The 56410-nt window shown below is 56.9% G+C and carries 56 protein-coding genes (1 of these 56 cut by a window edge); 22 read left to right on the plus strand and 34 right to left on the minus strand.

From position 1 onward, the window contains the following. A partial coding sequence (locus tag QZ516_RS05445; RefSeq protein WP_297187338.1) for an integron integrase occupies positions 1-950 on the plus strand: 950 nt, incomplete at its 5' end. 31 nt (positions 951-981) lie between these two features. Here the strand turns inward: QZ516_RS05445 and QZ516_RS05450 are convergent. From QZ516_RS05450 to gatC, 4 genes are read right to left on the minus strand one after another with little or no spacing between them, the layout of a single operon-like run. After that, positions 982-1278: a PA4642 family protein gene (locus QZ516_RS05450; RefSeq protein WP_297187341.1), complete on the minus strand. Its 297-nt coding sequence runs from the start codon at positions 1276-1278 to the stop codon at positions 982-984. Between the two features lie 27 nt (positions 1279-1305). Then, a complete protein-coding gene (gatB, locus tag QZ516_RS05455; protein ID WP_297187344.1) occupies positions 1306-2769 on the minus strand; it encodes an Asp-tRNA(Asn)/Glu-tRNA(Gln) amidotransferase subunit GatB in 1464 nt (487 codons plus the stop codon). Further along, positions 2769-4223, minus strand: a complete 1455-nt coding sequence (gene gatA, locus QZ516_RS05460; RefSeq protein ID WP_297187347.1) for an Asp-tRNA(Asn)/Glu-tRNA(Gln) amidotransferase subunit GatA — start codon at positions 4221-4223, stop codon at positions 2769-2771. Before gatA ends, gatB begins: the two co-directional genes overlap by 1 nt. Positions 4224-4238: 15 nt before the next feature. Further along, on the minus strand, positions 4239-4526 hold the full coding sequence (gatC, locus tag QZ516_RS05465; protein ID WP_297187350.1) for an Asp-tRNA(Asn)/Glu-tRNA(Gln) amidotransferase subunit GatC: 288 nt from the start codon (positions 4524-4526) through the stop codon (positions 4239-4241). 242 nt (positions 4527-4768) lie between these two features. Here gatC and QZ516_RS05470 point away from each other — a divergent pair, with 242 nt between their 5' ends. From QZ516_RS05470 to QZ516_RS05510, 9 genes are all read left to right on the plus strand, one after another. After that, positions 4769-5803 carry a rod shape-determining protein gene (locus QZ516_RS05470; RefSeq protein WP_297187353.1) on the plus strand — a complete coding sequence of 345 codons (1035 nt, stop codon included), beginning with the start codon at positions 4769-4771 and terminating at the stop codon, positions 5801-5803. A gap of 64 nt (positions 5804-5867) precedes the next feature. Next, positions 5868-6713 carry a rod shape-determining protein MreC gene (gene mreC, locus QZ516_RS05475; RefSeq protein WP_297187868.1) on the plus strand — a complete coding sequence of 282 codons (846 nt, stop codon included), beginning with the start codon at positions 5868-5870 and terminating at the stop codon, positions 6711-6713. Next, positions 6700-7209 (plus strand): rod shape-determining protein MreD, encoded by a 510-nt coding sequence (mreD, locus tag QZ516_RS05480; RefSeq protein ID WP_297187356.1) that lies wholly within the window; start codon positions 6700-6702, stop codon positions 7207-7209. Before mreC ends, mreD begins: the two co-directional genes overlap by 14 nt. A 42-nt stretch (positions 7210-7251) precedes the next feature. Then, complete coding sequence (locus QZ516_RS05485; RefSeq protein ID WP_297187359.1) at positions 7252-7845, plus strand: Maf family protein; 594 nt, start codon at positions 7252-7254, stop codon at positions 7843-7845. Continuing rightward, a complete protein-coding gene (gene rng / locus QZ516_RS05490) occupies positions 7842-9305 on the plus strand; it encodes a ribonuclease G (protein ID WP_297187361.1) in 1464 nt (487 codons plus the stop codon). The genes QZ516_RS05485 and rng overlap by 4 nt, the downstream gene beginning before the upstream one ends. A gap of 206 nt (positions 9306-9511) precedes the next feature. Next, positions 9512-13366 (plus strand): YhdP family protein, encoded by a 3855-nt coding sequence (locus tag QZ516_RS05495; RefSeq protein WP_297187364.1) that lies wholly within the window; start codon positions 9512-9514, stop codon positions 13364-13366. After that, the gene (locus tag QZ516_RS05500; RefSeq protein ID WP_297187367.1) at positions 13363-14193 is read left to right on the plus strand and encodes a carbon-nitrogen hydrolase family protein; all 831 of its coding nucleotides are present in this window, start codon (positions 13363-13365) and stop codon (positions 14191-14193) included. The genes QZ516_RS05495 and QZ516_RS05500 overlap by 4 nt, the downstream gene beginning before the upstream one ends. A gap of 17 nt (positions 14194-14210) precedes the next feature. After that, positions 14211-14720 (plus strand): peptide-methionine (R)-S-oxide reductase MsrB, encoded by a 510-nt coding sequence (gene msrB, locus QZ516_RS05505; RefSeq protein ID WP_297187370.1) that lies wholly within the window; start codon positions 14211-14213, stop codon positions 14718-14720. A gap of 36 nt (positions 14721-14756) precedes the next feature. Then, positions 14757-15401, plus strand: a complete 645-nt coding sequence (locus QZ516_RS05510; RefSeq protein WP_297187373.1) for a hypothetical protein — start codon at positions 14757-14759, stop codon at positions 15399-15401. A gap of 79 nt (positions 15402-15480) precedes the next feature. On the opposite strand, the gene rlmH is transcribed toward QZ516_RS05510, so the two are convergent. Genes rlmH through QZ516_RS05530 form a run of 4 tightly spaced genes read right to left on the minus strand, consistent with a single transcriptional unit; the run spans position 15481 to position 18243 of the window. Continuing rightward, positions 15481-15948 (minus strand): 23S rRNA (pseudouridine(1915)-N(3))-methyltransferase RlmH, encoded by a 468-nt coding sequence (rlmH, locus tag QZ516_RS05515; protein WP_297187376.1) that lies wholly within the window; start codon positions 15946-15948, stop codon positions 15481-15483. 6 nt (positions 15949-15954) lie between these two features. Next, positions 15955-16305: a ribosome silencing factor gene (rsfS, locus tag QZ516_RS05520; protein ID WP_036858496.1), complete on the minus strand. Its 351-nt coding sequence runs from the start codon at positions 16303-16305 to the stop codon at positions 15955-15957. A gap of 15 nt (positions 16306-16320) precedes the next feature. After that, positions 16321-16974 (minus strand): nicotinate-nucleotide adenylyltransferase, encoded by a 654-nt coding sequence (nadD, locus tag QZ516_RS05525; RefSeq protein ID WP_297187380.1) that lies wholly within the window; start codon positions 16972-16974, stop codon positions 16321-16323. A 15-nt stretch (positions 16975-16989) separates the two neighbouring features. Continuing rightward, positions 16990-18243, minus strand: a complete 1254-nt coding sequence (locus QZ516_RS05530) for a glutamate-5-semialdehyde dehydrogenase (protein ID WP_297187384.1) — start codon at positions 18241-18243, stop codon at positions 16990-16992. A 146-nt stretch (positions 18244-18389) separates the two neighbouring features. Here QZ516_RS05530 and QZ516_RS05535 point away from each other — a divergent pair, with 146 nt between their 5' ends. Further along, positions 18390-19235 carry an NAD-dependent protein deacetylase gene (locus QZ516_RS05535; protein ID WP_297187387.1) on the plus strand — a complete coding sequence of 282 codons (846 nt, stop codon included), beginning with the start codon at positions 18390-18392 and terminating at the stop codon, positions 19233-19235. A gap of 8 nt (positions 19236-19243) precedes the next feature. On the opposite strand, the gene QZ516_RS05540 is transcribed toward QZ516_RS05535, so the two are convergent. Further along, entirely contained in the window at positions 19244-19831 is a 588-nt protein-coding gene (locus QZ516_RS05540) for an LON peptidase substrate-binding domain-containing protein (RefSeq protein ID WP_297187390.1), read from the minus strand. A 74-nt stretch (positions 19832-19905) separates the two neighbouring features. Then, complete coding sequence (locus QZ516_RS05545) at positions 19906-20433, minus strand: DUF4124 domain-containing protein (RefSeq protein ID WP_297187392.1); 528 nt, start codon at positions 20431-20433, stop codon at positions 19906-19908. A 121-nt stretch (positions 20434-20554) separates the two neighbouring features. Here QZ516_RS05545 and QZ516_RS05550 point away from each other — a divergent pair, with 121 nt between their 5' ends. After that, positions 20555-21103, plus strand: a complete 549-nt coding sequence (locus tag QZ516_RS05550; RefSeq protein WP_297187395.1) for a phosphatase PAP2 family protein — start codon at positions 20555-20557, stop codon at positions 21101-21103. Further along, positions 21100-22170 carry an MJ1255/VC2487 family glycosyltransferase gene (locus QZ516_RS05555; protein ID WP_297187397.1) on the plus strand — a complete coding sequence of 357 codons (1071 nt, stop codon included), beginning with the start codon at positions 21100-21102 and terminating at the stop codon, positions 22168-22170. The genes QZ516_RS05550 and QZ516_RS05555 overlap by 4 nt, the downstream gene beginning before the upstream one ends. 21 nt (positions 22171-22191) lie before the next feature. On the opposite strand, the gene QZ516_RS05560 is transcribed toward QZ516_RS05555, so the two are convergent. The 8 genes from QZ516_RS05560 to QZ516_RS05595 all read right to left on the minus strand — a co-directional run bounded on the left by QZ516_RS05560 (position 22192) and on the right by QZ516_RS05595 (position 31409). Next, positions 22192-23445 (minus strand): Y-family DNA polymerase, encoded by a 1254-nt coding sequence (locus tag QZ516_RS05560; protein WP_297187400.1) that lies wholly within the window; start codon positions 23443-23445, stop codon positions 22192-22194. Then, on the minus strand, positions 23433-23858 hold the full coding sequence (umuD, locus tag QZ516_RS05565; protein ID WP_297187402.1) for a translesion error-prone DNA polymerase V autoproteolytic subunit: 426 nt from the start codon (positions 23856-23858) through the stop codon (positions 23433-23435). Before umuD ends, QZ516_RS05560 begins: the two co-directional genes overlap by 13 nt. A gap of 106 nt (positions 23859-23964) precedes the next feature. After that, positions 23965-24648: a CatB-related O-acetyltransferase gene (locus tag QZ516_RS05570; RefSeq protein WP_297187405.1), complete on the minus strand. Its 684-nt coding sequence runs from the start codon at positions 24646-24648 to the stop codon at positions 23965-23967. A gap of 16 nt (positions 24649-24664) precedes the next feature. Further along, positions 24665-25498: an S-formylglutathione hydrolase gene (gene fghA / locus QZ516_RS05575; RefSeq protein WP_297187407.1), complete on the minus strand. Its 834-nt coding sequence runs from the start codon at positions 25496-25498 to the stop codon at positions 24665-24667. A 23-nt stretch (positions 25499-25521) separates the two neighbouring features. Then, the gene (locus QZ516_RS05580; RefSeq protein WP_297187409.1) at positions 25522-26628 is read right to left on the minus strand and encodes an S-(hydroxymethyl)glutathione dehydrogenase/class III alcohol dehydrogenase; all 1107 of its coding nucleotides are present in this window, start codon (positions 26626-26628) and stop codon (positions 25522-25524) included. Between the two features lie 105 nt (positions 26629-26733). Continuing rightward, positions 26734-28365, minus strand: coding sequence for a Na/Pi symporter (locus tag QZ516_RS05585; RefSeq protein WP_297187410.1), 1632 nt, complete (start codon positions 28363-28365; stop codon positions 26734-26736). A gap of 124 nt (positions 28366-28489) precedes the next feature. Continuing rightward, complete coding sequence (locus tag QZ516_RS05590; protein WP_297187412.1) at positions 28490-31036, minus strand: MMPL family transporter; 2547 nt, start codon at positions 31034-31036, stop codon at positions 28490-28492. A 91-nt stretch (positions 31037-31127) separates the two neighbouring features. Further along, positions 31128-31409: a SelT/SelW/SelH family protein gene (locus QZ516_RS05595; RefSeq protein WP_297187414.1), complete on the minus strand. Its 282-nt coding sequence runs from the start codon at positions 31407-31409 to the stop codon at positions 31128-31130. 56 nt (positions 31410-31465) lie between these two features. On the opposite strand from QZ516_RS05595, the gene QZ516_RS05600 reads away from it, so the two are divergent. Beyond that, complete coding sequence (locus tag QZ516_RS05600) at positions 31466-32416, plus strand: D-2-hydroxyacid dehydrogenase (protein ID WP_297187415.1); 951 nt, start codon at positions 31466-31468, stop codon at positions 32414-32416. Positions 32417-32427: 11 nt separating this feature from the next. Then, positions 32428-32865, plus strand: a complete 438-nt coding sequence (gene dtd, locus QZ516_RS05605) for a D-aminoacyl-tRNA deacylase (RefSeq protein WP_297187416.1) — start codon at positions 32428-32430, stop codon at positions 32863-32865. Between the two features lie 118 nt (positions 32866-32983). Here dtd and QZ516_RS05610 read toward each other — a convergent pair whose 3' ends face one another. Beyond that, complete coding sequence (locus tag QZ516_RS05610) at positions 32984-33655, minus strand: hypothetical protein (protein WP_297187417.1); 672 nt, start codon at positions 33653-33655, stop codon at positions 32984-32986. Between the two features lie 58 nt (positions 33656-33713). Then, positions 33714-34976: a 6-phosphofructokinase gene (locus QZ516_RS05615; protein WP_297187418.1), complete on the minus strand. Its 1263-nt coding sequence runs from the start codon at positions 34974-34976 to the stop codon at positions 33714-33716. A gap of 190 nt (positions 34977-35166) precedes the next feature. On the opposite strand from QZ516_RS05615, the gene mpl reads away from it, so the two are divergent. Genes mpl through QZ516_RS05630 form a run of 3 tightly spaced genes read left to right on the plus strand, consistent with a single transcriptional unit; the run spans position 35167 to position 37755 of the window. Further along, the gene (mpl, locus tag QZ516_RS05620; RefSeq protein WP_297187420.1) at positions 35167-36537 is read left to right on the plus strand and encodes a UDP-N-acetylmuramate:L-alanyl-gamma-D-glutamyl-meso-diaminopimelate ligase; all 1371 of its coding nucleotides are present in this window, start codon (positions 35167-35169) and stop codon (positions 36535-36537) included. Continuing rightward, a complete protein-coding gene (locus QZ516_RS05625; RefSeq protein WP_297187422.1) occupies positions 36524-37132 on the plus strand; it encodes a flavin prenyltransferase UbiX in 609 nt (202 codons plus the stop codon). The genes mpl and QZ516_RS05625 overlap by 14 nt, the downstream gene beginning before the upstream one ends. Next, positions 37132-37755 carry a DUF2238 domain-containing protein gene (locus QZ516_RS05630; RefSeq protein WP_297187424.1) on the plus strand — a complete coding sequence of 208 codons (624 nt, stop codon included), beginning with the start codon at positions 37132-37134 and terminating at the stop codon, positions 37753-37755. The genes QZ516_RS05625 and QZ516_RS05630 overlap by 1 nt, the downstream gene beginning before the upstream one ends. Positions 37756-37768: 13 nt before the next feature. On the opposite strand, the gene QZ516_RS05635 is transcribed toward QZ516_RS05630, so the two are convergent. From QZ516_RS05635 to ytfE, 4 genes are all read right to left on the minus strand, one after another. Further along, positions 37769-38803: an MBL fold metallo-hydrolase gene (locus tag QZ516_RS05635; protein ID WP_297187427.1), complete on the minus strand. Its 1035-nt coding sequence runs from the start codon at positions 38801-38803 to the stop codon at positions 37769-37771. Positions 38804-38906: 103 nt separating this feature from the next. Beyond that, positions 38907-39266, minus strand: coding sequence for a hypothetical protein (locus tag QZ516_RS05640; RefSeq protein ID WP_297187429.1), 360 nt, complete (start codon positions 39264-39266; stop codon positions 38907-38909). Positions 39267-39300: 34 nt separating this feature from the next. Next, positions 39301-41580 (minus strand): nitric-oxide reductase large subunit, encoded by a 2280-nt coding sequence (locus tag QZ516_RS05645; protein ID WP_297187430.1) that lies wholly within the window; start codon positions 41578-41580, stop codon positions 39301-39303. Beyond that, the gene (ytfE, locus tag QZ516_RS05650) at positions 41573-42253 is read right to left on the minus strand and encodes an iron-sulfur cluster repair protein YtfE (RefSeq protein ID WP_297187432.1); all 681 of its coding nucleotides are present in this window, start codon (positions 42251-42253) and stop codon (positions 41573-41575) included. The genes QZ516_RS05645 and ytfE overlap by 8 nt, the downstream gene beginning before the upstream one ends. A 157-nt stretch (positions 42254-42410) precedes the next feature. Here ytfE and norR point away from each other — a divergent pair, with 157 nt between their 5' ends. Then, positions 42411-43970, plus strand: a complete 1560-nt coding sequence (gene norR, locus QZ516_RS05655; RefSeq protein ID WP_297187434.1) for a nitric oxide reductase transcriptional regulator NorR — start codon at positions 42411-42413, stop codon at positions 43968-43970. A 26-nt stretch (positions 43971-43996) separates the two neighbouring features. On the opposite strand, the gene QZ516_RS05660 is transcribed toward norR, so the two are convergent. Beyond that, the gene (locus QZ516_RS05660) at positions 43997-44656 is read right to left on the minus strand and encodes a carboxylesterase (protein WP_297187436.1); all 660 of its coding nucleotides are present in this window, start codon (positions 44654-44656) and stop codon (positions 43997-43999) included. A 112-nt stretch (positions 44657-44768) separates the two neighbouring features. Between QZ516_RS05660 and QZ516_RS05665 the strand changes: the two genes are divergently transcribed. After that, positions 44769-45422, plus strand: coding sequence for a glutathione S-transferase (locus QZ516_RS05665; protein WP_297187438.1), 654 nt, complete (start codon positions 44769-44771; stop codon positions 45420-45422). Here the strand turns inward: QZ516_RS05665 and panB are convergent. From panB to dksA, 7 genes are all read right to left on the minus strand, one after another. Then, entirely contained in the window at positions 45419-46207 is a 789-nt protein-coding gene (gene panB / locus QZ516_RS05670; protein ID WP_297187440.1) for a 3-methyl-2-oxobutanoate hydroxymethyltransferase, read from the minus strand. The genes QZ516_RS05665 and panB overlap by 4 nt on opposite strands. 14 nt (positions 46208-46221) lie before the next feature. Next, positions 46222-46905, minus strand: coding sequence for a deoxynucleoside kinase (locus tag QZ516_RS05675; protein ID WP_297187442.1), 684 nt, complete (start codon positions 46903-46905; stop codon positions 46222-46224). After that, positions 46889-47398, minus strand: coding sequence for a 2-amino-4-hydroxy-6-hydroxymethyldihydropteridine diphosphokinase (gene folK, locus QZ516_RS05680; protein WP_297187444.1), 510 nt, complete (start codon positions 47396-47398; stop codon positions 46889-46891). The genes QZ516_RS05675 and folK overlap by 17 nt, the downstream gene beginning before the upstream one ends. Continuing rightward, positions 47391-48758: a polynucleotide adenylyltransferase PcnB gene (gene pcnB, locus QZ516_RS05685; RefSeq protein WP_297187446.1), complete on the minus strand. Its 1368-nt coding sequence runs from the start codon at positions 48756-48758 to the stop codon at positions 47391-47393. Before pcnB ends, folK begins: the two co-directional genes overlap by 8 nt. Positions 48759-49185: 427 nt before the next feature. Then, a complete protein-coding gene (locus QZ516_RS05690) occupies positions 49186-50556 on the minus strand; it encodes a sigma-54 dependent transcriptional regulator (protein ID WP_297187448.1) in 1371 nt (456 codons plus the stop codon). Between the two features lie 105 nt (positions 50557-50661). Continuing rightward, complete coding sequence (gluQRS, locus tag QZ516_RS05695) at positions 50662-51579, minus strand: tRNA glutamyl-Q(34) synthetase GluQRS (RefSeq protein WP_297187450.1); 918 nt, start codon at positions 51577-51579, stop codon at positions 50662-50664. A gap of 21 nt (positions 51580-51600) precedes the next feature. Continuing rightward, complete coding sequence (gene dksA, locus QZ516_RS05700) at positions 51601-52047, minus strand: RNA polymerase-binding protein DksA (RefSeq protein ID WP_297187452.1); 447 nt, start codon at positions 52045-52047, stop codon at positions 51601-51603. Between the two features lie 252 nt (positions 52048-52299). Here dksA and QZ516_RS05705 point away from each other — a divergent pair, with 252 nt between their 5' ends. Together QZ516_RS05705 and sfsA are read left to right on the plus strand one after the other, a co-directional pair. Then, positions 52300-53460 carry a pyridoxal phosphate-dependent aminotransferase gene (locus tag QZ516_RS05705; RefSeq protein WP_297187454.1) on the plus strand — a complete coding sequence of 387 codons (1161 nt, stop codon included), beginning with the start codon at positions 52300-52302 and terminating at the stop codon, positions 53458-53460. Further along, on the plus strand, positions 53457-54167 hold the full coding sequence (sfsA, locus tag QZ516_RS05710; protein ID WP_297187456.1) for a DNA/RNA nuclease SfsA: 711 nt from the start codon (positions 53457-53459) through the stop codon (positions 54165-54167). The genes QZ516_RS05705 and sfsA overlap by 4 nt, the downstream gene beginning before the upstream one ends. A gap of 4 nt (positions 54168-54171) precedes the next feature. Here sfsA and rep read toward each other — a convergent pair whose 3' ends face one another. Together rep and QZ516_RS05720 are read right to left on the minus strand one after the other, a co-directional pair. Next, positions 54172-56205, minus strand: coding sequence for a DNA helicase Rep (gene rep / locus QZ516_RS05715; protein WP_297187458.1), 2034 nt, complete (start codon positions 56203-56205; stop codon positions 54172-54174). Between the two features lie 84 nt (positions 56206-56289). After that, positions 56290-56410: the final stretch of an alpha/beta fold hydrolase gene (locus QZ516_RS05720; RefSeq protein WP_297187460.1), read on the minus strand. 1667 nt of this gene lie beyond the right edge of the window; 121 of the gene's 1788 nt are visible here — the last part of the coding sequence; its start codon lies off the right edge, out of view; it ends in the stop codon at positions 56290-56292.

Here is a 56410-nt window from a genome sequence, read left to right on the forward strand (position 1 = left end):
CGTTCCTTGGTTCCATTAAAGAGTACATGCTAGTCAGACGCTATAGTCGCCGCACAGTTGAATCGTACCTGCACTGGATTAAACGCTATATCCTTTTTCATGGCAAGGCTCACCCGGAAAGGCTGTCAGAAGCACATGTTGAGCAGTTTTTGACACACCTGGCGGTCGAACGGCATGTGTCGGCCTCAACTCAGGCGATTGTGCTTAATGCCTTGGCATTCCTGTACAACCAGTTTTTACAGCGGTCCATCACGCTCACTGATTTTCGCAAGTCAAGCCGGCAGCCCAAGCTTCCTATAGTGCTGACGACTGCTGAAGTGAAACGTCTTATACAAGGTATGCACGGGTACCATAAGCTGATGGTGTGTTTGCTCTATGGTTCAGGTTTAAGGCGTATAGAGTTGGTGCGGTTGCGGGTGAATGATGTGGACCTGGATCACTTGCAGTTGCGCATCTGGAATGGCAAGGGCTTTAAGCACAGATTGACAACCCTGGCACCGGAACTGGTGGAGCCCTTGGAGGCTGAGGTTCGCAGGGTTGCCCGGTATCTTGAGGAAGATTTGGCGGTGCAGGGTTATGCCGGTGTATTTATGCCCGATGCGCTGGCGCGGAAGTATCCGAATGCGGCGAAAAGTCTCGGTTGGCAGTATCTGTTTCCAGCCAGTAAATTGAGCCCCGATCCCGACGGGGGATGGCTTCGTCGGCATCATTTTGATGAGTCGGCCTTGAATAAACTGGTGAAGCAGACTGCTTTCGAAGCCGGTATTAAAAAGCCCGTGACCTGCCATACGCTACGACATTCCTTCGCAACCCATCTGCTACAGTCGGGCACAGATATTCGCACGGTACAGGAGCAGTTGGGGCATTCCGATGTGAAAACCACTGAAATCTATACCCACGTACTGAAGCAGGGAGCACACGGCGTGCGCAGTCCCCTCAGTAATCTGTAGGGGGCTTCGGCAAAGGTAAGGGCAGGTTGGGTTACCTGGCGCCGTTGGCTTTTAGCGCATCGGCATAGTCTTCGCCGAGGCGATGTTGGCTGACTAGTTGCAGCAGGGTTTTGCCGTCGGAGTTGGTGGCATTGAGGTTGCGACCATCCTCGAGGAAGAATTTGATAAAGGTTTCGAAGTTTTCGATGTTCATGCCCCGATAGGCTTTTTCCAGCACGTGGAAGTCGGCATCGACACCCTCCGGTGGTTCGAAGTCGAGGAAGGTTTTAATGCGCTCGTCGTCGAAAAATTCGCCGAGTACTTTGCGCTTGTCTTTTTTCAGTGCCATAAAAAGGTTCTGTATATTGGTTGATCGTTAGAGAAGGGCGTTGAGTTTTTCCAACAACACATCATTGACCTGCTGCGGGTTGGCCTGACCTTTGGACGCTTTCATGATCTGGCCGACGAAGTAGCCGAGCATTTTGGGTCGCTTGGCGTCGTCGGCGTTGCGGTAGTTGTCCACTTGCTGGGGGCTGTTGGCAATGACGTCGTCCACCAGTGCCTCGATGGCACCGCTGTCGGAGACCTGTTTCAGACCGCGGGCCTCGATGATGCCGTCGGCGTCGCCCTCGCCATTCCACATGGCGTCGAACACCTGTTTGGCCATTTTGCTGGAGATGGTGCCGTCTTTGAGGCGCGCAATCATGCCCGCCAGTTGGTCGGCGCTGACAGGACTGTCCTGAATGACCCTGTCCTCGGCGTTGAGTCGTGCGGACAGTTCACCCATGATCCAGTTGGCGGCCAGTTTTGCATCGCTGCCAGCGGCAGCGGTTTGAAAGAATTGCGCGACCGCGGCATCGCCGCTGAGGCTGTTGGCATCATAGCGGGACAGGCCGTACTGCTCGATAAAACGGTCGCGACGGGCATCCGGCAGTTCCGGCAGGGACTGGCGAATCTGCTCGATATAGTCGTCTTCGAACACAATGGGTAACAGGTCCGGGCAGGGGAAGTAACGGTAGTCGTTGGCTTCTTCCTTGCTGCGCATAGCGCGGGCCTGTTTCGTGTCGCCATTGTAGAGGCGGGTCTCCTGAATGACTTTACCGCCGTCCTCGATCAGGTCGATCTGTCGCTCTACCTCCAGTGCTATGGCATCTTCCATGAACTTGAAGGAGTTGAGGTTCTTGGTTTCGGTGCGGGTGCCGAAAGTGTCGCTGCCCTTGGGGCGTACGGATATATTGACGTCGAAACGCATGGAGCCCTGGGACATGTTGCCGTCGCAGATGCCCAGCGAGGTGACGATGCTGTGCAGCTTGCGGGCAAAGGCCACCGCCTCTTCGGCGTTGCGCATATCCGGCTCGGAGACGATTTCGATCAGCGGTGTGCCGGCGCGGTTGAGGTCGATGCCGGTCATGCCGTGCCCGTGTATCTCGAAAGAGCCTTCGTGCAGGGATTTGCCGGCGTCCTCTTCCAGATGGGCGTGGTGAATGCGGATGGATTTCTTGCTGCCGTCCGCCAGTTCGATGTCCACGTGGCCGCGACCGACGATGGGTTTTTCCAGCTGGGTGGTCTGGTAGGCTTTGGGCAGGTCCGGGTAAAAATAGTTTTTGCGCTCGAACATCGAGGTGCGGGCGATGTCGGCATCGATGGCCAGGCCGAACATGATGGCATCGCGAAATGCCTGTTCATTGGGCACCGGCAAGGTGCCGGGCATGGCCAGGTCGATGGCGCAGGCCTGAGTGTTGGGCTCGGCGCCAAAGGCGGTGCTGGCACCGGAAAAGATTTTCGATTGGGTGGCCAGTTGCACGTGGACTTCGAGGCCGATGACGGTTTCCCATTGCATTATTCAAGGCCCTCCGGTGCGCGTTGATGCCAGTCGGTGGCCCGCTGGAACTGGTGTGCTGCATTCAGCATCAGGCCCTCGTCAAAATAGTTGCCGATAATCTGCAAGCCCACCGGCCTGTTGTCCACAAAGCCGCAGGGCAGGGACATGCCGGGCAGGCCCGCCAGATTGGTGGCAATGGTGAAAACATCTTCCAGATACATGGCCACCGGGTCGTCCCCCTTGGCACCAAATGCAAAGGCGGGCGAGGGCGAGGTGGGCCCCATAATCACATCCACCGTCGCAAAGGCATCGACAAAATCCTGTTTGATCAGGTGGCGCACCTGCTGGGCCTTGCGGTAATAGGCATCGTAATAACCTGCCGACAGACAGTAGGCGCCCACCAGAATGCGGCGTTTCACTTCATCGCCAAAGCCTTCGCCGCGAGTGCGCATGTAGAGGTCGCGCAAATCCTTCGGGTCCTCGCAGCGATAGCCGTAGCGCACCCCGTCGAAGCGGGACAGGTTGGCGGAGGCCTCGGCGGGTGCAATCACATAGTAGGCGGGCACCGCCAGGTGGGAGTGGGGCAGACTGATATCCACCAGGGTGGCACCCTGTTTCTCGTATTCGGTCAGCGCTTCGCGCACCGCCTGTTCGGTGCCGGGGTTGAGCCCCTCGCCGAAATACTCCTTCGGTATGCCGATTTTCAGGCTACTCAGCGGCTGGTTGAGGTTGGCGGTGTAATCCGGTACCTCGCGGTCAATCGAGGTGGAGTCCCTGGGATCAAAGCTGGCCATGGCATTGAGCATCAGTGCACAGTCCTCGGCGGAGCGGGCCATCGGACCTGCCTGGTCGAGACTGGAGGCAAAAGCAACCATGCCCCAGCGGGATACCCGACCATAGGTGGGCTTCAGTCCAGTGACACCGCACAGTGCTGCGGGCTGGCGTATCGAGCCGCCGGTATCGGTGGCGGTGGCGCCGGGGGTCAGGCGGGCAGCCAGTGCTGCGGCGGAGCCACCGGAGGAGCCGCCGGGTACGCAGTTGACGTCCCAGGGGTTTTTGACCGGGCCGTAATAGCTGGTTTCGTTGGAGGAGCCCATCGCGAACTCGTCCATATTGGTCTTGCCCAGAATCACCGCGCCGGCCTGCGCAAAATTCTCTACCACGGTGGCATCGTAGGGCGGCACGAAATTGTCGAGCATTTTTGAGCCACAACTGGTGCGAACGCCGTTGGTGCAGAAGATGTCTTTGTGCGCAATCGGCACGCCGCAGAACAGCGGGGCGTTGCCGCTGGCGCGCTGTCGATCCGCGGCTTCGGCACTGGCCAGCGCCGCTTCGGCAGTCACGGTAATAAAGCTGTTGTATTGTGGATCCAGTTGCCGGATGCGGTTCAGCAGGTGGCCGGTGATTTCCACACTGGAAAAGGCACCGCTGTTCAGGCCGGCAATGATCTCTGCGAGGGTTTTGTTATGCATGGCTTGCGAGCGTCCTCAGTCGATGACTTTGGGGACCAGATAAAGGCCCTCTTCGACGGCGGGGGCGATGGCCTGAAATGCCTCGCGCTGGTTGGTTTCGGTGACCACGTCGGGCCGCAGGCGCTGAACCGCGTCGGTGGGGTGGGCCATCGGGGTGACACCCTCGGTGTTGGCAGCCTGCAATTGGTCCACCAGTGCCAACACATCCGCGATACTGCGGGTGGTTTCCGTGATGGTGGCATCATTCAGTTCGATGCGCGCCAATTCTGCGAGCTTTTCGATGTCTGCACGTTCGATAGTCATGGTATGATTCTGCGCTGTTAACAGAGACGGTCAGAGCCTGTTTTTGGCCTGACAAAATGAGGGGCGTAAGTTACCACATCCGCAACCGCAGGGGTACTCTGAAGGAGTGCTTTCATAGTGATTTTGTACGGGGATCAAGGACTTAAATCTTGCCCTGTGTTGTCGCGATTGGTAGAGTTGCCAGATTTCAGCGCCAGCGGTCACCCTGTACCGGACTAAAATGGCCAACAAGGTAAAAATAGATGTTAAAAAGATTGCGCGGTATTTTTTCAAATGATCTGTCGATCGATCTGGGCACCGCAAATACACTGATTTATGTTCGCGAAAAAGGCATTGTTCTGAATGAGCCTTCCGTTGTGGCTATTCGTCATCACCAGGGTCAGAAAATTGTCGAGGCGGTGGGTGTCGAAGCGAAGCGCATGCTGGGTCGCACGCCGGGCAATATTACCGCTATCCGCCCGATGAAGGACGGCGTCATCGCCGATTTTCAGGTCACTGAAAAAATGCTCCAGCATTTTATCAAGAAAGTGCATTCCCACAGCCTGATTCCACCGAGCCCCCGGGTGCTGATCTGTGTGCCCTGCATGGCCACCGAGGTGGAAAAGCGCGCTATCCGGGAGTCTGCCTACAGTGCCGGGGCGCGGGAAGTGTTCCTGATCGAGGAGCCGATGGCCGCGGCGATCGGCGCTGGTATGCCGGTGGATGAGGCGTGCGGTTCCATGGTGGTGGATATCGGCGGTGGTACCACTGAAATCGCCATTCTGTCCCTGAACGGTGTGGTGTTCTCTGATTCTATCCGCGTTGGCGGTGACCGCTTCGACGAAGCGATCAGCAACTATGTGCGCCGCAAATACGGCAGTGTGATTGGTGACTCCACGGCTGAGCGTATCAAGATGGAAATTGGCAGCGCCTACCCGGCCAGTGAGGTTCGTGAGATCGATGTGCGCGGCCGGAATCTGGCGGAGGGTGTGCCAAAACAGTTTCAGCTCAACAGCGACGAAATTCTCGAAGCCCTGCAGGAGCCGCTGGCGGCAATAGTCCAGAGTGTTAAGCGGGTGCTGGAGCAATCCCCTCCGGAGCTCGCCTCGGATATTGCCGAAACCGGTATCGTGCTGACCGGCGGTGGCGCGTTGCTCTGTGATCTGGACCGGCTGATTATTCACGAAACTGGTCTGCCGGTGATTGTTGCTGAAGATCCTTTGACCTGCGTGGCCCGCGGTGGCGGCAAGGCGCTGGACATGATGGACAAGCGCAGCATGGATGTGATGTCATCCTGACAGGGTATTTACTGGTTCAGACCCCAGATCATCAATAACAATACGGGGTGTTGCTATCAAGAATCTGTTTTCCAAAGGCTCATCACCCGTACAGCGGTTACTGTTGCTGGTTGCCCTTGGGCTGCTCCTCCTGTTTATCGACAGTTTTACCCCCTGGTTCAAGCCCGCACACCGATGGCTGGCGGAAGTCACTGTGCCCCTTTACTGGGTATCGAACATTCCTGCCCGACTGAGTGAGTACGGGCAGGAAACGGTGGTGGCACGGCGTGAACTGGAAGAAAGTAACGAGCAGCTGCGTACCGAACTGCTGATCTACAAGGCCCGCATGCAGCGGATGGCGGAAGTGACCGCAGAAAATGTGCGGCTGCGCAACCTGCTGAATGCTACCGAGATGCTGCAGGACAGTGTCATGGTGACCGAGCTGGTCGGTGTTACGCCGGACCCGACCCGTCATACCATTATTATCGACCGTGGCGAAGATCACGATGTCTACGTGGGGCAGCCGGTGCTTGATGCCGATGGTCTGATGGGCCAGGTGATTGAGGTTTACCGCAGCAGCAGCAAGGTCTTGCTGATCACTGACAGCGCCCACGCACTGCCCGTGCAGGTGTTGCGCAACGGGGTGCGCTCCGTTGCTGAAGGGACGAGTGATTTCCGCACACTGTCTCTTCGCTATGTGGCCAACAGTACGGATATAGAGGAAGGCGATCAGTTGGTCAGTTCCGGCTTGGGGGGGCGTTTTCCGTCCGGTTATCCGGTGGGGACTGTGACCTCGGTAAGGGTGTTGCCGGGCCAGGCTTATCTGGAGGTGACGTTGACGCCCTCGGCAAAAATTGATCGCAGTCGGCATCTGCTGCTGGTGTTTTCCGCTATTGAGACGCTGGGGGAGGATCAGGATGGTACAAGATAGTCCATCAATTTATGTCTGGAGCGCTCTGACCGTACTGATTGCGATTCTGCTGCAGATGTTGCCTCTCTCCGCTGCTGCCGCCCACTGGCGACCCCAGTTTGTTCTGTTGACAGTCTGTTACTGGTTGTTTCGTCGTCCGCTCCTGCACGGTATCGGTTTTGCCTGGCTGTGCGGACTGGCGCTGGACTTTGTCATTGGTGACCTGATTGGTCGACATGCGCTGGTGTTTGCCGTCTGCGCCTGTATTCTGCTGTTGTTGCAGCAACGTATGCGACATTTCAGGCTGGGGCATCAGGCCATACTGGTGCTGCTGTTGGTGGCCTTGAGTCAGTGCCTGGTTTATGCCCTTACCCTGATACTCCGTGCCGACTGGCACGGAGCAGTGCGGCTTGCCCCGGCATTGTCTTCCATGCTGTTCTGGCCGGTGCTGGCGATCGGGTTGAGCCATCTGCACTGGACCCGCTGGGGTGAGGAAGAAATTTCTCCCGGGCCCTGACACTGTTGCCCCGGGTAACCTGTTGCGACCGGCGATTTGACTATGCAATTACAGGCTGATTTTGTGCTTGCCTCCGCCTCTCCCCGGCGGGCTGACCTGCTGCGTCAGATCGGTTGCCGGTTTCACGTTGCGCCGGTCGACCTGGATGAATCCATTCTCCCCGGCGAACTTGCGGCTGAATATGTGCAGCGAATTGCGCTGCAAAAAGCTCGCGCGGGTTGGTTTGCCAGCCCATTGTCCAATGTGCCGGTGTTGGGCGCCGATACGACGGTGGTGGCTGGCCCGGATATCTTTGGTAAACCCGCAGACCGCGAGCAGGCCTTGTCCATGCTGCATCGCCTGTCGGGGACAACGCATCGGGTACTGTCTGCTGTCGCCATGGTGGCAGGCGAGCGGCAGTTGTTGCGTTGTGCTGAAACGCAGGTCACCTTCCGGCCTCTGTCAGTGGCAGAGTGTGAACGTTACTGGCAGACCGGCGAGCCGGCAGACAAGGCCGGCGGTTACGCTATACAGGGGCTTGGCGGGGTTTTTGTGACAGGGATTCAGGGCAGTTATTCCAGTGTTGTGGGTTTGCCGCTGGCAGAGACCTGTCAGTTGCTCCAGGCCTTTGATATTGCCTGGTGGAGGGAGACATGAGCACGGAAATTCTAGTCAATATTACGCCGATGGAGTCGCGGGTAGCGTTCGTGGAAAATGGCGTACTGCAGGAAGTCAGTATTGAGCGCACCCTGAGCCGTGGGCCTGTCGGCAATATCTATAAAGGCAAAGTGGTGCGGGTGCTGCCCGGTATGCAGGCGGCTTTTGTCGATATCGGGCTCGACAAGGCCGGGTTTATACATGTGGATGACATTCTTCGCCCGGAAACAAATGCCAGTAGTAACAGTACCCCGGATATTCGCCTCTATCTTCGCGAGGGGCAGTCCTTGTTGGTGCAGGTCATTAAGAATCCGATCAGCACCAAGGGTGCCCGCCTTTCTACCCGCCTGACAGTCTCTTCAAGGTTGCTGGTCTATATGCCCAACGTGGATCACGTGGGTGTTTCGCAGCGCATCGCCGAAGAGCAGGAGCGGCAGCGTTTGCGCTCTGATCTCGATGCCATACTGCTGGAATCTGACAGCACCGGCGGCTACATTATTCGCACCTCGGCGGAGGGTGTCGAGGGTTCCGAGCTGCGTCGTGAAGTGGCGTTTTTGCAACAGCTCTGGGTGTCTGTAGAAAAGGCCGCGAAAGGGGTTGTCGCACCGGCGATCGTTTATGAAGACCTGCCGTTGTACCTTCGGGCCATCAGGGACATGGGGCAACTACAGGTCGAGAAGGTCCGGGTGGATTCCCGCGAGGTGTGCAACAAGCTGCTGGCGTTTACCCGGCAGTTCGATCCCGAGTTGACCTCGATGATCGAGTATTACACGGACGAACGGCCACTGTTTTATCTGTTCGGTGTCGAAGATGAAATCAGCCGTGCGCTGGACAAAAAAGTCTCGCTGAAATCCGGGGGATCGCTGGTGATTGAGCAGACCGAGGCAATGACCACCGTGGATGTGAATACGGGTGCCTTTGTCGGTCATCGCAATCTGGAGGAAACCATTTTCAAGACCAACCTGGAGGCGGCCTACAGCATTGCACGTCAGCTGCGACTGAGAAATCTGGGCGGTATTATCATTATCGACTTTATCGATATGCAGGATGTAGAACACCGCCGCCAGGTGATGCGGGCACTGGAGAAGGCGCTGTCCCGTGATCGCGCGAAAACAGCAGTGGCCGCCGTGTCTGAGCTGGGTCTGGTGGAAATGACCCGCAAGCGGATCAGTACCAGTCTGGGGCATACACTCTGCGTGGCCTGCCCGGTCTGTGATGGCAGGGGGACACTGCGATCGGTGGAGACGGTCTGTTACGACCTGTTGCGGGAAATTCTCCGCGAGGCCCGCACCTTTGAGTGTCAGTCATTTCTGGTGCTGGCGGCCTCAGTGGTGATAGAGCGGCTGTTGGACGAAGAGTCGGATTATGTGGCGGGTCTCGAGAAATATATCGGCCGATCCATCCAGTTTCAGGTGGATACAATGTACAACCAGGAACAGTATGACATCATTCCCGTATAGCCGGTTGTGCAGAGCTGGTCAGCTGGCATCCCGGATTTTTATTTATTGATGGCTCGCGTATTATGGCTGCCGGGGTCCTGCCGCCGGTCGTTGCGTTGTGCGGTGAGTCCGGCACATTACACGGCGCTGTTGCGCTCCGTCTTTAGTCCGGCGGTCAGTGATCGAATGAGCGTCCTTGTCAGGAGCGGGTTTTGAAAGCAGCGCGAATGCTGAAATCGATTGCCAGGCGGTTGCTGTTACTGGCGGCTCTGTCGGTGATCTCGATTGCATTACTGGTATCCCTCGGGCGCGAGGCCATTGTCAACCTCGACAACTACCGCACACAAATCAACTTTTTCCTCTCTGAACAACTCGCCATGCAGGTTGAAACCCGGCAGTTACTGGGTGACTGGCAGCGGCTTAAGCCCCGTATCACCGCACTTGACCTGAAAGTGTTTGGCGATGGCGGTCAGCAACCGGCCGTGTCTATCGACCGGATTACCCTGGAGGTCAGTCTTATCAAGACACTTTTGGCCCGCCAGCTGGTATTGAGTGAGCTTTGGATCGGCGAAGTGGCATTGACGCTGAAAGAAGATGCCGACGGCCACTGGCGGGTTTCGGGTCTGCCCCGTGAAGACCGCCAGAGGACGGATAGCACCGGACTGCTGGATATGCTTCTCGACAGTGACATGTCCGGCATTGGCAAGGTGTCGGCCAACCTGCAGTTCTACTCCGGGACCGAGGCGGGGATCGAGGCGCGGGATATTCTGCTGGAGAACAGCGGTGACTTCCATCGCCTGTTGGCCGGGTTGAGCCTGGCGGGACATGATCCGGTGGCTGAGCTGATTGTGGAGGCCCGGGGTGACCACCGGGATATGGATGATTTGAGTGCCTCAGCCTACCTGAAAATCAACCGTATCGACTTCAGTGGCTCCCTGAGTGCCCTCGCCAAGGGATGGTTCCCGGCAGCGGTAGATCGTGTCGGCGATATCAGTACAGATATTGAGGGCGAGGTCTGGATCGACATGCAGGATGGCGGTTTGGCGATGCTGAAAGGCCGTCTTTCCGCGGCGGAAATCCCCTTGAATTGGGTGGAAGATGTGGAGCCACTGACCCATTTCAGTACTGACCTGACCGGCTGGTTCAAACCCGGCGAAAACTGGGGGCTGAGTCTGCAAGACCTCGATTTCCAGTGGGGAGAGCTCGCGATTGAACCGCTGACCATCAACTACCTGCAAAAGGTTGGTGCCGGTTGGGGCGAGGGGTCGGTGGCGGTGAGTCAGATCAATCTATCCCTGGTGGATGACATACTGGCAAAAACCGGCTTGGCATCGGTCTCTGTGCTTGAGGCGCTCGGCAAATTGCAACCTGCCGGTTTACTTCGCAACGCACACCTGGACCTGTTGATCGATGATGATCAGACAAAGCTGAAATTGCGTGCCAATCTTGACGATGTCGCCATTTCGTCCTGGCGGGGCGCGCCGGCCAGTCGTCAGATCAATGGGTATGTTGAGGCGACCAATGACAGCGGCCTGCTTGAACTGGATAGCCAGAACGGCTTTGCCATGCACTACCCGCAGGTCTTTGATGATTACATGGAGCACAGCAGTTTCCGGGGCCAGTTGCACTGGCGCTGGGACGCGGCTAACCGGGACCTGAAAATTACCAGTGGCAGGCTGGAAATGGGGGGTGAAGAGGGCATTGGCAGGGCACACCTGTACCTCGATATTCCCATCGGAAAACCGGGTGAAAAAGCGGAGATGACACTGTTGCTTGGCATTCGGGACAGCCACACCCGGTATCTGTCCCGCTATCTGCCGGACAACCTTGAGCCGGGGTTGCTGACGTGGATTGACGAATCCGTCGGGGACATGGCCCTGCCGGAGGCCGGGTTTGTCTGGCGAGGCCCGCTGGAGAATGGCGGCTCGGGCACTCGCTCCATCCAGCTGTATTTAAAGACCGAAAATGGTCAGCTGCAATTCCAGCCCGACTGGTTGCCGCTGGAGCAGCTGGATACGGTAATTACCCTGGATAATGGCGATCTGGATGTGCAGATTCGGTCAGCCAGTATCGGCAAAATGGCCGTTCAGCGCGGCGTCGTGCAGTTGCGGCCGGCGCCATCCGCCCAGGGACGGCAATTGCGGATCAAGGCCGATCTCAGTGGCACAACCGGAGATGCCATAGCGGTGCTGGCCCGGTCGCCTTTGCGGGGTCGGGTGGATGGCCTGGCCGGTTGGGATATCTCCGGTCGGAGCAAGGTGGCGCTTGACCTGGTGATTCCTCTCGCGGGCAGCAATGCCGAGGGCTCTTATACCGTTGATGCCACTTTGCAGAACAGTGGTCTGGCCCTGCCGGACAGTGGCATCGCCTTCGAGCAACTGCAGGGCACCCTGGCCTATCGCGATGGCAAGGGGTTATACGGCGAAGGGCTGACGGGTAAATTCTGGGGTGAGTCGGTGGTTGCGAATCTCTCCACCGGTGAAGAAGACCTGCTTCTGGATGTAGAGGGGCTGCTCGCCATGCCGGCGCTGGCCCGGTTTATCAATCTGTCATCGACGCGGATTTTACAGGGGAAGACGCCAGTTGAGGCGAAAATCCGGTTGCCCCTTGAGGACGACGGAAGTTCTATCAGGTTGCAGGTCAACAGTCGGTTGGAGGGTGTCGAGATCAATTTGCCTGCACCTGCCGGTAAAACCCAGGCCTCTGTGAAGAATATTCAGGTGGATGTCACGCTGGCAAAGGAACTGGATATTCGTATTGAGGCCGACGGCCACCTCCGTGCACATCTGCAACAGAAAGAGGGTGTGTTGTCGCGTGGTCTGCTGGCCATTCGAGACGACGAGGCAGAATTGCCCGGCCTTGGCCAGTTCCGTATTACCGGTAAGCTGGACCGTTTTTCCCTGACCGAGTGGCAGCCCTACTTCACCGAGCTCACCAGTGAAAACGCCAGTGCCCCGGCAGCGTTGACGATGATGTTTGATGCGCGCGTTGAGGAACTGGAGGTGGCCGGGCTGACGGTGGATAGTGCGGTGGGAAGTGGCCGGTTTCACGAGGGCGATTGGCAGGTGGTGCTGGACAGTAAACAGGCCGCCGGTCAGGCGCTGATTCCCGGTACCCCGTCGTCACCGATTCTGCTGGATCTGGAATGGCTATCCCTGCCGGCCCCGTCCCCTGTGTCCGAACAGGAAGCGGGTGGGGATGGAGACAGCAGCCTGGATCCGGCGCTGTTCCCGCTGATGCAGTTATCCATCAAAAAATTTGCCATGGGGGAGCGGACCTTCGGGCGGGTCAGCTTCAGGACGGAGCCACAGCCAGATGGTGTATTGATTTCCTCGCTCGATGCCAATCTGCTGGGCCTGCAGCTGGGGGGCAAGGATTATGATACCTCGGTACTCTGGACATTGAAAAATGGCATCTATGCCACCCAATTTGATGGGCTGTTCAGTGTGGGGGATGTGGGCCAGGTCATGGAGAACTGGGGTATCCCCCCGGCGCTGGACAGTGAGGCGGGCCGCTTCTTTGCCGATTTGCACTGGCTCGGCCAGCCCTGGGAGATATCGCCCTCCACGATGACTGGTGCCATGTCGCTGCAACTGGAGAACGGCCGCTTTTACAAATCGCCCTCCGGCACGGCGAATGCGTTAATCCGGTTGGTGGGGTTGTTCAACTTCAACAACTGGTTGCGTCGTCTGCAGCTGGATTTTTCGGATCTGTTTGAAAAAGGCATGAGTTTTGATGAGCTGCAGGGTGGCCTGGTCTTTAATGAGGGCACCATGCAGTTTGATCCGCCGCTGCTGGTCAAAATGCCCTCCGGCCGGATCAAGATGGCCGGTAGTGCCGATCTGGTTGCCGAGCAAATTGATGCGTCGCTGGTCACCACATTACCGGTGGGTACCAACCTGCCCTGGGTGGCGGCATTGATTGGTGGATTGCCCGCCGCCGCCGGGGTTTATATCACCAGCAAGTTGTTTGAAAAGCAGGTGGACAAGCTGTCCAGTATCAGCTATCGAATTACTGGGCCGTGGGATGATCCTTCGGTCAAGGTGCAAAAAATATTCAGTGACAAAGGGGGCGCAAAATGAGTCGTGTTGCCGCCATTCAGATGACCAATCAGGGCAGTTTACAGGGTAACTTACAGCAGGCAGCGACCCTGATAGAGCAGGCTGCCCAACAGGGGGCAAAACTGTTGGTGCTGCCGGAATATTTTGCCTATCAGGGGTGTCGGGATCTACCGGCGATTGCCCGTGATGAGCAGGATGCCAGTGGTCCGGCCAGACAGTTTCTGGCGGAGCAGGCAAAACATCATCAGGTCTGGATTGTTGGTGGAACCATTCCGGTTGCCCAGTCAGCCGATCAGCGTGCGGCGGCCATGTGCTTTGTGGTGGATGCACATGGCAGTGAAGTGGCGAGTTATCAGAAGATCCATCTGTTCGATGTGCAGGTGGGCGATAGTCAGGGGCGTTACTGCGAGTCCGATGACTACTGTCACGGCAGCGAACCGGTGGTGGTGGACAGCCCTTTTGGCAAGCTGGGATTGACGGTCTGTTACGACCTCCGTTTTCCGGAACTGTACCGTTATCTGTCGGCCCGGGGAGCGGACATTCTGTTGGTTCCCTCGGCTTTTACAGCGGCGACGGGCGAGGCGCACTGGCAGTTACTGTTGCGCGCCAGGGCGGTGGAAAATCTCTGCTATGTGGTCGGTGCCAATCTGGGGGATCGGTTTCATGAGAAGCGGCCGACCTGGGGTGGCTCCGCTCTTGTGGATCCCTGGGGGCAGGTCTTGGCGGAACTGGATGAAGGGCCGGGGGTGGTTGTGGCAGATGTGGATCTGGCTTATCTGAACAAGTTGCGAAAAAACATGCCGCTTCATGAACACCGGCGTTTCGATGTGGTCAAAAGCTCATCCTAGAAACCACGGGCTGTATCATGAAAAACATGGGCTTAAGCGCATTGATGGCATTTTTGATCGCTCTTCCCCTGACGGTTTCCGCTGCGGAGATGAGTGTTGAGCAGGCACGTCAGCTGATTCAGGAGGGTCGGAATATGGAGGCCATCCCCAAGGCAGTCTGGCAAAAAATACTGACGCCGGCGCAGTACAGAATTCTCTGGAAGAAAGGTACCGAGCGTCCCTATACCGGTGCTTTACTGGAGAACAAACAAAAGGGTACCTATGTGACGGCGGGTTGTCGCATCCCTGTTTTCCGCTCTGATCACAGGTACGATTCCCAGACTGGCTGGCCCAGTTTCTGGAAATCACACAAGCTGGACAATATTGTGCTCGAGGATGACTGGTCATGGATGGGCAAGCGCACTGAAGTGCTGTCCGCCTGTGGCGAACACCTTGGGCATGTCTTTCAGGATGGCCCGAAACCCACCGGGTTGCGCTATTGCATTAATTCCGATGCGCTTCTGTTTATCCCCGACGAGCAACAGTAACCCCGCGTCGCGGAACGGACTTGCAGGTTTATCAACATGTCGATACTGGTCACGGGTTTTGATGCCGGTCACGATAAAGTCAATGCCTCGGCAGCGCTGGTGACTTCCCTGCAGGATGACTTGCCGCAGCCATTGTTACCTCTTCGCTCACGGCTTCACTTTGCCGTCCTGCCCCTGAGTGCCTCTGATCTGCGCGAGGCGGTGTTGGCGGAAATAGCCGCCTGTCAGCCGAAGTTTTGTGTGTTCACCGGTCAGGCTCGGGGGCGCAATAAAGTTAACCTAGAACGATTGGCCACCAATTTGAGGGATTTTGATTCCCCGGATGTCGAGGGCTGTCAGCCGCGCGGGGAAAGGATTGAACCCGGTGGCCCGGCAGCCTACTGGAGTACCCTGCCGGGACAGGAAGCGATGTTAGAACGACTCAATCGACAGGGTATTCCGGCGGCGCTATCGAACCATGCGGGCAACCATCTGTGTAACCAGTTGCTCTACCAGGTTCTGCACTGGGCTCAGCAAAACGGTTCCGGCATGGCCTGCGGTTTTGTCCATATTCCGCCCCTGCCGATACAGGTTCGGCGTCAGTGGCCGGAAACCCCGTTCATGCCACTGGAGATGACACGTGCAGCCCTGGTGCAGATTCTGCTGGTGTTGGTTCAGCAGGCCGGGGCATCTCCGTCGTGAATCAATCTGCCTGACAGGAAAACCCGTCCTGAATACGTTCTGAATATGAATAGCGCCGGTCGAGTCAGCGATTTGCTGCTTAACGGTGGTAGGGATGCCCGGCATTGATGCTCCAGGCGCGGTAGAGCTGTTCCGCCAGTAATACACGCACCAGGGGATGGGGCAGAGTCAGGGCGGAAAGTGACCAGCGGCTATCAGCTCTCGCCAGACACGCCGGTGCCAGGCCGTCGGGGCCACCGACCAGCAGGCTGACGTTGTCGCCGGAACCCTGCCAGTGTTGCAAGTTGACCGCCAGATCCCCCGTGCTCCAGGACTTGCCCTGTACCTCCAGTGCGATGACCTGATCCCGCTCGCCGATAGCTTTCAGCATCGCCTCGCCTTCCCGCAGGATTGCGCGCTGGATGTCGGCTCCCTTGCCTCGCTTACCAAGGGGCAATTCGACCACCTCGATGCGCAGCTCCGGGGGCAGGCGCTTGAGGTATTCGTTGCAGCCGGATTCCACCCAGTCCGGCATCTTTGTGCCGATGGCAAGGATTCTCAGCCGCATCAGACTTTATTCCTCGCCGCTGACTCTTGGGCTGCCGGGGCGCACGGACCAGAGTTTTTCCAACTCGTAAAAAAGACGGGTCTCGGGGAGCATGACATGTACCACGATATCGCCAAAATCCACCAGCACCCATTCAGAGGTGTCCATCCCTTCGACGCCGATAGGCTGAAAGCCCGCCTTTTTCGCGTCTTCCACGACGTTATCCGCAAGGGATTTGACCTGGCGGCTGGAGGTGCCGCTGGCGACCACAATCTGGTCCATGACATCGGTCAGATCGCTGACGTCCATAGTGACGATGTCTTTGCCCTTGATATCTTCGAGGGCGTTGACCACGATATCGATCAATTTTTTGCTCATTGAATACCCTGTTGGTTAATACAGCTGGTTTTGGTTAATGTAATCAATAATGCCGTCTGGTACCAGATAGCGGATGGATTCCCCCCGCTGCAGTGCCTGGCGGATCCCGGTGGCGGAGATGGGTAGCAGGGTCATTTCCCGAATCAGCAGGCCGCCGGCCGCTGTTGTCTGCAGTTCCCCGGTTTGGCGAATGCGGTGTCCATCGACAAAATCCCACACTTCACCCGAGTCAGGCAGATGCCAGCCGGGTCTGGCGGCCACCACAAGGTGGGCGAAGTCAGTCAGTTCCCGCCAGCGGTGCCACTGATTGATGGTGTGCAGTGCATCCATGCCGATACACAGGCACAGCGGCACTTCCGGTCCGATTTCACGGCGCAGCTCGATCAGACTGTCCACGGTATAGGAGGGGCCATCCCGGCGCAGTTCACGGTCGTCGGCCACCAGCCCCGGTTCACCGGCCAGACCCAGTTGCAGCATGGCCATTCTCTGCTTTGGCGATGCCTGAGGTGGTGTGCGATGGGGTGGCTGGGCGCTAGGCATCAGCCTCATCTCGGCAAGTGCCAGGGCGTTTTTCAGTTCCAGCGCGGTGCGGAGATGACCGATATGTACCGGGTCAAAGGTGCCGCCAAACAGGCCGACACCACGCAGTTGAGCAGACGATTGGGGCATATCCCGGCGGTGCTCCTATTGGCGGATTTCGCCGTGGCCGAACACGACCCATTTCTGTGAGGTGAGCCCCTCGAGGCCCACCGGGCCGCGTGCATGAATCTTGTCTGTGGAAATACCGATTTCGGCACCCAGCCCGTATTCAAAGCCGTCGGCAAAGCGTGTGGAGGCATTGACCATGACCGAGCTGGAATCCACTTCCGCCAGGAAGCGGCGGCTGCGGGTATCATCGGTCGTCACAATGGACTCGGTGTGATGGGAGCCATAGTGGTCGATATGTGCCATTGCTTCATCCATGTCTGCGACCACCTTGATGGACAGAATCGGTGCAAGATACTCCGTGCGCCAGTCCTCTTCGGTGGCGGGTGGACAGTCGATAATGGCACAGGTCTGTTCGCAGCCGCGCAGTTCGACACCTTTGGCCCGATAGGCCTCTGCCAGTCTGGGCAGAATCTTGGTGGCCACGGCCTCTGCCACCAGCAGGGTTTCCATGGCGTTACAGACACCATAGCGGTGGGTTTTGGCATTCATGGCAATGTTGAACGCCATTTCCAGGTCGGCTTTGTCGTCGATATAGACATGGCAGATGCCATCCAGATGCTTGATCACCGGCACCCGCGCTTCGCGGCTGATCCGTTCAATCAGGCTCTTGCCGCCGCGGGGAATAATCACGTCCACAGAGTCGGTCATGGTGATCAGCTCGCCCACGGCGGCCCGGTCGGTGATCTCGATCACCTGTACGATGGTTTCCGGAAGTCCGCAGTGGACCAGTCCGCGCCGGATGCAGTCGGCGATGGCCCGGTTGGACTCAATGGCCTCACTGCCGCCACGGAGGATAGTGGCATTGCCGGATTTCAGGCAGAGGCTGGCGGCGTCCACGGTGACATTGGGACGCGACTCATAAATGATGCCTACAACGCCGAGGGGGACGCGCATTTTGGCCACTTCAATACCGCTCGGACGGGTTTGTCTGTCGCTGATAACCCCGATGGGGTCGGGCAGTTCCACGACCTGGCGAAGGCCTTCGATCATGGCGTCCACACGGGCATCATTCAGTTCGAGGCGATCCAGCAGCGCGGTATCCAGACCATTGTCGCAGCCCTTTTGCATATCGAGCGCATTGGCGCTCAGGACGCTGGCCCGGTTGCTGTCAAGCGCTTCGGCAATGGCCAGCAGTGCGGCATTTTTTGCCTCGGTGGAGGTGGCGGCAATGACCCGGGATGCGGTTCTGGCCTGCTGCCCGAGTTGTTGCATGTATGATTTGAGATCCATGTCATTCAGTGTGGTGATTTCAGGACCGCACATTATATCGTCGCAGGGCAGATAAGTCCTGATGATCCAGTGATAATTTTCTATTCGGCAGGCGCAATATGGCGGCTATTGGCGACAATCGTAAAAGCGGGGCACAATCAGCCACCATGACGGACAACAATCCCCTGCAGCTGTTGGCTGATTTTGTGCACCGCCATCCAGATTTGCTGGTGTTGAGTGGCGCCGGTATCAGTGCCTCGTCGGGCGTACCGACTTACCGGAACAGTGAGGGGCTCTGGCAGCGCAGACCACCGGTGCAGCACCGGGATTTCCTCCATGACCACAGTGCCCGGCAGCGCTTCTGGGCCCGCAATATGGTGGGCTGGCGCTTTATGCGTGATGCACACCCCAGTCCCTCGCACCTTGCCCTGGCTGGGATGGAAGCGCTGGGTATGATTCGTTCAGTCGTGACCCAGAATGTGGATGGACTGCACCAGCGGGCGGGGAGTCGCCGGGTGATAGACCTTCACGGGCGCATTGACCGCGTGCGCTGCCTGGGTTGTGAAGCATTATTCCACCGGGAGGACATTCAGCGTTGGCTGGAGCAGCACAACCCATCTTTTGCGCAACGGGTGGGTGACGTCGGCCCGGATGGTGATGCGGAGCTGGATGATCTGGATTATTCGGTGCTACAGGTGTGCGAATGCCGGTATTGCGGGGGTGTTCTCAAGCCGGATGCGGTCTTTTTCGGCGGCACGGTGCCGCCGCAGGTAGTTGCAGAAGCGGCCGCAGAACTTCAGCGTGCCGGGGCCCTGTTGGTGGTGGGTTCCTCCCTGATGGTTTATTCCGGGTTCCGGTTTTGTCGCTGGGCAGTTGCGCAGGGCAAACCGATTGCGATGATCAATCAGGGCAAAACCCGGGCGGATGAGCTGTTGTCCCTGAAATTAACCACGCCCTGTGACGAATTATTGCCAGCCCTTGTCAGCCGCTTGCGGGCCAGTGTGGCTGGTTAGTGCGGTGGTTAGCGCTGACTCATTGCGATTAGCCAGCTGCGAATCTGTTGCAGGCGTTCGACCGGATCATCCAGCTCCAGCAGGCTGATTCGCAGCTCCAGCTCGATGGGCAGCAGGCGGGCCAACTGCCAGCCCAGTGCATTGCCATCCTGGGGGGCGACAAAGGTTTGCTGGACAACAGGGTCACCCTCCGCCAGCGCCATTAGCAAATCGAGCAGATCCGCCGTTGAATCGTCCAGTTCAAGCGGTTCGTCCGGGGGGCAGAATCGAATAATGCCGGTGACCAGGCCATCCTGCTCCGCCTCGCTATTGAGTAACTGAAACCGTTGATTACCGCGTATCACGATACCCAACAGGCCGTTTTCAAGTTGGCTCCAATCGATAATCTCGGCAATGGCTCCCCAGGGGTAGACCCGGGGCACTGCGCCGACTTCAGGCCCCTCCAGAATGGGCACGACCCCGAAGGGCTGCTCTTTTTTAAAACACTCGGTGATCATCCGCAGATAGCGCTGCTCAAAAATTTGCAGATTGAGCGTCGTGCCCGGAAAAAGTGGCTGAGTCAGCGGAAAAAGCGGCAGTCTGGTGGTTTCTGTCATGGTTTACTTCGTTCCGGCAAGTGGCGATGAGCCTGGGTGAGTTCCGGTGCGATCAGAATCGGCCCGGGATTTTCTCATTGATGCGGAGAGGGTGTCAGCAGTTTTGATTTCGGTACCAGCAGGCTGTCGTTATTGTAACGCTCACCACTGCGATAGCGTGGGGGATACCGCTGGGGTTTTTGCTTTTGCCAGAAGGGACGATAGGGATAGCGATTGTAACGGGGGTAATAATTGTTGTAATAGTGCTCTTCCCGGTAGATCACCGGCGGTGTGGTCAATTGTTCGGGCATCAGGGCCTCTTCCGCCTCCCTGCGGGCCTGGGTTCTTTTTTCCCGGTCCTGTTGCAGGCGTTCCGTGGTGTTGGCCATCTGCTCGATACGGGCGTTCGCGTCATCTTGAACGCCGTCTTTCCCGGCGGTGTCCGGCAGAGTAATGGTCTCCACCAGCACGGCGTTTTCCAGTGGTGCATCGCTGTAAACCACATTGCCATTGATATCGACGGATTTGTAGACAACCTGCTGACCCTGCACCTGGATGGCAAGCATTGCCAGCAGCATCAGCGCCGCCTGTCCGATACCTGTGATCCGCATTTCAGCCCTCAAATCGTCCGCTATCCTTTAGTTTGACACTTTACCAGCTGCAAAGTTGTGACGGCGACCTGTTTCACAGGATGGTCATATTTTGTTCATGTGGTTGTCACACGGGCTGCCTAATGTGTGATTTATGACAACACCAAAAGCGTTACAAACACTCCACTTGCTCGATGTTGCCACCTTTTTGCGTATTGTGCAGTGGAATACCCGCAAGGGCATTCGAAGGTTTGCCCGTCTGGTCTCTTGCAGTGCCGATGGCTGGCTCTATCCTGCGGCCCCCGCATTGGCGGCACTGTTCTCGATCTCCCTGGCGGTACAGTTACTGATTGTGCTGACAGTCGGTTTTGCCATTGAACGGGCCAGCTATTACGTGCTGAAAAACAGCTTCAGACGCAACCGGCCGCCCCGGGCCATTCCCGGTTACCAGAGTGTGATTACGGCATCGGATGAATTCAGTTTCCCCTCCGGGCATACCTCGGGTGCGTTTCTGGTCGCCACAGCACTGACAATACTTCTGCCACCTGTTGGCATCGCGGTCTACCTCTATGGCTGGGCGTCGTTGGTGGCCCTGTCCCGAGTGATACTGGGCGTTCATTTTCCGTTGGATACGCTGGCGGGCGCCCTGCTTGGTGGCAGCCTTGCCTGGGTTGCCCTGCAATTAACAGGCAGCTTGTTATGAGAATTTTCTACGGTGTGCAGGGCACGGGTAACGGGCATCTTTCCCGTGCCCGGGCGATGGCCAGGGCACTTGATCATTATCCGGATGTCCAGGTGGACTGGTTGTTTTCCGGCAGGCCGCGGGACGCGTATTTTGATATGGCACCGTTTGATGATTTCCAGTGTCGCCGCGGACTGACCTTTCAGACCAGTGCCGGGCAACTGCAACCGCTGAAGACTTTGCAGCATGCCAGTCTGCTGACGTTGCACCGGGATATCAGGGCGCTGGATCTGACAGGCTACGATCTGGTGATCAGTGACTACGAGCCAGTCACTGCCAGAGCGGCGCGTCGCCAGGGTATTCCCTGTGTCGGTATCGGTCACCAGTATGCGTTCTCTTTTCCGGTTCCTCTGCGTGGCGGAAACCTGCTGAGTCGTACGATCCTGCGACGGTTTGCGCCAGTCACCACTCCGGTGGGCCTGCACTGGCACCATTTCGATCAGCCGATATTGCCGCCGATTGTGGATTTTGCGCACGGCCTTGCGCACCGGGGAGATACGGAAAGGCGGGTGCTGGTCTACCTGCCGTTTGAAGATCAGGATGCACTATTGCCACTGTTTCGCCAGTTTCCCCACTATGAGTTTTACATTTACGCCCCGGGTCAACGTTGGCGTGACGATGGTCATTTGCATACTCGTCCGCTGAGTCGGGACGGTTTCCAGCAGGATCTGATCGACAGCCATTGGGTGATCTGTAATGCAGGATTTGAATTGATCAGTGAAGCCCTGCAACTTGGCAAGCGGATTATGGCCAAGCCGCTCCGTGGACAGATAGAACAACTGGCCAATGCCGCCGCCCTGGAGCAGCTCGGTTACGCTGCCATCGAGGACCGCATTGATCGCGCCGCCCTGGCGTTCTGGTTTGATTGCGAGCCGGTGGCGCCCCGCATCAGCTACCCCGATGTCGCCACAGCCCTGGCGCGCTGGATTTATGGTGGCTGTGTCGAGACGGTAGCATCCCTCAGTGACCAGTTGTGGCGCGAAACGGACCGGGGTCGCGGTTCCTGGAAAATGGGCCAGGTCGCCTGAGCTTGAACGTCGTCAATGGCATCAAGTCCGGATAACGGGCAGATCATGCCAGCGGGTAGTGTAGGCCGGTGAGCAATACTGCTGGCGCATCGGCCAGCCCTGACGGCGCCCTGCGCTGGCGAGAAAAGCGGCACCGCGTCCATAGCGCCGGTTGATGGCATCCAGTGTCTGCATCAGCGTGTCGGTGTGGACACTTTGATGATTCTGAAAAATGTCGGCCTGATGATGCCGGCGTGAAATCAGCTCAATCAGGCCGACTCCGGCTTTCAGGTAGGCATGACCCGGCCGGTAGATGGCCCGCACTGCCTGTCTGGCATGGGCGGCGATCAGCCGACTGTCGTCGGTAGCAAAGGGCAGTTGTACCACTGTGCTATTACTGTAGTAGTCAGGCTGGTGGGGCGATGTATGAATAAATACCTGGATGGTCCGGACCAGATGCTGTTGCCCGCGCAGTTTTTCCGCCGCGTTGCTGGCATAGAGGCTGACCGCCTTCAGCAGGGGTTCCATGGTGGTGGGTTTCCGACCGAAAGACCGCGTGCAGTAAATCTGTTTTTTGTCGGGTGGTACCTCTTCCAGTGCCAGACAGGAAATGCCGTTTAGCTCTGCTACGGTACGCTCGACACAGACATTGAAACGCCGACGGATCATTTTCGGGTTGCTGTCGGCCAGTTCCCCGGCACTGTGAATACCCATTCCGGCCAGCTTCTGACCGAGTCGTGAACCGATGCCCCATACCCGGGTGGTTGGCACCTGACGCAGCAACCACTGCCATTTTCGAGGGCTATCCAGCAGACAGACACCTTCGCACCCCGGGATGTTCTTTGCGCCGTAGTTGGCCAGTTTCGCCAACGTTTTACTGGGTGCCAGGCCGACACTGACCGGCATGCGTACCTGTTGCCAGATGGCTCGTTTGATGGTCAGGCCGTACGGTTGCAACGGCAGATCCATGCCGGCCAGATCCAGAAACATTTCGTCGATACTGTAAATTTCGATGTTCGGGCTGAAGTGGCGCAGACTGTCCATCACCCGGCGGGATATATCGCCATAGAGCCGAAAGTTACCGGAAAATACACTGACTTTGTGCCGCTCCAGCAACGGCCGGATCTTGAAATAGGCTTGCAGGTCGGGAACGCCGAGCGCCTTGGCCTCTTTTGAGCGGGCAATCACGCAGCCATCGTTATTACTCAATACCACCACGGGTTTGTTACGCAGATCCGGTCGAAAAATCTGTTCACAACTGGCGTAGCAGCTGTTGCAGTCAACTAGCGCAAACATCGGTGATGGCGCACGGAATGGATGACGACTCCCTCAATGATCAATTCGGCATTGTCGTGCAGTTCAATAGGGGGATAGCGTAGGTTCCCGGCGCGCAGTAACCGCTCGTTGAGATCCAGCACCTTGCAGGTCAGTTCACCGTCGATGGCGGCAATCACCACATCGCCATGTTGGGGTTGCAGGGCGCGATCCACCACCAGCAGGTCGCCGCTGAAAATGCCGAAGCCGGTCATTGAATCGCCTTCGGCACGGGCAAAGAACGTGGCAGCCGGATGTTTCACCAGGTAGTCGTGAATATCCAGCGGTCTCTCGACAAAATCGTCTGCGGGACTTGGAAAGCCCGCTCTTACCGTTGAGCCGAACAGGGGTATGCCGCGGTCAGAGGTGGTCGGTATCAAAAGGGGTGTTTTCATAGCATTAAAATACTGTATATATAAACAGTATTCAATAACATTGTGGGTCGCCCGGGAAAAATCGAATCCCGGCGATAAAGCAAGCGATCTGGTGGGAAAGAAGGGTTTACTTCCGGTCGATCCGTGTGATTTTGTGGCGGGTAATTCTAATCGTCGGGTAAATCGCCGGTTCTTGAGTGGCGCAGACCTGCTCGGTGAAACGTGCGACATTCCTATAATCGAGTTGCCGAAGTGCATGAATATCTCGCGTCCACCACTGGCTGTGCAGTAACTGTTCGATCAGTGCATCTTCAAAACGAAACCGGATGGGTCTGGCTGGATTACCGGCAACAATCTGATAGGGCAGCACATTTTTCGTGACGACGGAATTTCTTCCAATAATAGCGCCATTGCCCACCGTCAGGCCCTCCATCACAACCACATCCTGGCCAATCCAGACATCATTTTGGATGATGGTGGGGGTGGCAACGTATTGGTAATCCGTGCACAGATAGATGCTGTTCGAGGCCCAGTCAACTGGATGAATTCTCTTGCTTTGCCCCAGCGTGACATTTTGCCCCAGAGAGCAAAACCGTCCAATGCTTGCCACGTTGCTGATCATGCCACTGCGGACATAGCTGTATGCGCCAAATGACATCCCCTCAATACCATCGTTAATGATTCTGGTGCTGCCTAGGGATACAGGGGTTTCCGCATAAATGACGGAGGATGACGAAACTCTATCCATATGGTTGATCTTGATGCCCAGGGCCCTTGCCTTTTTTTTGAGTAGATAGTCGTGAAATTTCATTTTATTCCCTGTGACGTTAGAGGTACCGGGCGTGAAAACGGAGGTGATCGCCGATAAAGGAGCTGATAAAGAAATAGCTGTGGTCATAACCCGGTCGATAGCGGATATCCAGCGGGTAGCCCGCCTGTTGCGCCGCATCGGCCAGCAGGTGGGGTTTCAGTTGTGCGTCGAGAAAGTCATCCGCTTTACCCTGATCGACCAGTATGGGCAGGTGATGTGATGCCTGCCTGATCAGTTCGCAGCTGTCGTATTGTCGCCAGTCGTCCCGGTCGTTTCCCAGGTAAGTGCCGAGGGCTTTTTCACCCCAGGGGCAGCGCATCGGGGAGCAGACCGGTGCAAACGCGGAGACTGAGCGATAGCGTTGGGGGTTTTTCAGGGCGACGGTCAGGGCGCCGTGGCCGCCCATGGAGTGGCCGGATATGGCGATCTTTTCATTATCCACTGGAAAGTGGTCATTGATAAGACGAGGCAACTCCTCCACGACATAATCGTACATACGGTAGTGTTTCTGCCAGGGCTGCCGGGTGGCGTTGAGATAAAATCCGGCGCCCAGACCAAAATCATAGGCCCCCGCCAGATCATCGGGCACCCCTTCACCACGGGGGCTGGTGTCCGGCGCTATCAGCGCGATACCGTATTCTGCCGCATAGCGCTGCGCCCCCGCCTTGATAACGAAATTTTCATCCGTGCAGGTTAGGCCGGACAGCCAGTACAGTGCCGGCACAGCCCGCTGATCGGCCTGGGGTGGCAGGTAGATGGAGAATGTCATGTCGCAGTTGAGCGAATCCGCCCGGTGCCGGAAGCGGAGCTGCTGGCCGTCAAAACAGCGATGGGCGTCGATTTGTTCCATGGTCGGGCCTCTTCCTGGTAGCGCTAGTAGCGGATCACCGAGCGAATGCTCTCGCCGGCGTGCATCAGGTCGAAAGCCCGGTTGATGTCGTCCAGCGGCATGGTGTGGGTGATTAGCGAGTCGATGTCAATTTTGCCATCCATGTACCAGTCGACAATTCGGGGGACATCGGTGCGCCCCCGCGCGCCGCCGAAAGCCGTGCCGCGCCAGGAGCGCCCGGTGACCAACTGAAACGGGCGTGTGGCAATTTCCTTGCCGGCCCCGGCGACACCGACGATACAGCTTTCCCCCCAACCTTTGTGGCAGCATTCCAGTGCCTGGCGCATGACATTGACATTGCCAATACACTCGAAGCTGTAGTCCACCCCGCCGCCAGTGATTTCCACCAGGTGCCCAACCACATCGTCCACCTCTGACGGGTTGACGAAATCGGTCATGCCAAACTGTTTTGCCAGCGCAGCCTTGGCGGGGTTCAGGTCGATGCCGATGATCCGGGTAGCGCCAACCATTCGGGCACCCTGGATGACATTGAGGCCGATACCGCCGAGGCCAAATACGGCGACGGTGGAGCCCGGTTCCACTTTCATGGTGAAGGCCACCGCACCGATGCCGGTGGTAACCCCGCAGCCGATGTAGCAGATCTTTTCGAAGGGCGCGTCCTCGCGGACCTTCGCCAGAGCGATCTCCGGCAGCACGGTAAAGTTGGCAAAAGTGGAGCAGCCCATGTAGTGCAACAGGGGTTGTCCGTCGAGGGAAAACCGGCTGGTGCCGTCGGGCATCAATCCCTGGCCCTGGGTACTTCGGATAGCCTGACAGAGATTGGTTTTCGGGTTGAGGCAGAAATCGCACTCCCGGCATTCCGGGGTGTAGAGGGGAATCACGTGATCGCCGGGCTTGAGGTTTTTAACCCCGGCGCCCACTTCCACCACGACTCCGGCACCCTCGTGACCGAGAATGGTCGGGAAAGCGCCTTCCGGGTCATCGCCGGAGAGGGTGAATGCATCGGTGTGACAAACGCCGGTGGCCTTGATCTCCACCAGCACTTCCCCGGCTCTCGGTCCCTGCAGGTCAACCTCAACCACCTCGAGGGGTTTGCCTGCGCCAAAAGCGACCGCTGCTCGTGTTTTCATCCGTCATGTTCTCCGTCTTCAGAAGTTCGCTCACGACTATAATCAGTTGCCTGCGGGGTGGCAAACGGCGCATGAGTGGCAAGTTGCCAAATGGAATTCCGGTGGCTACCTGGCCTCGACCAGATCCCTGAGGGCCGTTGCCAGCATCTGGTTGGATACCAGCATTTCCCGGTTGACATTGAGTAGTGTCGAAAGAGGGACACCGATACCATCACCGCTGCTGTGGCGGGTAATCATTTGATGGAGACGGTCGTGGGACAAATTGATTTCGGTGTCCAGTTGCTCGCGCTTTTCGGCAATCAGTATGGGGTCGGTCTTTTCCAGCAGGTTGAGCAGGTGCCGGTAAATGGTACGGATGTCGTGGCGGATGGTTTCTATCATTTCCTCATCGTCGGACTGCATCCGCAACTCCACGATGTTGAGTCGTATATCCTTGAAGCTTTTGGCACTGAAGACCATATCTCTGGCCGCGTGCAGCAGCCCGGAAACAATCTGTGCTTCATCGCTACTGGCCTTTTCCTGCAAGACCCGGTTGGCGTAGTGCAGGATTTGCTGTTCGGTGTGTTTGATATCCGCGTACTGGTCATCGTAGCTGGGGTTTTTGAGGCTGATTTCACGATATACCGGATAGCCCTCGTATTCCTGTAGCAGTTCTTGTGGGCGTATTTTCAGAACCCGAAGATTGAGGATGATGACCCGGTAAAACAGCCGGATCACTTCCTGGTGAATGGCTTCACTGGCGGCATCGCTGACGCTGGCCGGAACCTTGGTGATGAATTGGCAACCACTGCCATCTTCGTCGGCAAAGCGGTTTTTCAGCCAACGGGCGAATGGTGAGACGAAGGGCAGGAACAGGATAATCGCAAACAGGTTAAACAGGGAGTGGAACAGCACCACGGCGTACATGGGATCCTGTACCGTCAGGGTCTCGGTAATCAGCTGCAGGATCGGGTACAGGAGCACCAGCCCGATCAGGCTGGACAGCAGATGAAAGATAAAGTGGGCCAGCGCCACCCGGTGTTTGTCCGGAGAGCCTTTCAAGCTCCCCAGAACAACCGTGACGGTGGTTCCCAGATTTGCGCCTGCCATGATGGCTGCCGCGGTGGTGAGTGGCATAATCCCGGCGTGAATAGCGCTCAGTACAATCATCATGGTGGCTGAGCTGGATTGAACCAATGCCGTAAATAGCAGCCCCCCCAGCGCATAGAGCAGGATCGGGTAATCGGCAAATACCCCCGGAACACTCTGCTCGACCAGCGTCCCCATGCTGGTTTTCATAAAATCGAGCCCCATCAGCAGCAGTCCCAGTCCGAGCAACAGCCTGGCCTGACTGTGGCGTCGGTGTTCTGTGCTGATAAATACGGTACCGAGCGTCCCCACAGCCAGTAGCGGCAAGGCATATTCTGTGAGGCTGAGCTTGAAACCGATGGTGGCGACAATCCATCCGGTGAAGGTGGTTCCCAGGCTGGCGCCGAAAATGACCCCCAGGGCGTTGGCCATGGTGAGGATGCCCGCCCCCACAAAGGCCAGCACGATAAGGCCGACCATGGAGCTGCTCTGCAGGCAGGCAGTACTGACGACACCCATCATGACACCGCGTACCGGCGTGTTGGTGTAATCCCTCAGTATGCGACGGAAGGCGCGGGTACCGAGTGTGCGTAACGCCTGTTCCAGAACCATCATCCCGTAAAGGAAAATGCCCAGTCCGGCCACCAGTTCCCAGGGTTGAAACGGCATAGTTGGAATGCTCTCCGGCAGGTTTGTACTTATAGGTTGTTTTGTAAAAAGTGTAGCAGGGAACCAGTTGATAGGACCAAAAACCGCAACAGACGATGAGCCGTTGCGGTTTTTAGAGCCCCTGTTACTTGCCGAAAGGCTTGAATATCAGAATCAGTTTTGGCAGTAAGGTCATGGAGCCGAGTAACGCTGCCAGCATGGCCAAACCGGTGAGCAGACCGAAGTAGACGGAAGGGATGAAGTTCGACAGTGCCAGAATGGAGAAGCCAATGATAATGGTGATAGCCGTGTAAAACAGTGCCCGTCCAATGCTGGCATGAGCCCGGTGCATGGTGGCGATATAGTCGCGATCCACGGCAAATTCCCGCCGGAAACGGGTAATGTAGTGAATCGCGTGATCCACACCAATACCCACTGTAATAGCCGCGATGGTAATGGTCATCATGTCCAAGGGGATTCTGGCAAGCCCCATGCCGCCGAGGACCACGGTGGCGGCAAGCATGTTTGGGAGGATGGCAATGAGGGAAATGGACAGGGAGCGGAACAGCACCAGAAACATGGCCATGATGCCGATAAATACGGCCCCGAGGGTCAAAATCTGGGAGCGGAACAGGCTTTGCAGCATGTTGTTGTAGAGTACCAGCAGGCTGGTTAGATGCACCTGGTCTTCCTGTAAGCCCACCTCGTCCATAGCAAACTGGCGAATATTTTCCAGTAGTTCCGGTCGTTTCAGCTCGCCGCCGGTTTCCCGGATGCGCAAAGTGATGCGGGCCTGATTCAGTTCGTCGTCAATGTAGGGATCAACCAGAAAAGCGGCATTGTCCCGGGACAGGCTGTTGCGGAGAAAGGCCAGTTCCAGATCGTTCAGGCGGTGGCCCATCAGGTCTTCGGCGACGTCGGTGATCATTGCCAGCGAATTGACTTTGCCCACTTCGGGAAGTGACTCCAGGTAATCATGCATCTGGTTCAGCTTCTGAATGCCGACCCCTGTGAACCAGTAGCTGTTGGTCGAAGTTTCCTTGCCGGTACTGCCGTCGTCGGCAAAGGGGTCTTCTGCAGCAAAGGGGTCCTCTGCCGCAAATGGATCTTCCGCAGCAAACGGATCTTCTTCACCCGCATCGGCACTATTGATTCCGCCGGCGTGTGACGTGGCTGTGTCGGGTGCATCCAGAATGATATCGAGTGGTGTGGTGCCCCCCAGCTTTTCATCGATAACGGAGAGCCCCTGATGAATTTCGGTGTCGGAGCGGAAATAGTCTATAAACCGGTTTTCCACCTGTAACTGGGAGATCCCCCAGCCGCTGATCACTGCGGCCAGCAAGGCCAGGCCCAGAACCAGTCCGCCGTGATTTTCGGTGAACCGTGAAAAATACAGGGTATAGGCCGCCGAGTTGTCACCACTGTCGTTGTTATGGCCCTTGCCGAGCAGCATCATGCCGGCAGGAATCACCACAAATGCCAGTACCAGTGCCAGGGTAATACCCATGGTCATCATCCAGCCAAAATCGATCACTGGTCGGATGTCACTGACCACAAGGGAGACAAAAGCCACCACGGTGGTGAGCACGGTGTACAGGCAGGGGCGGGCCATGTAATTGACGGTTTCACTGACCAGTTCCATTTGGCTGCGCTCAGGAGATTCGGCCAGGATTTCGCGGTAGCGAACAATCAGGTGAATGGTCAGCGCCAGGGTGATGATCAATAGCAGTGCGACAAAGTTCGAAGAGATCACGGTCAACCGCCAGTCAATCCAGCTCAGGTAACCGAGCATGATTTCCACCGATAGCAGACAGGTCAGCAGTGGCAGAACGACCCAGCGAATTTGCCGGAAAATGATGGCCAGGGTCAGGATGATAAACAGCACGATACCGGTGCCAAAAATTCGCAGATCGCTTTTGATAAAGTCAATCATGTCGGCGGTAATCATACTGGGTCCACCGAGGAACAGCTCTGCGCGATCCTCAAAGGCCGCCATTTTTTCTCGCACCTCATCCACCCTCTGGTGTTCAACGGCGGCGCGCTCGGTGCGGTAGTCGAGGAATTCTTTGCTCACCTGTTCCAGTTCGACTTCTTCTTCCGGTGTCAGGCCTTCGGTATCCCGCTTCAACCGTAGGGAATCCCGTTTGCGAACCAGATCAAGGTATTTCCGGTCCAGTTCCATAGTGGCCAGCAGCGCCGTGGTTTGACCATCCGGGCTGAGAATCAGGTTGCGATAGATGGGACTTTCGAGAAATTCCTTGCGAGCCTGATCGCGGTCAGTATCCTCGTCGGTAAGTTTGCGCGGCTCGTCTTTGAGTTGGGAGACTTTGACCTTGGGGCTGTAGAGCAGCGGGACGTCGAGCATGGAGGTGATATTGGCTACGCCCTCAATCTGCTTCAGTTCATCGCGAATTTCCCCCAGCGTAGCCAGCGATGCATCGTCAAACAGATCCCCTTCTTTGGGGGTATAGGTGACCACCAGAAAGTCACTGCTGCCATAGTGTTGCAGTGTCTGGCGGAAATAGTCCAGGTCTTCGTCATGTTCCAGGGTCAATGAGTCAGCAGAGGCGTCCAGCTTGAAGTTCGGCAATCCGAAAGCCATGCCCACCGCCAACAACAGCACCGCAATCAAGACAGCCAGAGGATGTCGAAGAACGATGGATTGGTAAATTCTCAGTAACCTTGCTGACATGGCTGTTCCTTATTCTTCTGGTGGGTAGTCACAAGCGGCACATTATGCCAGAAGAAACTAGCGTGCCGCACGTCAGTCGTTGGTGAAGTATTTATCGGTCGGTATGGCCCAGCGGACGGCCGGGGTCAATCAGGTTGCGCACCCGTTGCTTGAGTATTTTTGCCTCTGGAAAACCGCCGTCCCGGGTGCGCTCCCAGAGCGACTGCTCATCGAAAAAAATTTCGAAGGTGCCGCTGATTTCTGCCGGTCTCAGGACAACTTCTGCAAGATCATCGGCAAAGGTGCTCAGCAGTTCCTGCGCCAGCCAGGCCGAGCGCAGCAGCCACTGACAGCGCGAACAATAGGTGATGACGATGCGCGGTTTCGGGGACATCGGGTACACTCCAGTGTCATGACGTGGGATGGCAAGATAACTTTCGGGCAGCAAATATGAAAGGGGTAATTCTCGACGCCGACAGCCTTGGATCGCAGGATGTGGATCTGCGGCCGATTACGGACCTGCCGTTGTCGTGGGCAGTCTATGGCAATACCGAGCCGACAGAACTCGCCGAACGCATCGCCGGCGCCGAGGTGGTGCTGACCAACAAGGTATTGATCGGGCCGGCAGACCTGACCCCCGAGCTGCGTTATATCGGCGTGCTGGCCACCGGTACCAATGTGGTGGAGATCAATGCCGCGAGGGCATGCGGTGTGGTGGTCACCAATGTGACAGGCTACGGTACCGGTTCGGTGGTTCAGCATACCTGGGTCATGATTCTGGCGCTGACAACCCGTCTGGCGGATTACAATATCGCCGCACTGGATGGGCGTTGGGCCGACAGTCGTACCTTTTGCCTGCTGGACTACCCGGTTTCAGAGTTGGCGGGAAAGACTCTCGGCATTATCGGATATGGGCGACTGGGTCAGGGGGTGGCGGAGATTGGTCGGGCGTTTTCCATGCGAGTGGCCATCGCCTCCCTGCCATGGCGACAGAGCGGTGGGGAAACCCGCATACCGCTGGACAGATTGCTTCGCGAAGCCGATGTGGTCAGTCTGCATTGCCCGCTCACAGCGGAAACCCGCCACCTGATTGGTCGGCGCGAGCTGGCCATGATGAAGCGGTCGGCATTGTTGATCAACTGTGCCAGAGGCGGTCTGGTGGATGAGCGGGCGCTGGCGGATGCACTGGAAGCTGGGGAGATTGCCGGTGCGGGGGTGGATGTGCTCACCGAAGAGCCCCCTGTCGATGGCAACCCGCTGCTCAACCCCGATCTGCCCAACCTGATTGTCACGCCCCATAGCGCATGGGTAGCTCGTGAGGCCAGGCAGCGCTTGGTCACTCTGGCAGCAGATAATCTGCGATCTTATCTGGCGGGTTCGCCAGTAAATCAGGTTCTGTAGGGGAGGGAGCCATGTTAGGACTGATACAGCGCGTCAGCTATGCCACTGTCGAGGTCAACGGCGACAGGGTCGGTGAAATTGGTCCGGGTCTCCTGCTGTTGCTGGGTGTTCAGGCCGGTGACAGTGAGGAAACTGCTGCCCGATTACTTCACAAGGTGCTCAACTACCGCATCTTTCCCGATGATGAGGGCAGGATGAACCTCGACCTTCAGCAGACGGGTGGCGGCCTGATGGTAGTTTCCCAGTTCACGCTGGCCGCCGATACCGGCAAGGGGTTGCGGCCGGGGTTCAGCAATGCCGCACCGCCAGATCGGGCGGAGGCACTTTACGATTATTTTTTGAGCAGGGCAGAGCATCTCTATCCGGATGTGGCCTCGGGAATTTTTGGCGCCAATATGCAAGTGAGTCTGTGCAATGATGGCCCGGTGACCTTTTTGCTGGAAGGGTGAAGCGGGAGACAAAAAAATGGCGCCGCTCCTTCAAGGTCACAGCACCATTGTGTTTTCCGGTGGGGGAGCCGAGAGTCCCCCTACAATTTTTTATTGAGTTGCTTTTATTGAGTTGCTTTTATTGAGTTACCTTGTTGAACACTTCGGTGGCGGTCTGTTCGATCATCGGGATTAGCAGGTCCTGGCCGTCCTGTTCAGCCTTGGCATTAAAGTCGTTGCCGGCAACTTTCTTGCCGTCGACGATACTACTCAGCTTGTAGTTAAGCGCAATGGAATCCCCTTTGCGGATAGTGCCCTGAGCCGCCGTCAGTTTCTCCATGGATTCCTGCTGCATCTGCACACTGGCAGCGGTATTAGCTACGTTTGCCGCAGTGGTGGCGGCGACAAAACTACCCATGCTCCCGCCCACACCGGCGTAAGGCAGCGCTGAGGAGATTACGCCGGCCCCGATGGACAGCGCCTTGCCCCAGCTTTTCTTTTTCTGGTAGTCCACATCGGCGGTCAGTATGTAATCACAGCCGGATTGTTTGGCCTCAGCGTCCAACTGGGCGGGTAGTCGGGACTGCAGAACCACCACTTCAAGCATCGGTCCACTGAGATAGGAGATCAGCATGTTTTGCACAGGGCTGGATACGTCCTGTCCGCTGGCACCCTGGCCGAGCTGGGCCTTGGGCGGGGCAATGGCAATACAGGGTTTCTGGCCCGCTGACGCTGCACTGACACCCATTGCGAGTGCGCATGCGAACAGCAAAACAGTAGAGCGGCGGCGTAGTGGGCAATTGGCGATCATGAGAGCTCCCGCTTCAATGAGTCATGAGGTCAGATAATGTGAACAGGATCTCATTTAATCAAATATCAAAGGGCGTGTTGAGCTTTTTTTTCACCGGCAATTTGGCGAGCCTGGCATAGTTCGGCACACCGTTGAGATAGGGTGGGTAGTCCTCGCCTTCGATCAGCGGCGCAAGATAGGTCCTTGCCAGTTGGGTGATGCCGAAACCGTCGCGTGAAATAAAATCACTGGGCATCTTCTTTTCAATATTGGCCACCTTGTCCAGTCCGACTTCTCCCAGCCGCCAGCTGTACTCCTCTCCGGCCAGCCGTTCGATGGTCACCATCACAGAATTTTTGCCGGCCAACGCGTATTCCACTGCAGCCTGGCCGACCGCATAAGCCTGTTCTACATCTGTGGCGGAAGCGATATGCCGTGCCGAGCGTTGCAGGTAGTCGGCCACGGCCCAATGGTATTTGTAACCCAGCTCGTGCTTGATCATCGCGGCCAGGGTGGGGGCCAGTCCACCCAGCTGCTGATGCCCGAATGCATCGGTGGTGACGGATCCGGCAATCATGGTGCCGTCGGAGTACTGGACTCCCTCCGAGGCGACGATGACACAGTAGCCCCGTTGCTGGACGGTCTGTTCGACTTTGGCAATGAACTCCTCCTGGGCGAAGGGGATCTCGGGGAACAGAATAATATGGGGCGGGTCGCCTGCCTGTTCCGCCGCCATGGCACTGGCGGCGGCAATCCATCCGGCGTGGCGCCCCATGACTTCCAGGATGAAGACTTTGGTGGAGGACTCGCACATTGCCGCGACATCGAGGCTTGCTTCTTTGGTAGAGATTGCCACGTATTTTGCAACGGAGCCAAAGCCCGGGCAATTGTCGGTGAAGGGCAGATCGTTATCCACGGTTTTCGGGATATGGATAGCCTGGATTGGATAACCCATTTTTTCCGAGAGCTGGGAGACTTTTAGGCAAGTGTCGGCAGAGTCGCCACCGCCATTGTAGAAAAAGTAGCCGATATTGTGGGCTTTGAATACCTGGATCAGCCGCTCGTACTCGGCGCGGTTTTCTTCCAGGCTCTTCAGCTTGTACCGGCAAGAGCCGAACGCACCGGAGGGGGTATGGCGCAGGGCCGCAATGGCGGCATCCGATTCCCTGCTGGTATCAATCATGTCCTCCCGCAGGGCACCGATAATGCCATTATGGCCCGCGTAGACCTTGCCGATTTTATCGCTGTGTCGACGAGCGGTTTCAATAACACCGCAGGCGCTGGCATTAATGACCGCTGTAACACCGCCGGACTGTGCATAGAAGGCATTTTTTTTCGGCATGGGTTCCCCCGTTGGACCGCAATTTTCAGCAGCGGCGAATCATACTGGAAAGCGTTGGGGATTTCATTTTTTATGGTGGCGTTGTAGCACCGGCTCCGACTAGACTTGCAGGGTAATTGAATCCGCCCGTGAGTTTGCCGGTCGATTCTTGTGCCGGAGTGCTACAACAGAGACAGGCTATCGAGACAGTATGCATATTCATATCCTAGGTATTTGCGGCACATTTATGGGCTCGCTCGCGCAGCTGGCCAAAGCCATGGGGCATGAGGTGTCCGGCTGCGACAGTAACGTTTACCCACCGATGAGCACCCAGCTGGAAAATGCCGGTATTACCCTGACGGAGGGCTACGACCCCGCTCAGCTTCATCCCGCACCGGATCTGGTGGTTATCGGCAATGCACTGTCCCGCGGCAACCCCGCGGTGGAATATGTGTTGGATAACGGTATTCCCTACACATCCGGTCCGCAGTGGTTGGGGGATTACTGCCTCCGCGATCGCTGGGTGCTGGCGGTGGCAGGAACCCACGGTAAAACCACCACCGCCAGTATGCTGGCGTGGATCCTGGAGTACGCCGGTATGCAGCCCGGCTTTCTGATCGGCGGGGTACCAAACAATTTCGGTGTTTCTGCACGGTTGGGTCACTCGGCCTTCTTTGTGGTGGAGGCGGATGAATATGACAGTGCGTTCTTTGACAAGCGCTCCAAGTTTGTTCACTACCGCCCGCGCACGGCCATTCTCAATAATTTGGAATTTGATCACGCCGATATTTTTGCCAACCTGGCTGCCATCCAGACCCAGTTCCACCATTTTGTCCGCACTATTCCCGGCCATGGTCTGATTGTCGCCCCGGTCGGGGATATTCCCCTACAGGCGGTGCTGGCAATGGGAAACTGGTCGGAGTATCAGCCTTTGGGTGATCCCGACAGTTGGGATGTGGAGGCCGTAGAACAGGACGGTTCGGTTTTTCGGATCAGCTACCAGGGTAAACCGCGCGGGGTTGTTCAGTGGACGCAGACTGGAGATCACAACATTGCCAACGGCATGGCCGCCATTGCGGCGGCTCATCATGTTGGTGTTACGCCTGAGGTGGCCTGTGAGGCGTTATGCCAGTTCAATGGCGTCAAACGTCGTATGGAAAAGCTGGCGACTATCGATGGTGTTTCGGTCTATGACGATTTTGCCCACCATCCCACTGCCATAGCGACGACCCTGGCCGGTTTGCGCCATCGGGTAGGCAGTGAAAAAATCCTCGCGGTCATTGAGCCGCGCTCCAACACCATGAAGCTGGGTGTTCATCGCGGCCACCTGGCCGGGGCTACCGGTGATGCCGATCGGGTGCTCTGGTTTCAGCCGGATAATGCGAGTTGGTCTCTGGCGGAGGAGGTGGCTACAGGGCCAGTTCCCGCTGAAGTGCTCGGGACGATTGATGAACTGGTCGGGCGGATTTTACAGTTGACGGTGGACGGCACCCATGTGGTGATTATGAGTAACGGCGGTTTTGGCGGTCTGCACAGCAAGCTGGTGACCGCACTTGAGGAGCGTGCCCATGGCAGAGTTTGATCGTTCGATAACCCTGGCAATGACCGGGGCGTCCGGTGCCCAGTATGGTTTGCGTCTGCTGGAATGTCTGGTTCAGGCCAACTGCCAGATCCAGTTCCTGATATCGGAAGCGGCGCGGGTTGTGGTGGAAACCGAGACAGAATTGACGTTGCCCGGGGACGAGGCGCTGGAGGATTTTCTAACCCTCAACTTTGATGCAGAGCCGGAACAGATCCTTGTCAATACCTCCCGCGACTGGTTTTCACCCGTGGCATCCGGGTCCGCTGCGCCCCGTTCCATGGTGATCTGTCCCGCCAGTGGCGGCACTATTTCTGCGATTGCCTGTGGTGCCAGCAACAATCTGATTGAGCGCGCGGCAGATGTGGTGATCAAGGAAAAACAACAGCTGATCGTGGTGCCCAGAGAGACGCCCCTGTCAGAATTGCATCTCGAGAATCTGCTCAAACTGGCCCGGCTGGGTGTCACCGTGATGCCGGCGATGCCGGGTTTTTACCAGAACCCGCAGACGATTGATGATCTGGTGGATTTTCTGGTGGCGAGGTTGCTCGATCATCTGGGAATCGAACAGGGCCTGCTACCCCGCTGGGGCGGGTGATGGCCACTAATCGAGAACTGTTGTGGTTGCTCGTTGTCCTGTTGGCCGTGCTGGTCTGGTCCTGGATCGAGCCGTTTGATCGCGCCACCTGGTGGCTTGAGGCGATCCCCGTGCTGATGGCCCTGCCGGTGCTGTACCTCACCCGGCGGGGTTTCCCGTTGACGCGACTTAGTTATTATCTGATTTTTCTGCACGCCGTGATTTTACTGGTGGGTGCCCACTATACCTATGCCCGGGTACCGTTGGGGTTTTTGGTGGCAGACTGGTTTGATTTCACCCGCAATCACTATGACCGTTTCGGGCACCTTGCCCAGGGCTTTGTGCCCGCGATTCTGGCGAGAGAGGTCCTCTGGCGCAATCGGGTTGTGGCCGGGCGCTACTGGCTGTTCTTTCTGGTCACCTGTTTCTGTCTGGCATTCAGCGCCTTTTATGAATTACTGGAGTGGTTGACTGCGGTGGTGGGTGGCGACGGTTCTGTCGAATTCCTCGGCACCCAGGGGGATGTCTGGGATGCCCAGTGGGATATGTTTATCGCGTTGCTCGGCGCGATAAGTGCCCAGTTGCTGCTGGGTGGCTGGCATGACCGGCAGATGGCGGTTGTCACTGGGTCAATGAAGCATTGATTTTGCCTGTGATTCAAACGCGCTGATACCAGTTCACCCCGGCTTTATCGGCCTGCATGGCGAGTTTTCCCTGTGCCATCAGGTAGTGCAGGTGGGCGTAACTTTCGCCAGTGGCCAGTACCAGCATCGAGTTGCCGATCGGTGCCTTGAAAAGCAGCGGAAACAGGTCAATCACCCGTGTTGGCCTGTCGCAATGTTCCACAACCTTTTCCAGGTCCCGTTCGTGGCCGTCGATCAGGGCCTGCAATCTCGGCTGGGCGCCGGTGAAGGGCAGGCCGTGTGAGGGCAGCACCAGCGTCTTTTCCGGTAGCAATGCCTTGAGTTTGTGGCAACTGTCGATCCATGCCTGCAGCGGGTTGCCGGCCGGTTCCATGGGCCAGACACTGACGTTGGAGGAAATGGTCGGCAGCAACTGGTCACCGGCGATAAACAGGTCCAGCTCGGGGCAGTGCAGGCAGGCGTGCTCGGGGGAGTGCCCCTCGCCCATGACCAGCTGCCAGCGACGCCCCCCGATGATGAAACTGTCGCCTTGCTGCAGTCGGTGATAAGTGGCCGGCATCCCTCGAACCATGCTCCCGAAAGAGCCAAATTTGGCGCGATAGTAACGCAGTTGTTCGTCACTGAAGCCGGCGGCCCGATAGAAGCTGATCGCCTCTTCCGGTGCTTCGCGGTTACTGTCGGCCAGCAGAATCCGACAATGCATATATTCGCTGCGGGACATCCAGAATTCGGCACCGCTGTGACGGCACAGCCAGGCTGCGAGTCCGATATGGTCCGGGTGCATGTGGGTGGCAATCAGGCGTTTTACCGGTTTTTTTGATGACACAATCGGCGAGAGTTTTAACCACAGTTCGGTGGTGTCCTCGGTGGCCAGCCCGGTATCGACTATCGTCCAGCCATCGTCTTCTTCAAGCAGCCACAGGTTGATATGGTCGAGTCGGAAGGGCAGGGGCATCCGCAGCCAGTGGACGCCGTCGGCGATCTGTTGGGGTACACCCGGTTTGGGTGGTTCGCGGAATGGATAATAGATGGGGGACGAATTTACCATGCAGGCCTCACAACGTGGCGGGACAGCTAATGATAGCAGAGTGATGCGTGTCCCGCGGAGTGAGAAGGTACCGGTGAGAGGACGCCCACACCGGTAGCCGTGATCAAGGAGCGGGTTTCAGGCGAATGCCGACGATATCTACCTGGTCGCCCAATTCAAATTCCCGGTTGGGGCTGCGAAATGCATGGGTTTCACCCTGTTCGGTTATGACTGTGTAGCGATCACCACTGAGGCCCGCCTGTTGCTGGGTTTTATCGCCGACCCAGGTACCGAGAAAGGCGCCGACAAGTGCGCCGGCGGGGCCACCGGCTGCACCGCCGATCAGGAACAGGATGGAGCCCCCGGTAATCTGTCCGCCAGTGTTGTCATTGCTGTGGCCGACCACCTCCGCCGAGTGAATGGCGGGGGTGATGAGCAATGTAATGAGCCCGGCGGCAGTTATTTTTTTAAACGATTTCAACATGATACTTCTCCTGTTAGTTGATGGGGAATGTGTATCAAACGGCGATATCTTCGCCATAAATATTTTGTCTTTGATGGCCAGAGGCGGGCCAGATGCCGCGTACTACCTGCCAGCTCACCGCCAGGGCCCCGACAATGAATACCACGTCACCCAGGGTGCGCACCCAGCGCAGGGTCACCAGTATGGGCTGCTGCAGAAAGGCTTCGCTGCGGGCGTACCAAAGACCCTCGGAGGCACTGCCGATAAATTGAATGATTCCTACCGGTAGCAGGCTGGTAAACAGCATCAGCACTAGGCCGCCGTTCATCCACCAAAAGGCGGTTTTCATCAGTCGCTCACTAAAAACCATTTCGGGGCGAATATAACGCAGGATCAGCAGGCAGAAGCCCAGTGCCAGGAAGCCGTATACTCCGAACAGGGCCGCATGCGCGTGGGTCGGTGTAGTGTTCAGGCCCTGCACGTAATACAGCGAAATGGGCGGATTGATCATAAAGCCCAATACGCCAGCACCCAGCATGTTCCAGAACGCTACAGCCACAAAGAACAACAGGGGCCACTTGATATCCTGCATCCAGGGGGCGCGGAATTTCAGTCGCCAGCTCTCCCATGCCTCATAACCCAACACGACCAGTGGCACTACTTCCAGCGCACTGAAGGTGGCGCCTACTGCCATAACAGGTGTGGTGGTGCCCGAGAAATACAAATGGTGAAAAGTGCCGGGTACACCGCCGAGTAAAAACAGGGACGCGGAGGCCAGGGATGCCGTTGTCGCCATGGTGCGTGACACCAGTCCCATGCTGCAGAAAATAAAGGCCAGTGCAGTGGTGGCAAATACCTCAAAGAAGCCCTCTACCCACAGATGTACCACCCACCAGCGCCAGTATTCCATAATGGAAATATGGGTGCGCTCGCCATAGAGCAGGCCGGCACTGTAGAACAGGCCGATAGCCACTACTGATGCTGTGAGCAACACCAGTAAGCTTTTATCGCCTCCCTGCTTGAGGGCTGGCACAATGCCGCGCATCATCAGCATCAGCCAGAAGGCAATGCCCGCGACTTTCAGAATCTGCCAGAAGCGCCCGAGGTCAACGTATTCGTAGCCTTGGTGCCCCAGCCAGAAGCTCCACTCGGCGGGCATGATCTGATTAATCGCGAAGAAGTTGCCGGTAAAGGAGCCGGCCACCACCGCAATCAACGCCCAGAAAAGAATATCTACGCCTAACTTTTGATATTTTGGATCCTTGCCACCGTTGATAATTGGTGCCAGGAACAGACCGGCAGCAAGAAAGCCCGTGGCAATCCAGAACATTGCCGACTGAATATGCCAGGTGCGCACCAGGCTGTAGGGGAGCCATTCGGACGTGTTGAGGCCGTAAAACCCCTGGCCTTCGACGGTGTAATGGGCGACAAAGCCGCCGAGAAACACCTGCAGGGTGAACAGTCCGACCACGGCAATCAGATACTTGCCCAACGCTTTCTGGGAAGGGGTTAGCGGAAAGGTGGTAATCGGGTCATTTTTGGGTGAGACCGGGTCTTCTTCGTCTTTCTTGCTCAGAAAGGCCCAGCCCCAGATTAAACCGCCTACACCGGCGATGAGAAAGACCACGCTTGCGATAGACCAGACAATGTTCTCCGCCGTGGGCTTGTTGCCAATCAGCGGTTCATGTGGCCAGTTATTGGTGTAGGTGGCTTCGCCCGGGTAGCGCTCGGTCGCCGCCGCCCATGCGGTCCAGAAGAAAAAGTCGGTTAGCTGCGCGCGCCGCTCACCACTGGGTAGTGTCACCTCTTTCATGGCGTAACTTTCCCGAGTGGACTGCAGTGTCGGCTCTCCGCCGAACAGACCATTGTAGTAGTCCGCTGTCTGGGCCATGGCTCGAGCCCGTCGCTCAGATACCGTCAGTACGTCCGTCTCCGGGTTATAGGTATTGGCCCGATAGGCCTGTTTCAATTCATACTGCAGCGTGTTTTTATCCCGGCCAGTCAGTGCGCCATAGTCGAGGCCAAATTCCTCTTGAGCGGCCAGTTCCAGCCAGGCAAGTAGCTCGCGGTGAAGCCAGTCGGCAGTCCAGTCCGGTGCCTGATAGGCGCCGTGACCCCAAATGGAACCAAGCTGCATGCCGCCTACTGACTGCCAGGCCGTCTGGCCATCGAGAATGCTTTCCCTGGTCATGATCTGGTGACCACTTATGGTCACCACCCTATCCGGTATGGGTGGTGCCTTGCGATATACCTCCACCCCGAAGTAGCCCAGCAGGGCAAAGGTGGCAGCCAGGACAGCGATCAGTGTCCACCACAATTTGTTGTATTTACCCATGACCATTAGCTCCCTGTGCATCGATGCGCTCAAACAGCAGGTTATTTTCCAGGTGGATGTGCTCCATGAGGTCGGCGCGGAACCAGTCCAATTGCCAGTAGAGCGCCTGCCAGGTATCGCAAGCATCATCGGGCAGGGTCAGGTTGTGGGTTAGCTGCTCTATCTGTTTCACCGACTGACCGTGCTGGTCGTGCTCAAAGCGCATCATGGCAATGGGGTTGATGGCATGATCAAATAGGTGACGCAAGAGCATGGGGAACAACACATTTTCTTCCTTGAGCATATGGCTCTCCAGTTCCTGGTGCATGGCCATCAGCAGGTTGGATAATCCTTTGGGGCAGTCCGGGTGCTCACGGTGGACCAGCTCTACCCGCGCGGCCAGCCGTACCAGTTCTGGCAGTTGCTCCCGGTGACGTTTATGGTAGCGCTCCAGAATATGGGGGATCAGTGTTTCGGGGGTCGCCTGGTGTGCAACCTGATCTGTACTTTCTGTCTGCTGCAGGGTGCTGAGTTGTGCGGCGATCGCCTTCGGGTTCAGGCCGCGGCAAATGGCGGCATCCTGCAGGCTTTCGTGCCCACCACAGCAGAAGTCCAGACGATGCTGATAAAAAACGCGGGTAGCACCGGGGATGGTTCGGGCCAGAGTGCCCAGCGGTTGTTGGAGAATGTTCATGATGCTCGCTCTCTCAAGATTTATGATTTGTCACAAGAGATAGAGCACAAGTCATGCCAGAAAAAATCTTGTTATTTTTTAATAAATTAAACATATTATGGTTGTTATAACCATTATCTGATATGGTTAAAATAACCATAATAGGGTTTATAAAACCATGATCGATTTGATGTTGTTGTCGGACCTGGTGGTCAACCTGCCGTCGGCGGTACGTTTGCAGCGGCTGGTGTCCGTGCTGCGGGAGCGGTTCCGGTGCGGGGCGGTGGCTGTGTTGCGCCTTGAGGAAAACCGGCTGCGCCCAATGGCGGTGGATGGCCTTGTGCATGAGACACTTGGCAGACGCTTTGTGGTAGCCCAGCATCCCAGGCTGGCGGCTATCCTCTCGCGCCGAGATCCAACCCGCTTTGAGCCTGGTAGTGATTTGCCAGACCCCTATGACGGCTTGCTCGACAGTCAGGTAGGTGAACCCCTGCCGGTGCACGACTGCATGGGTATCAGCCTCTATGTGGAGGGGGTTCAGTGGGGGGTGTTAACCCTGGACGCTCTGGATGCCGGGGCCTTCAGCGGTGAAGCCATGCAGACCTTGAAACACTTCGGCCTACTGGCGGAGGCCGCCATTCGTGTCACCCGGTTGGAGCAGGAGTTGCAGGGTCTGCGCCTGGTGCGGGAGCCTCATTCCGGGGACGGGGTATCGGTGGTTGAGGCGGAAGAGGAAATTGTTGGTCAAAGCGAGGCATTGCAGGCCCTGCTGCATGAATTGACGGTGGTGGCAGATTCCGAGCTGCCGGTGCTGCTGCTGGGAGAAACGGGGGTGGGCAAAGAGTTGTTCGCTCGCCGGGTGCACGTATTGTCTCGTCGTGCGGATCGACCTATGGTGCATGTCAACTGTGCTGCTCTACCGGAATCCTTGGCGGAGAGCGAGCTGTTCGGCCATGTAAAAGGCGCCTTTTCCGGGGCAATCAGCGAGCGTCCAGGGCGTTTTGAGGCGGCGGACGGCGGTACTTTGTTTCTCGATGAGGTGGGTGAGCTGCCGCTGTCGGTGCAGGCGAAGTTGTTGCGGGCCTTGCAGAATGGCGAGATTCAACGGCTTGGTTCGGACCGACCGCGACGGGTCAATGTACGCGTGATTGCCGCCACCAACCGCAACCTGCATGACAGTGTGCGCGACGGCGACTTCCGTGCCGATCTATATCATCGATTGTCTGTCTACCCGGTGCCGATTCCGCCTTTGCGGGAGCGGGGCAACGACGTGTTACTGTTGGCCGGTCGCTTTCTGGAGCTGAACCGGGCGCGCCTTGGTTTGCGCAGCTTGCGTCTGTCCCCTGACGCAGAAGTAGCTCTGTGCCGATACTTCTGGCCAGGGAATGTACGGGAGTTGGAGCACGTCATCAGCCGTGCCGTACTCAAGGCTGTCAGCCGGGGTGCGACACGCACCGAAATTATATCCCTGGGGGCGGCATTACTGGATTTAGACGAAGACGTTGCCAGGCAGGGCGCGGGCAGTTCGGTAACGGATGCATTGGTACCGTCGACAGTGATTGATATCGCTGAACTGCAGACGATCATGCCGCTGAAGGAGGTGGTGGAGCGCAGTCAGCGGCATGCCATTCAGCAGGCTTTGGACGCTAATCAGGGTAATTGGGCGTCCGCAGCGAGGATGTTGAATGTGGATGCCAGCAACCTGCACAAATTGGCGTATCGGCTGGGACTGAAATAAACCAGGACCACTGAAATGGCCTGTGATCAGTCCAGCACCTGTTGCAGCCAGCTGGAGGTGGCTGCAATCTCCTCCATACACACGGAGTGTCCCATGGGGAAGGTCTGGTAGTTGGGTTTGAAGCCCTGGTCACGCAAAAAGGTGACACTTTTCCGGCCCAGCTGTTCCGGCACAACATCGTCAGCGGTGCCGTGGAATATCTGCACGGGGAGTTGCCGGTTGGCGGGATGGATGTCGATTGAATCTGTGGTGGCAAAATAGGTGGATAAAGCCAGTAAGCCCGCCAGCGGTTTGGGGTAGCTGAGAGCTGCTTCGAAGCCGACGGCGCCGCCCTGGGAGAATCCGGCAATGACAATTCGCCGGCTGTCGATACCCCGTTCGATTTCCCGGTCAATGAGCTGCTGGATTTGGAGAGCAGAGTGTCGCAGTTGAGTCAGATCCACCTTGCGATCCAGCTCCATCTCCAGAATGTCGTACCAGGCTGGCATGATAAAGCCACCATTGATGGTCACTGGAAGCTGCGGCGCGTGGGGAAAGATAAAGCGGACCGGTAAAGTGGCGGGAAGCTGTAGTTCCGGCACCACCGGTTCAAAATCGTGGCCGTTGGCCCCCAGCCCGTGTAGCCATATGACAGCGGCATTTGCCGGTGAGGTGGGTTCTATTTCGACCCCGGGTAGTGGTTTCATATTTGCCTGAACTCCTGTTTTTACTGCTGGGCGGCCAGTATAAAGCCTGCTGGCGACCGGTGCGGAAAGTTTGCTACGCTGGCTCCGGTTGTTTTTTGCCGGATAGGTTCTGATGTTGCCTGTATTGTATTCCTTTCGCCGCTGTCCCTATGCCATCCGGGCACGCATGGCCATTTGCTATGCCGGTGTCCCCGTGGAATTGCGGGAAATTTTATTGAAGAACAAACCTCCGGGCATGCTGGCGGCTTCGCCGAAAGGCACGGTGCCGGTGCTGGTGCTGCCCGATGGCCGTGTGCTGGACGAAAGCTGTGATGTGATGCGTTGGGCGCTGGCTATTCATGATCCGGACAATTGGATGGATCCGGCCCTAAGCCGCGAAGCCTCCCGGCTGATTGCGGAGAATGACGGGTCCTTCAAAACCCATCTGGACCATTATAAGTATGCGGACCGCTACCCCGAGCAAACCCCGGTGCACTATCGTGCCGAAGGAGAGGTTTTTTTGCAGACCCTGGAAGTCTGCTTGCAGCAGCAGCCGTTCTTGCTCGGTCATCAACCGGGCTTTGCCGATGTGGCCATTTTTCCCTTTGTGCGGCAGTTTTCCCTGGTGGACCCGGACTGGTTTTCCGGCGCGCCCTATCCCAAATTGCAGGACTGGCTGAATGGCTGGCTGGCCTCCCCCCGATTTGTCTCGGTGATGGAGAAATATCCGGTCTGGCAGGACGGTGCCGCTGCGCGCTATTTTGGCTGCACGGCCGATAACGACTAGAAGCTTTGCGCGCTTTGTGGAAAAAGGCCCGTGCGCACAGCCTCGGCGTAGGCGTTCAGTGCAGCCGTTACATCACCGGTTTCTGCGAGAAAGTTTTTGGCGAAACTGGGCTGATGAGGTGACAGGCCGAGCATGTCGTAGAGTACTAACACCTGGGCGTCCGTGTCTGCACCGGCACCGATCCCGATCACTGGCGCGGCCAGCGTCTCGGTAATTGTTTTTGCCAGAGAGGCGGGTACGCACTCCAGTACCAGCAGGTCGATACCGGCTTTTTCCAGCGCCCTGGCATCGTTAATCATCTGTTCGGCGGCAGCTTCGTCCCGGCCCTGAACCCGATAGCCGCCGAGCTTGTTGACGGACTGGGGGGTAAGGCCGAGGTGGCCACATACCGGGATGCCCCTCTCGGTCAGCATGGCGACTGTTTTTGCCAGCCAGGCCCCGCCTTCCAGTTTGACCACGTGGGCGCCGGCCTGCATGATCCGCGCGGCATTGTCCATCGCCTGCTGTTCCGTCGCGTAGGCCATAAAGGGCAGGTCCGCGACGATCAGGGATTTGCTGTTGCCCCGTCGCACAGCACTGACGTGGTAGGCCATGTGTTCCATAGTGACGGGAAGCGTGCTGTCCTGTCCCTGTATGACGTTGCCCAGCGAGTCGCCTACCAGCACAACTTCAATGCCCACCTGTTCGATCAGTCGCGAGAAGGCGGCGTCATAAGCAGTGATTACCGGAAATTTGTTACCCTGCTGCTTGAGTTTGTACAGGGTGTTGATGGTGACCGTTTTCATGGGCGATGGTCCTGTCACAAATGAGCTTGTGGATTGTAGTAGTGGCGCCCGGTCTTGATGTTCAGCAAATAGGCCAGCAGGTTTTGGTAGTCCCGCTCGTTATTGGCGAGATCGATGTCTGCTGCATTGACAATCAACAGTGGGGCCTCATCGTAATAATAAAAAAAACGGGTGTAGGCATCGTTGAGCTGATGGAGATAGGTGGCGTCTATGGCTTTCTCTGCCTCGGTCCCGCGCCGCTGAACCCGGTCGAGCAATATTTCGGTGGGTGCCTGGAGATAAATCACCAGATCCGGTGTGGGGGCATCGATGGTGAGCTGCTGGTACACCGTCTGATACAGCTTTAATTCATCATCGTCCAGCGTGATTTGGGCGAACAGTTGGTCTTTGTCGATCAGAAAATCTGCCACCCGGACCTGCTGGAAGATATCGCCTTGCCGCATTTCCTGAATTTGCCGGGCACGGTGGAACAGGAAGAACAGTTGTGCCGGAAGTGCTCCCGAGCGCCGATCTTCGTAAAAGCGCTCGAGGAAGGGGTTTTGTTCGGGCTCCTCCAGCAGCGTGTCGTAGTTAAAACTGCCCGCCAGTCGCTTGGCCAGCGTGGTTTTACCCACGCCAATAGGCCCTTCCACCGCAATAAACCCCGGCAGTTTCTGGTGTGCCTGCCCAGGCTTCAGATCGTTAGTCAGTTGTTCCACAGGGATCTCCAGACGAGAGGCGAACGATACCGTCAGATGGGCAGTTTTCCAAGTGTAAAACCAGTGGCGTGCCATCGGGAAAAATCAGCTGTTCATGAATCTCCGCCAATGGCAACAGGACAAAGTTTCTGAGATGGAGTCCGGGGTGGGGAATCTGCAGGTCGGTGTCGTCAATAATCTGTCCGCCATAAAGCAGAATATCCAGATCGAGGGTGCGCGGCCCCCAATGCCTGTCCTTTTTTCGCTGGTGTAGCTGTTCGATGGCTTGCAGCGCCTCAAGCAGCTTTCGGGGGGTGAGTGATGTCTGCAGCTTGGCGACGCCATTGATGAAGTCTGGCTGGTCCTGTGGCCCCATTGGCGCGCTCCGATACCAGCTGGATATCGTCATCAGGCTGGTGCCTGGTAGAGATGCCAGTTCGATAACCGCGTTCCGGAGTTGTTGCAGTGGTTGGTCGAGGTTGCTACCCAGCCCGATATAGGTGATTTCAGTCATGGTCTGGCTGAGCTGCGGCCGGTGACCGACGCGGCCGCCGCCGCCGACGTTTTTTGGTGGGGAGCGGCTCTGCCAGTGAGCTGACCATCTTGAGTCGCTGATCTTCGTCCATTTCCTGAAAGTGGGTCCACCAGGCTCCCAGGCCGGGTTCCAGCTCGCCGGCATCCTCCCGCAATAACAGGAAGTCATAACTGGCACGAAAGCGTTTGTTTTCCATCAGGCGGAAGGCCTGACTGCCATTGCGGCGGGGCAGGCGCAACTGCATCTCCCAGATTTCTCGCATTGGCATGCTGAAGCGGCGGGGAATGGCTACCCGCTGGCAGGCTCGGTGGAGCACGTCTGCCGTGGCCTGTTGCAAGGCGTACACCGGAGAGGTATTGGATCGCTCAAATTTCGTGTTGGCCTGTTTGGCCGCCGGCCAGAGCAGTGCGGCAAACAAAAATGCCGGTGTCACCCGTTTGCCTGAACGAATGCGTTTGTCGGTATTGGTCAGGGCCTGCTCGATAAACTCAAGGTACCAGCCGGGGTCTTCATCCAGGGCCTCTTCGGTAGCGGGAAACAACAGGCGAAACAGACCATACTCCCGGAGCAGTCGGAATGTGGCCAGGGCCTGACCGTGCATCAGTAGTTTGAGGACCTCATCAAACAGCCGTGCCGGTGGAATGTCTGCCAGCAGGTGTGCCATTTTGCTGATGGCGGCGGCGCTTTTTCCCTCGATACTGAAGCCGAGTTTTCCGGCAAAGCGAATGGCTCGTAACATCCTGACCGGATCTTCCCGGTAGCGTACCTCGGGGTCGCCGATGATCCTGATTATGCGCTGCTCTATGTCTGCCAGGCCATTGGCATAGTCATAGACACTATTATCCTGCGGGTGATAATAGAGTGCGTTCATGGTGAAATCGCGACGACTGGCATCTTCATTGATAGAGCCGAAGAGGTTATCTCTCAGCAGCAGGCCCTTGGCGGACCGGTGTGACTCATCCCGGCTATTTGAGCCCTGTTCGGTGTGATGGGCCCGAAAGGTGGTCACCTCGATGATTTCAGCACCCATGCGGACATGCACAATCTGGAAGCGGCGGCCGACTATACGGGCTCGCCGGAACAGCTTGTTTACCTGCTCGGGGGTGGCATCGGTGGCCACGTCGAAATCCTTGGGGCTCAGCCCCAGCATCAGGTCGCGGACACAACCGCCGACCAGGTAGGCCTGAAAGCCATCACTGACGAGTTGTTCGACAACCTTTCTCGCACCACTGGTAATCTGCCTGGCGGAGAGCGGGTGCCCCCCGGAACGGACAATATGGGGTTCGCTGATAACTGGGAGAGCGTGTCTCCTGAAATATTTGGAAAGCTTCTTTAGCATGTTGTGGTGGCGTAGACCCGTAAACTGGCGATTCTAGCACAGGGTATGACAAAAAGACCGTTGGCAGTCACGCTGACATTGATCTGGGATCAGATCAACTCGGGGGCCATTAAACGCGGGCCATTAAAAAAGGGGAAGCGTTCAAGCTTCCCCCCGTATCCCATAGGCTATTGGTCGATGGGTCTACCCCCCTTATCAACCTCCTAGCAATCCATCCTGTATTATTTTTATTATTTATTTTTTTAATAGTTGCTGTTTTTATTGTGTCTTTAATTTAGCAGGAAGCGTGCCAAAAAATTAAAACCTTTTTAAACAGCAAGTTACGTATTTTTTTGTGACATGGCGCACATAATTCGACCGGTTTTGTTACCTATCTACACGACGATCTGGTTAATAAGGTAACAGTTGGTTTTAGTGGCACAGCTCACTAATCATTTTTCTGCCGTGGGATACCCAGCTTCTGGCGTCGTTCCCATAGGCATTTTCGACTGATGCCCAGTTTTCTGGCCAGTTCGGTCTCGCTCATGGCTTCCTGGTGTTCCAGTACAAAGCGGGTGAAATAATCCTCGAGCGACAACCCTTCCGGGGGATCTGTGTCGATATGCTTGATATTGGCCGGAGTCGAACGTAGACGACTGGGTTCGTCTCCAACCTCCACCAATGACAGTTCAATGCCCAGCAAGTCATGACTGATCTGCTCGTTCTCATCACAGAGAATACTGGCCCGCTCCAGGGAGTTCTCCAGCTCGCGGATATTGCCCGGCCAGTTGTACATGGTAATGGCCTGGATGGCATCCGGTGCCAGCTTGAGATGTTGCCTGTCGAGCTTTTGACCCTGTTTGGCCAACAGCATGTCAGCAATTTCCAGGATATCCTTGCCCCGTTCCCGCAACGGTGGCAGGTTCAGGTTAACCACGTTGATCCGGTAAAACAGGTCTTCGCGAAAGCGACCCTGTTCGCAGAGTTTTTTCAGATTGCGATGGGTCGCTGCCACAAGGCGAACATCCACCTTGCGCGACTTGACCGAGCCGATGGCGCGGACCTCTTTTTCCTGTAATACCCGCAACAGTCTTGCCTGGGCTTCCAGCGGCAGTTCGCCCACTTCGTCCAGGAATAGTGTGCCGCCATCTGCAGCTGCGACAAGACCTTTACGTGCTTCAGTGGCGCCGGTGAATGCCCCTTTTTCATGACCAAACAATTCCGCTTCAATCAGTGTTTCGGGGATCGCTGCGCAGTTAACGCAGATGAGTTGTTTTTTTGCCCGAGGACTTTCATTGTGAATGGCGCTGGCAGCCAGTTCCTTGCCGGTGCCGGTTTCCCCATGGATCAGAACCGTCGCATCGGTTCGGGCGACTTTCTGAATAATGTTGTAAACGGTTTTCATGGCGGCACTGGAGCCGATCATGCCGCGATTGGACAGGTCGGGGGCATGGTGCTGCCCGACAGGGCGAGGCTTGTCCATGATACGGGTCACAGCCTCCAACAGCTCCCTGTGGTCGAAGGGTTTGGGGATGTAATCGACTGCCCCCATGCGCATGGTTTCCACCGCGGATTTGAGGCTGGCGTAGCTGGTCATGATCAATACCGGCACTGCGCCGGCCAACTGAATCAGGTCGGTGCCCGGGGCGCCGGGAAGTCGCAGATCGCTGATGATCATTGAAAAGTCAGCGAGCTCGAAACGATTGAGCGCATCTTCGATATTTTTGGCTTCACGGGTCTCGAAATGGTGATGCTCAAGCAGCCTTCTCAGTGAAGTGCGAAAAATATCTTCGTCTTCAACAATCAGAATCTTGTTCATGGCTAACCTGTATCAGTATGCGATCTGGGTTGCTTGCCGACCCGGGGGTAATGCTCCATTAGACTCGGTCAGACAATTTAGGCAATGGGACGGGCGCTGTTCATTCTACAGTGCTGGCGCCGGTATTTGTATCAGGCGGGGTAATTGAGTTCGGTGCCAGTTGCGTACGCCCCACTCGATCAATACTTCCTGATTGGTGTCCGGCAGGTCAGCGGGCGGTTGCATGCCCAGCCAGTGCATGGCCGCGAGAAGGTTTGCCCCCGCTCGCCGGTTGTCCACCGGCGGTGCCAGGTTCTGCTTGCTGAGTTTGTGTCCCTGTTCATTGACGGCGATCGGGAGATGTCCGTAGACGGGGGTCGGCAGGGTTAACCGTTGCTGCAGACAGATTTGTCGTGCGGTGGAGTCAAGTAAATCGCTGCCGCGGATAATGTGGCTGATACCCTGGTATGCATCATCGATGACCACCGCCAGTTGGTAGGCAAACAGGCCATCTTTGCGAAGGAGCACGAAATCGCCCGCGGTTTGCCTGACCCATTGTTGTTGTCGGCCCTGAAAAAGATCGGTGAATTCGATAGAGCAGTTGTTGGGAACCGACAGTCGGAGAGCATGTGGTTGACGGGGATCGCCGGGAACACAGCTGCGCTGATGCAGGCCGCCGGTATCTTGCAGGACCTGGCGACTGCAATGGCAGGGGTACGCGAGGCCGCTGTGGCTGAGTTTTTCCAGTGCGGCAAGGTAAGCCTCGCTGCGCTGGCTCTGGTAGAGGGGCTGTCCATCCCAGAGCAGGCTGTGGGCTTCGAGTTGGCGGAGGATGGTATCTTCAGCGCCGGGCAGCTGGCGGGGGGGATCGATATCCTCCATGCGCACCAGCCAGGTTCCGCCCTGAGCTTTTGCATCAAGATAGCTGGCCAGCGCGGTAACCAGTGAACCAAAATGCAATGGGCCGGTGGGAGAAGGCGCAAAACGCCCTGTGTAGGCGGGGCTGTTACAGGGTGAGACCATAGTAGCTGAGGGAAGTGGCAAGTTGCCATTTCCCTCAAGGCTTCAACCACCGGTCAGTTGCTTTTCCCTGATTTCATCAAGGGTTTTACAGTCGACGCAAAGGTTTGCTGTGGGGCGAGCTTCCAGGCGACGGATACCAATATCGACACCACACTGATCACAAAAGCCGTAGTCATTGGCTTCGATTCGCTCGATGGTGCTGTCAATTTTCCTGATTAGTTTGCGTTCCCGGTCGCGGGTTCTCAGCTCCAGGCTGAACTCCTCTTCCTGCGTGGCGCGGTCGGCAGGATCCGGAAAGTTGGCCGCTTCATCCTTCATGTGGGATACGGTTCGATCAACTTCTTCCATCAGCTCGCGTTTCCAGGCCAGCAGAATCTGCTTGAAGTGGCTGCGCTGATTGTCGTTCATGAACTCCTCACCCTTCTTTTCCTTGTAGGGGGTGAAGCCATGAAGTGAGGCAATGGTGACAGTTTCTGCTTTCTTAGGCATCTTTTTCCATTCTCGGTAATTTGCGAGACCCGCGTTTATAGTGCCAGCGGGAAAATTTTTCAAGTAAAAAAACTGTTTTCCCAATATTAAACAATTATCGACGTGTATGGGACGTTGCAATTGCAAGGCCAGAGTATAGCAATTTGTACCCTCTGTTTGGTTAACAGTGAAATCATCGCATAATGCCAAGGGTAATCCTAAACACCGATGACATTTTCCAGAAGTAGTGTTGTAGCTCAAGGGCAGAATATCATGCAAACAGCGGAAAGAACCCGCCAGCTAACCTCTTTCAAAGTGGTGGATTTTCTTGAAGCTGCAAAGCGGCTTGAGGCAGCGGGCCGGGATATCATTCACATGGAGATCGGTGAACCCCGCTTCGCTACTGCAACCCCGATTGTTGAAGCGGCCCGTTTGGCGCTGGATCAGGGTAAAACAGGATATACGCCGTCCTGCGGTATTCCCGAACTGCGTCTTGCCATCAGTGATTATTATCGCCAGCGCTACGGTGTAGCGGTTGATCCTGAGCGCGTGATTGTCACCACCGGTAGCAGTGCCGCCCTGGGGATGGTCTTTGAACTGTTGCTGAATCCCGGTGATGGATTCTTGTTGGCGGACCCCGGTTATCCCTGTAATGCCAATTTTGTCCGGCGACTGGATGCTGAACCCCAGCTCGTACCGGTGGGCCCTGAGCATAATTATCAGTTGGTCGCGGATCTGATCAAGTGCCACTGGCAGACCAATACGGTTGGTGCCATGGTCGCGACCCCCAGTAACCCTACCGGGTCAGTCATTGACCGGGATCAGATGTCAGGCCTGTATCGGGCAGTTGCCTCCCAGGGTGGCACACTGGTGGTGGATGAGATTTATCACGGCCTGACCTACACGGCTGCGCCGCTCAGTTCTGCCCTTGAGGTGGCTGAGGATGTGCTGGTGGTAAACAGCTTCTCCAAGTATTTTGGGATGACCGGCTGGCGGTTGGGCTGGGTGGTCGTACCCGAGGCATTTGTCGATCTGATTACGATGATGGCCCAGAATTTTTATATTGCCAGTCCCACCCTGTCGCAGTATGCAGCGCTTGCGGCCTTTCAACCGGAGACCCTGTCGATACTGGATGGGCGTTGTGCGGAATTTCAAAAGCGCCGGGATTATCTGGTGCCAGCACTGCAGCAACTCGGGTTTGCTGTTGCCGGGCTGCCCGAGGGTGCCTTTTATGTCTACGCAGATGTGTCTGCCTTGACCGATAACTGTGAAGATTTTTGCTGGCGGTTGTTGAACGAGCACGGCGTGGCCTGTACCCCGGGGACGGACTTTGGTCAGTACCGCGCCAGTCAGCATGTGCGTTTTGCCTATACTGAACCACTGCCGCGATTACAGTTGGCGGTGCAGCGGATTGAACGGGCGTTACAGCCATGAAGATTGTTCCGCCGTTTGAACGGGCCACATTGATTAAACGCTACAAGCGGTTTCTCGCCGATATACGGTTGTCCAGTGGTGAAGAAATGACGATCCACTGCCCGAATACCGGCTCCATGAAAAACTGTTGGCAAGCGGAGTCGCCGTGCTGGTTTTCCCGCTCTGATGATCCCCGACGGAAATTGTCGGGAACCCTGGAAATCACTACCACATCGGATGGCTTTCTTGCCGGCGTCAATACCAACCGGCCCAACAGGCTGGTTCGCGAAGCGATTGAACACGGCGTTATTGCAGAGCTGCAGGGTTATGAGTCGATTCGTGCGGAAGTGAAATACGGTGCCGAGAACAGTCGTATTGATCTATTGCTGACTGGGGAAGGTCTTGCGCCCTGCTATGTGGAGGTCAAGAACACGACCCTGGGCGCAGGTGGTGGCCGGGTGTTGTTTCCCGATGCGGTCACCGAGCGTGGTACCAAGCATCTTCGGGAATTGATCAGTATGGTCCAGCAGGGTCACCGTGCGGTACTGGTGTTTTGTGTGCAGCACAGTGGTGCCGATTGTGCAGGGCCCGCCGATGAAATTGATCCGCTGTATGGCGCGACCCTGCGACAGGCGATTGCTGCGGGTGTTGAAGTGCTGGTTTACGGATGCAGGCTGGCTGAGGATGAAATCGTCATTGACCGCCGCCTGCCTTTTGTCATCCGTTGATTCCTTAGGCAAACAATCCTTTCAGGGCATCCAGTGAATCGCGACCTTTTTGCCGGGCTACCTCGGGATCGCTCGACTGCCCCATGCCCTCTTTTTCGAGATCCTCCTGCGGCAGTTCATCGATAAAGCGGCTCGGTGTTGTCTCGGCGATCTCGCCGAACAGTTTCCGCCTGGCGGCCATGGTCATGGTCAGGGTCTGTCTGGCCCGGGTAATGCCGACGTACGCGAGACGCCGTTCCTCTTCGATGGTATCCCCGTCGATGCTGTTGCGGTGGGGCAGCAGGCCCTCTTCCATGCCGATCATGAACACGTGGGGGAATTCCAGGCCCTTGGCGGCGTGCAGGGTCATCAGCTGTACCTTGTCATCGGCGGAATCCTCCTCCTGGCGGTCGAGAATGTCCCGCAGCACCAGCTTGGCGATCGCATCTTCCACCGCGGTATCCTGCTGCTCCCGCTCTCCGGCAATAGCCAGCTCGTCCCTGGCCAGCAGTTGCCGGATTTGCTCAATCAGAAAGTTGACATTTTCCATGCGTTTTTCTGCAACCTTGCCGCTGCTGGCGTTCTGGTGCAGCCAGCCTTCATAGTCCATATCGTTGACCATTTCACGGATGGCAGCAATCGGGTCTGCATTGCTGCAGTTGCTGGTCACCTGACCAATCCAGTGCCTGAAACGTTGCAGCCGTTCCAGGTTGTTGGGCGCCAGTTGGCACTGCAGACCCAGCTCATCGATACCATCCATCAGGGAAATCTGCCGTTCGTTGGCGTAACGTCCCAGTTTTTCCAGTGTCGATGTGCCGATCTGACGGCGCGGTGTGTTGATGATTCGCAAGAAGGCATTGTCGTCATCGCCGTTCACCATCAGGCGAAGGTAGGCCATGATGTCCTTGATCTCGGTGCGGGCGTAAAACGAGGTGCCGCCACTGAGCTGATAGGGCACACCCTGGGCCTGCAGCTTCAGCTCCAGCAATCTGGCCTGGTGATTGCCCCGGTAGAGCACGGCGAAATCGCGGAAGTGACAACTTTTTCGCAATTTCGTATCGAGAATTTCATTGACGATTCGTTCGGTTTCCGCCTCCTCGTTGGCGGTGAGGATGATCCGCAATGGGGCCCCCGGACCCAGTTCACTCCAGAGAGACTTGCTGAACAGGTGAGGATTGTTGTCGATCAGTCGGTTGGCCGCCCTGAGAATGCGGCCAGTAGAACGGTAGTTTTGCTCCAGCTTGATGACATGAAGCTCGGGGAAATCCTCCTGCAATTGCTGCAGGTTTTCGGGCCTGGCGCCGCGCCAGGCATAAATGGACTGATCGTCGTCACCCACCACGGTCAGTGATCGCCTCGCTCCCACCAGCAATTTCACCAGTTGGTACTGGGCAAAGTTGGTGTCCTGATACTCATCCACCAGCAGGTAACGAATGCGATTCTGCCATTTATCGAGGGTTTCCGGCGATTGCTGAAACAGCAATGACGGAATCAGGATCAGGTCATCGAAGTCCACTGCGTTGTAGGCCCGCAGGGCATCCGTATAGCGCTGGTAGACCAGCGCTATCGCCTGTTCTTCACTATTTGCGGCGTTCGCAAGGGTTTGGGACGGTGTCAGCAGGTCATTTTTCCAGCTGGAAATCTGGTGTTGTACCCTGTCCAGATGATCGGCGTCCAGGTCCGACTTTTTCAGCATCAGTTCCTGTAGCAGGCTTTTTGCGTCCTCTGCATCGAAAATGGAAAACCCGGGCTTAAAGCCGAGCTGGACGATTTCGCTGCGGATAATGTGCAGGCCGAGATTGTGAAAAGTGGAGACGGTCAGCCCCTTGGCCTGCTGGCCGCTGACCAGCTTGGCTGCCCGCGCCTTCATCTCCCGGGCGGCTTTATTGGTGAAAGTGACGGCCGCAATATGGCGGGCACTGATGCCGCATTGCTGAATCAGGTGGGCGATCTTGCTGGTGATGACACTGGTTTTGCCACTGCCGGCACCGGCCAGCACCAGCAATGGGCCATCAATGTAATTTACTGCAGCGCGTTGCTGGCTATTGAGTTTGTTCAAGTCAGTTTGCCGGTTTTGGAGGATGATCAGTGAGTCGCGGATTGTAGCAAGTGAATAGCTGTCGTCCACTGCTGCCCGGCCGGGTCAACCAAAAACGTATTTACCGGGGGCGGGCCATAGCACCTCGTAATCCGTGCCTTCGGCACCCATGGTTGGCGGGGCAACCTGCTCGGAGGATTGATCATCCAGCCAGAGATTCCAGGCC

The organism is uncultured Porticoccus sp. (assembly GCF_913061305.1).
Lineage (GTDB): Bacteria > Pseudomonadota > Gammaproteobacteria > Pseudomonadales > Porticoccaceae > Porticoccus.

Excerpts from the sequence above, each read along its gene's own strand:
- QZ516_RS05450 (WP_297187341.1), bottom strand. The coding sequence starts at position 1,278 with ATGGCACTGAAAAAAGACAAGCGCAAAGTACTCGGCGAATTTTTCGAC.
- gatB (WP_297187344.1), bottom strand. The coding sequence starts at position 2,769 with ATGCAATGGGAAACCGTCATCGGCCTCGAAGTCCACGTGCAACTGGCC.
- gatA (WP_297187347.1), bottom strand. The coding sequence starts at position 4,223 with ATGCATAACAAAACCCTCGCAGAGATCATTGCCGGCCTGAACAGCGGT.
- gatC (WP_297187350.1), bottom strand. The coding sequence starts at position 4,526 with ATGACTATCGAACGTGCAGACATCGAAAAGCTCGCAGAATTGGCGCGC.
- QZ516_RS05470 (WP_297187353.1), top strand. The coding sequence starts at position 4,769 with ATGTTAAAAAGATTGCGCGGTATTTTTTCAAATGATCTGTCGATCGAT.
- mreD (WP_297187356.1), top strand. The coding sequence starts at position 6,700 with ATGGTACAAGATAGTCCATCAATTTATGTCTGGAGCGCTCTGACCGTA.
- QZ516_RS05485 (WP_297187359.1), top strand. The coding sequence starts at position 7,252 with ATGCAATTACAGGCTGATTTTGTGCTTGCCTCCGCCTCTCCCCGGCGG.
- rng (WP_297187361.1), top strand. The coding sequence starts at position 7,842 with ATGAGCACGGAAATTCTAGTCAATATTACGCCGATGGAGTCGCGGGTA.
- QZ516_RS05495 (WP_297187364.1), top strand. The coding sequence starts at position 9,512 with ATGCTGAAATCGATTGCCAGGCGGTTGCTGTTACTGGCGGCTCTGTCG.
- QZ516_RS05500 (WP_297187367.1), top strand. The coding sequence starts at position 13,363 with ATGAGTCGTGTTGCCGCCATTCAGATGACCAATCAGGGCAGTTTACAG.
- msrB (WP_297187370.1), top strand. The coding sequence starts at position 14,211 with ATGAAAAACATGGGCTTAAGCGCATTGATGGCATTTTTGATCGCTCTT.
- QZ516_RS05510 (WP_297187373.1), top strand. The coding sequence starts at position 14,757 with ATGTCGATACTGGTCACGGGTTTTGATGCCGGTCACGATAAAGTCAAT.
- rlmH (WP_297187376.1), bottom strand. The coding sequence starts at position 15,948 with ATGCGGCTGAGAATCCTTGCCATCGGCACAAAGATGCCGGACTGGGTG.
- rsfS (WP_036858496.1), bottom strand. The coding sequence starts at position 16,305 with ATGAGCAAAAAATTGATCGATATCGTGGTCAACGCCCTCGAAGATATC.
- nadD (WP_297187380.1), bottom strand. The coding sequence starts at position 16,974 with ATGCCCCAATCGTCTGCTCAACTGCGTGGTGTCGGCCTGTTTGGCGGC.
- QZ516_RS05530 (WP_297187384.1), bottom strand. The coding sequence starts at position 18,243 with ATGGATCTCAAATCATACATGCAACAACTCGGGCAGCAGGCCAGAACC.
- QZ516_RS05535 (WP_297187387.1), top strand. The coding sequence starts at position 18,390 with ATGACGGACAACAATCCCCTGCAGCTGTTGGCTGATTTTGTGCACCGC.
- QZ516_RS05540 (WP_297187390.1), bottom strand. The coding sequence starts at position 19,831 with ATGACAGAAACCACCAGACTGCCGCTTTTTCCGCTGACTCAGCCACTT.
- QZ516_RS05550 (WP_297187395.1), top strand. The coding sequence starts at position 20,555 with ATGACAACACCAAAAGCGTTACAAACACTCCACTTGCTCGATGTTGCC.
- QZ516_RS05555 (WP_297187397.1), top strand. The coding sequence starts at position 21,100 with ATGAGAATTTTCTACGGTGTGCAGGGCACGGGTAACGGGCATCTTTCC.
- QZ516_RS05560 (WP_297187400.1), bottom strand. The coding sequence starts at position 23,445 with ATGTTTGCGCTAGTTGACTGCAACAGCTGCTACGCCAGTTGTGAACAG.
- umuD (WP_297187402.1), bottom strand. The coding sequence starts at position 23,858 with ATGAAAACACCCCTTTTGATACCGACCACCTCTGACCGCGGCATACCC.
- QZ516_RS05570 (WP_297187405.1), bottom strand. The coding sequence starts at position 24,648 with ATGAAATTTCACGACTATCTACTCAAAAAAAAGGCAAGGGCCCTGGGC.
- fghA (WP_297187407.1), bottom strand. The coding sequence starts at position 25,498 with ATGGAACAAATCGACGCCCATCGCTGTTTTGACGGCCAGCAGCTCCGC.
- QZ516_RS05580 (WP_297187409.1), bottom strand. The coding sequence starts at position 26,628 with ATGAAAACACGAGCAGCGGTCGCTTTTGGCGCAGGCAAACCCCTCGAG.
- QZ516_RS05585 (WP_297187410.1), bottom strand. The coding sequence starts at position 28,365 with ATGCCGTTTCAACCCTGGGAACTGGTGGCCGGACTGGGCATTTTCCTT.
- QZ516_RS05590 (WP_297187412.1), bottom strand. The coding sequence starts at position 31,036 with ATGTCAGCAAGGTTACTGAGAATTTACCAATCCATCGTTCTTCGACAT.
- QZ516_RS05595 (WP_297187414.1), bottom strand. The coding sequence starts at position 31,409 with ATGTCCCCGAAACCGCGCATCGTCATCACCTATTGTTCGCGCTGTCAG.
- QZ516_RS05600 (WP_297187415.1), top strand. The coding sequence starts at position 31,466 with ATGAAAGGGGTAATTCTCGACGCCGACAGCCTTGGATCGCAGGATGTG.
- dtd (WP_297187416.1), top strand. The coding sequence starts at position 32,428 with ATGTTAGGACTGATACAGCGCGTCAGCTATGCCACTGTCGAGGTCAAC.
- QZ516_RS05610 (WP_297187417.1), bottom strand. The coding sequence starts at position 33,655 with ATGATCGCCAATTGCCCACTACGCCGCCGCTCTACTGTTTTGCTGTTC.
- QZ516_RS05615 (WP_297187418.1), bottom strand. The coding sequence starts at position 34,976 with ATGCCGAAAAAAAATGCCTTCTATGCACAGTCCGGCGGTGTTACAGCG.
- mpl (WP_297187420.1), top strand. The coding sequence starts at position 35,167 with ATGCATATTCATATCCTAGGTATTTGCGGCACATTTATGGGCTCGCTC.
- QZ516_RS05625 (WP_297187422.1), top strand. The coding sequence starts at position 36,524 with ATGGCAGAGTTTGATCGTTCGATAACCCTGGCAATGACCGGGGCGTCC.
- QZ516_RS05630 (WP_297187424.1), top strand. The coding sequence starts at position 37,132 with ATGGCCACTAATCGAGAACTGTTGTGGTTGCTCGTTGTCCTGTTGGCC.
- QZ516_RS05635 (WP_297187427.1), bottom strand. The coding sequence starts at position 38,803 with ATGGTAAATTCGTCCCCCATCTATTATCCATTCCGCGAACCACCCAAA.
- QZ516_RS05640 (WP_297187429.1), bottom strand. The coding sequence starts at position 39,266 with ATGTTGAAATCGTTTAAAAAAATAACTGCCGCCGGGCTCATTACATTG.
- QZ516_RS05645 (WP_297187430.1), bottom strand. The coding sequence starts at position 41,580 with ATGGGTAAATACAACAAATTGTGGTGGACACTGATCGCTGTCCTGGCT.
- ytfE (WP_297187432.1), bottom strand. The coding sequence starts at position 42,253 with ATGAACATTCTCCAACAACCGCTGGGCACTCTGGCCCGAACCATCCCC.
- norR (WP_297187434.1), top strand. The coding sequence starts at position 42,411 with ATGATCGATTTGATGTTGTTGTCGGACCTGGTGGTCAACCTGCCGTCG.
- QZ516_RS05660 (WP_297187436.1), bottom strand. The coding sequence starts at position 44,656 with ATGAAACCACTACCCGGGGTCGAAATAGAACCCACCTCACCGGCAAAT.
- QZ516_RS05665 (WP_297187438.1), top strand. The coding sequence starts at position 44,769 with ATGTTGCCTGTATTGTATTCCTTTCGCCGCTGTCCCTATGCCATCCGG.
- panB (WP_297187440.1), bottom strand. The coding sequence starts at position 46,207 with ATGAAAACGGTCACCATCAACACCCTGTACAAACTCAAGCAGCAGGGT.
- folK (WP_297187444.1), bottom strand. The coding sequence starts at position 47,398 with ATGACTGAAATCACCTATATCGGGCTGGGTAGCAACCTCGACCAACCA.
- pcnB (WP_297187446.1), bottom strand. The coding sequence starts at position 48,758 with ATGCTAAAGAAGCTTTCCAAATATTTCAGGAGACACGCTCTCCCAGTT.
- QZ516_RS05690 (WP_297187448.1), bottom strand. The coding sequence starts at position 50,556 with ATGAACAAGATTCTGATTGTTGAAGACGAAGATATTTTTCGCACTTCA.
- dksA (WP_297187452.1), bottom strand. The coding sequence starts at position 52,047 with ATGCCTAAGAAAGCAGAAACTGTCACCATTGCCTCACTTCATGGCTTC.
- QZ516_RS05705 (WP_297187454.1), top strand. The coding sequence starts at position 52,300 with ATGCAAACAGCGGAAAGAACCCGCCAGCTAACCTCTTTCAAAGTGGTG.
- sfsA (WP_297187456.1), top strand. The coding sequence starts at position 53,457 with ATGAAGATTGTTCCGCCGTTTGAACGGGCCACATTGATTAAACGCTAC.